This is a genomic window from Amycolatopsis sp. NPDC023774 (assembly GCF_040639695.1).
Classification (GTDB): Bacteria; Actinomycetota; Actinomycetes; order Mycobacteriales; family Pseudonocardiaceae; genus Amycolatopsis.
In genome coordinates, this window is the sequence record NZ_JBFAAJ010000020.1 from 112747 (window position 1) to 154247 (window position 41501).

Consider the following 41501-nt stretch of genomic DNA (forward strand, 5'->3'; position numbering starts at 1 on the left):
ACTTCGTGTAGACGAAGTAGCGCGTCTCGCCGGAAACCGGGCGGAGGAGCTCGAAGCCGAGGAACCCGGCCTGGCTGTCGACGGCGTGCAGCCGCGCGGCGAACCGCTTCTCCAGCTCGGGGCCGGCGCCTTCGGGGACCTCGATCGCGTTGATCTTCACCACTGCCATGCCTCCAGCCTACTTCCGTCTTCCGCGCGAGGAAGTGGTAGTAACCGTCAAATAGTTGTGGCTATCACGTTGAGGCAGGTTTCGTGAACGGGGGCACCCCACGCGGGTTCTGATCTCGGGGGCGAGCAGCGCCGGCCCGGCGCTGGCGTTCTGGCTGGCACCGCTACGGCATCGAGGCGGCGCGGGTCGAACGCGCGCCCGCCCGCGGCCGGGTGGGCAGGGCGTGGACCTGCGCGGCGTGGGGAAAGTCGCCGCGGAGCGGATGGGCCTGCTGGTCCGCTACCTGGCGTTCTGGACCGCGCGCAACCACCTGGACCAGGAGAACTGGTCGCTGGTGCACAACGGGCCCGGACGCAGCATCGGCGTCCACACGATCAATTCGAACCAGGCCTTCACGCCTTCGCGTCGTTCCATTCCGATGACCTGCACCACGACTACCGGGACATCGCCTGGCAGAAGTCCTTGGTGCGCTCGCGGCTGTCGGGCCCGAGCTGGGAGACCCCGGAACTGGTGTCCCAGATCGGTGACGCTGCCGACTTCTACTTCGACTCCGTCAGCCAGGCCACCCAGAAACTGGGGTTCATGGGGGAAGATCACGAAGCACTCGCACGCGACCTGCAGCGCATCATCAAAGCCACAGCCAACGCGGTCGGCTCGCGCCAGGCCAACGAGCTGATCGACCGCGTCACCGGGCACCGGGGTGCCACTGACGCAGGCGCTGGTGGTGACGCGCAACTACGAGGACTGGGAGCACGCCAACGTCCAGGCGGGCATCGACGCGTACTTGGCCGAGCACGGCGTGCGGACGGACTGGTTCGGGATCGCCGGCGGGCAGCGCGGCCACGAGGACCTGGTGGGCATGCTGTTCGCCGCGCGGAACCACCGGCTGTACGAGCTGGGGGCCGTCGACTGCACGACCGCGACGAACGGGCCCGACGCGGCGGCGGAGGTCGTGCAGCTGGGGCTGGTGGGGACGGCCGCGCCGGACGGGACGTCGGTGATCGTCGGTGTGCGGGGGACGAACCAGCAGTACGGTCAGATGTATTACCGCCCGGAGGTGATCGCCGGGGAGCGCGCCGCGGCGACGGCCACGCCCGACCGCATCGAGCAGCTGATCGCGGAGCACGAGTGTTGCGTGGCCACGTGCTGGAGTTCGGCGTGAGCGAGCACAGCGGCAACGAGCTGCTCACTTTTCTGCCCCGGCCCGCGACCGGGCCGGAAGAGGTGGTGCTGCCCGAAGGTGTGCTCGACGCGGTCGAACGGCACACGCTTGGCATCGCGGAACACGGCGAACGCCTGCTGGCGGCCGGCCAGCACCTCAAACGCGGCGTGCTGCTGCACGGCCCGCCCGGTACCCGGAAGACGCACACCGTCCGCTACCTCTTGGGACGGTTGGGACGGCTGCCCGGCAGCACGGTCGTCATCCTCACCGGCTCGGCGATGCGTTTCGTCTCGAAGGCCGCCACACTCGCGCGCCGGCTGCAGCCCAGCGTCGTCGTGTTGGAGGACGTCGACCTCATCGCCGAGGACCGCGACCACGCCCGCGGCGGCACGCCGCTGCTGTTCGGCCTGCTCGACGCCATGGACGGCGTCGGCGGAGACGCCGACGTCAGCTTCCTCCGCACCACCAACCGCACCGGTGACCTGGAGAGGGCCCTGGCCGACCGGCCGGGCCGCGTGGACTTCGCCGTCGAGATCCCGCTGCCCGACGCCGCCGGCCGCACCGCGCTGCTCGCGCTGTACTCCCGCGGTCTCAAGGTGACCGCCGACCTCGCCCCGATCGTCGAAGCCACCGAAGGCATCACAGCGTCCTTCGTGAAGGAACTCCTCCGCCGGGTAACGCTGCGCAGCCTCGCTGCCGATCCTGACTCCGACCAATGCGTACCAGGTCACTCCTGGGCGCCTCGGCTCAGGGACGGAGCGTGCCCGGGTAGAGGTCCGCGTCCGACGGGAGTTTCGCCGTGCGGAACCAGTCGTCCAGGAAGGGGCCCAGGTCCTGGCCGGCCAGGTGGTTCACCAATTTCGTGAATTCGGCCCACGTGGCGTTGGCGTGGCGGTGCTCAGCGGGCCAGTCGCGCAGCAGGGTGGAGAACGGGCCGTCGCCCATGCGTCGGCGCAGGGCGTGCAGGGCGAGGATGCCCTTGTCGTACACGGCTTCGAACTCGTGGCCGGGGCCCGGGTCGACGAGTTTGCGGTTCCAGAAGTCCGTGCTGGCGTGGGTGATCTCGAGGGCTGCGCGGTAGCGGTCGTCGAGGTTCTGGCCCTCGCGTTCGGACCAGAGCCACTGCGCGTACGACGCGAAGCACTCGTTGAGGCAGACGTCCGACCACGAGTCGAGCGACACGGAGTCGCCGAACCATTGGTGGGCGTTCTCGTGCACGAGGGTGAGGACGTCGGCCCACTTCGCGTACGTCGGGCGCGTCTGCGTCTCCAGCGAGAAGTGGATGTCCTCCGCGAGGTAGATGCCGCCGGCGGCGCTTTGCGGGTATGGCCCGAACTTGCTGCTCAGGAACGCCAGGATGTCCGGCAGCCGGTCGCCGCTCGCCTCGAGCGACTCGGCGCCCGGCGCGTACGCCGACACCACGGGCGTGCCGTCGGGCAGGGAAGAGCGCTTCACCGTGAACTTGTCGATCGCGATCGTCGTGAGGTAGCTGGCCACGGGGTTCGGCTCGGTCCAGGTGGTGGTGGTCTTGCCGCCGGCCGAAGAACTGCCTCGCTCACGGCCGCCTGCGATCACCGTCCAGCCGTCCGGCACGTGCGCGGTCACGCTGAACGTGGCCTTGTCGCGCGGGGTTTCGTTCACCGGGTACCAGAACGCCGCCGAATGCGGCTCGCCCACCATGAACGCGCCGCCGTCGGCCGAGCGGCTCCAGCCGGTCTCGCTGCCGCCGTCGTGCTCGGTCTTCGACGGATCGCCGGAGTACCGTACGCGGGTGCGATACGTCGTGCCTGCGCGCAACGGCTGCGGCGGCGTGATCACCAGCTCGAAGTTCTTCTCCCGGCTGAACTTGGCGGGTTTCCCGTCGACCTCGACCGACGCCACGTCAAGCCCCCGCAGATCCAGGTCGAACCGGCTGAGGTCCTGCGTGGCCTTCGCCGTCACGGTCGTGTCGCCGTCGAGGTGGCTGCTCGCGGGGTCGTAGCCGACGTCGACGTGGTAGTCGAGTGCGTCGTAACCGCCGTTGCCGTCCTCGGGGTAATACGGATCGCCGGCGCCGCGCGCCCCCGCGGACGGATGCAGCGGTGCGATGTCCGGATTGTCCGCACTGCACGCGGACAGCGCGAGCACACCGGCGAGGGCGAAGACGGCGGTTCGGTGGCTGCGCATCGTTTCACCCTAAGGGCTCGGGTGTGATTGGCTACCGGACGAAACGGCGGGAGGCACGGTGCGACCTGGGCTGATCCACTTCGGCGGCGACGACACCACGGGCGTGTCGGTGCTCCTGCTACACGGGTTGATGGGCCGCGCCCGTACCTGGTGGCCGGTCGCCCAGTGGCTCAAGCCCTACGGCTCCGTCCACGCCCTCGACGCCCGGGGCCACGGCCGCGCGCCGCACACCGGCCCGTGGACCACCGAGCAGTTCGCCGAAGACCTCGCCGAGGTACTCGCCGAGCTCGGCCCGTCGGTGCTGATCGGCCATTCCATGGGCGGCCTGCACGCGTGGGCCACGGCGGCGAAATACCCCGAGCTGGTCCGCGGGGTCGTCAGCGAGGACTTCGCGCCCGACCAGCGCGGCCGCACCGTCGAGACCTGGCGTGGGTACTTCGACAGCTGGCCGGTGCCGTTCGAATCACTCGCCCACGTCCGCGAGTTCTTCGGCCCGGCGGGGGACTACTTCACCGAATGCGTCGAGGAACGCGAAGACGGCTACCACTTGATCGCGACCCTGGAGAACCTCTACGAGATCGCCGCCGAATGGGGCCGCCGTGACTACTGGTCCTTTGTGGACGCCATCCGATGCCCCCTGCTGATCGTGGAAGGCGAACACACCGCAATGCCCGAAGGTCAGCAAGCGCAGGTCGCCGCGCGGGTGCCGGGCGCGAGACACCTCGTCGTCCCCGGCTCCGCGCACCTGCCCCACGCCGAGGCGCCGCAGATCTACCGCGGCGCCGTGGAGGCATTCCTCTCCGGGCTGTGAAAAATCCGGCAGGCCACGTGTACCGCCCTCGCCGGTACACGTGACCCGCCGGGGTCACTGCGCGAGCTCCACCCGCCACGCGGCCGCGGACTTGCCCGACGGGACGATGAGCGGCCAGACGTCCGAGCCGAGAAACCCCGAATCGTCCGCCGCCCGCGCCGCCGTGCAGCTGTCGCGGGAAAGCCCGTGCTCGGCCGCGAGCGCGGCCACGGCGTCCGTTGTGGACTGTCCGAACACGCCGTCGGTCGGTACGCCGTAACCCGCGGCTCGCAAGAACCGTTGCGCCGTAAGCACCCGAGTCCCCACTTCGCCGGGCTTCAGCAACGGCCACTCCGGCACTTCCGCCCGCGAAACCGCGACACCGAGCACGCGGGAAACAGCCGCCCGCAGCTCCGGAAGCCGGTTGTACAGCACCTGCCCGCAGCACTCCGTGGAATTGAAATCCCGGTGGCCCTTGATGAAAGCCGGCGAAATCCCGTATTGATCGGCGATGTAGGCGACCAGCGACACCAGCGAATTCCACAGCGCCACCGGAACGTCGACCGTGCTGTACAGGCCCTCGTTCTCGATCCCGAGGCATTCGCTGTTGTGGTTGCCGACGTTCGCGCCCTGCACGTGCTGCTTGCCGCCGGCCAGGATCTCCAGGCTGCGGTGCCGGCCTTCCGTCACGTAGCCGCCGCGGCTGTTCGTGAACTGCTGGCCCGTGTCGATCCAGCCGCGTGTGTCCATGTGGAGGTCTGGATGTCGCGCGAGATCTGCAGCGCGTGGGCCAGCGAATAGTCGGTGTTGTTGCCCGGGTCGACGGTGTGGTGCACCACGATGTACGTCGGCTTGTGGTTCTCCACCACGATCGGGCCCGTCGCGGGCCGCGCGTTCCACGCGTGCGTCGGGTGGATCTGCGGAGCCGTCACCGCCGTCACCGCCGTCGCCGTGCGCGCCCCGGCCAGGCCGAACGCGCCCGACGCGGTGACCGTGAGCCCGCCCTTGAGCACGGCACGGCGAGTGGCTTCCCCCATGCGAAATCTCCTTCGCCGGAAACAGCGCCGGAACGGCGTCGGGGGAAAGCTAACCCGCCGCGGAGATCATGACAACTTTTTGCCGACTTTCGTCGTACCCCGTGAGAACCAGCCCGTCAGTGTTCACCCGGCAGCGCGAACAGCCCGCTGTCCGTCTGCTCCAGCAACCCGTCGACCAGCAACGAGTCGAGACACCGGTCGCGCTGCCCGGCCTCGTGCCACACGATGTCCAGCCGTGCCTTCTCCACCGGGCCCTCGCTGCCGCGCAGCACGTCGAGCAGCAGGCCGCGCACCTGCCGGTCGGTGCCCGCGAACTTCTGCACGGGCTTGGCCGGTCCCGCGTACTCCGGGCGGCCGTTGTGCTGCCACGTGCAGGTTTCGTACACCGGGCAGTCGGCGCAGCGCGGCGCACGGGCGGTGCAGATCAGCGCACCCAGCTCCATCAACGCCGCCGACAGCTTCGCCGCCGGCGCGTCCTCGGCCGGCAGCAGTGCCTCGACGTCGGCCATGTCACGCGTGTTCGATGCCGGACCCGCGTCGCCGGCGCCGTGCACCGCCCGCGCGACCACGCGCCGCACGTTCGTGTCGACGACCGGTGCCCGCTTGCCGTAGGCGAAGGCCGCCACGGCCCGCGCGGTGTACGCGCCGATGCCGGGCAGCGCGAGCAGGGTGTCCACATCGGACGGCACGACGTCACCGTGCTCGGCCGCGATCACCGTGGCCGCCGCGTGCAGCCGCAGGGCGCGGCGCGGGTAACCGAGCTTGCCCCACGCGCGCACGACCTCGCCGGTCGTCTCCGCGGCCAGCGCCGAGGGCACCGGCCAGCGCGCCATCCACTCGAGCCAGATCGGCTGCACCCGCGCGACCGGCGTCTGCTGCAGCATGATCTCGCTCACCAGCACGCCCCACGCGGAGCACGCCGGCTCCCGCCACGGCAGGTCTCGCCCGTGCGTGTCGAACCAGTCGATCAGAACGTCCGCGTCCACAGCCACGCCGACCATTGAAACCGACGCGGCTCAGACGACCTCGGTCAGGCTCCCGGTCTTCACGTCGTAGACGAATCCGCGCACGTTGTCGGTGTGCGGCAGGAAGTCGCTGCGGCGCACGCGCTCCATCGACACGCGCACGCTGTCTTCGACGTTGCGGAACGCCTCCACCGACCAGGTCGGCCGCAGGCCCGTGGCCTGCTCGAGCTCGTCCTTGAACTCGTCTTCGGTCACCGTCGACAGGCCGCAGTTGGTGTGCTGCACGATCAGGACCTCGCGGGTGCCGAGCTTGCGCTGGCTGAGCGCGAGGGAGCGGATCATGTCGTCGGTGACCACGCCACCGGCGTTGCGCAGCACGTGGGACTCACCCTGGATGAGCCCGAAGATCTCGAACACGCGCACGCGCGCGTCCATGCAGGTCAGGATGGCCACTTGCAACGAGGGCTTCGGCGACGAGCGGTCACCCGGCACGACGTTGCCGAGTTCCTCGTTGCGCTTGAGAAGAACGTCGATGGAGGTCATGGTCACCTTTCGGCCACGCTTCCCCGACTACGCGGGCGGTCCCCTCCCATCGAACCCGCCTGGAGCGTCCGTCACAACGGGATAGGTCCGAAGTCACGCGAAAACAGGGCCATTTCCACCGCTGGCGGGCGTCAGCCGCCGAACCACGGCTCCTCGACCGTCCGCGGCGGGGCCGACGTGCGCCCGATCCGCAGCTCGGTGGGCAGCGTGATCACCTTCGGGCTCACGCGCTCGGCCGAGCCGAGCAGCAGCCGCCCGGCGACCTTGCCCTTCTCGAGCACGGGCTGGTGCACGGTGGTGAGCCCGAGGCGCTCGGCCTCGGCGATGCCGTCGAAGCCGGTCACAGTGAGGTCGAGCGGCACGCGCAGGCCCCGTCGTTCCGCCTCGGCCAGCGCGCCGAGGGCGAGGATGTCCGACGTGCAGATCACGGCCGTGACCTGCGGGTACGCGTCGAGCAGCTGGCGGGCGCCGGAAGCGCCGTCGTCAACGGTGTGGTCGAAGCGCTCGACCACGGGCACGGTGGCCCAGTCGACGCCGGCCGCGGAGAACGCCGTGGCCAGGGCTTCGAGGCGGATGCGCTGCACATGGAAGTGCGCGCTGCTCTGGCGCTGCGCGGTCACGAAGTCGTCGTTGCGCTCGCGCGCCAGGCGCATGCACAGCACGCCGACCTGCCGGTGGCCGAGTGAGACGAGGTGCTCGGCCAGGCGCGTGACGGCCGCCGCGTCGTCCGGGCCGACGCGGTCCACACCTTCGATGCGCGGCTGGTCGATGATCACCGTGGGGACGGGTCGCTCCAGCACGGCGGCGAGGTGCGGGTCGTCGTCGGGCACGGAGTAGACGACGAATCCGTCGACGCCCGCGCGGTGCACGGCGGCGACGTCTTCGCGGCCGGGGCTCGCAGGCACCAGGTGCAGGCCGACCCCGGCGTCCTCGCAGGCGAGGGCGAGACCTTCGAGCACACCGACCGCTGCCGGGTCACGGAACGCGTACGACAGGTTCTCGGTGAGCAGCAGTCCGACCGCGCCGGCCTTGCGCGTGCGCAGCGAACGGGCTACGGGGTCCGGACCGGGGTAACCGAGGCGGCGGGCGGTCTCGAGGATGCGCCGGCGCAGTTCGGGAGACAGCTGGTCGGGGCGGTTGTAAGCGTTGGACACGGTGGTCCTGGACACCCCGAGCTCCGCCGCCAGCGACGCCAATGTCGCCTGCCTCCGGGTGCGAATAGGACGGCCCATCCGCAAACCGTAACGGTTCAGATCGTTTTCCAGAAGCGACACCCCTGTGGTGAGTGTCTCGATCCGCTGAGTGACGGCGAGGCCGTCTGCCACCCGGTCGAGCGGGCCTTGTCATTCGGATGGGGTAAAGTGAATCTGACAACGATTTCCATTAGCTGATCGGTTCGACCCAGGAGAGTCTTCGATGAGTTTCCGCCCGAGTACCCGCCGCGCCCGCGGCGTGCTCGCCGCCGCCTCGGCTCTGACCGTGTTCGCGCTCAGCGCGTGCTCCAGCACCGACTCGGGTGGTGGCGGCACCGGTTCCTCGACGTCGGGCCAGATCAAGGTCGTCGCGGCCACGGACGTGTGGGGCAGCGTTGTCACGGCCGTCGGCGGCGACAAGGTGCAGGTCAAGTCGATCATCCACGACCCGACGGCCGATCCGCACTCGTACGAGTCCACGGCCGACGACGCGCTGGCGGCCAAGAACGCGCAGCTCACGCTCGCCAACGGCGGCGGCTACGACGACTTCTTCGGCAAGCTGGCCGACCAGGCGTCGGGTGCGAAGAAGCTCGTGGCCTACGACATCGCCGCGACCGGCGACGAGAACGAGCACGTCTGGTTCGACCTGCCCGGCGTCGAGAAGGTGGCGGACCAGGTCGCCTCGGCGCTCGGCACGATCCAGCCGGCGTCGAAGCAGACCTTCGACGACAACGCCAAGGCGTTCAAGGGCCAGATCGACGCGCTGGTCAAGAAGACGGCAGCCCTCGGCGCCGCGCACCCGGGCACCAAGGTCGTGGTGACCGAGCCCGTGGCGCACTACCTGCTCGAGTCCGCGAAGATCACCGATGCGACCCCGAAGGCCTTCTCCGACGCGGTCGAGAACGAGACCGACGTGCCCGCCACGGCCGTCAGCGACTTCACTCAGCTCATCAAGAACAAGCAGGTCAAGGCCCTGATCAACAACGTCCAGACGGTCACCCCGCTGACCCAGCAGGTGGTGTCGGACGCGAAGGCGTCGAACGTCGCGGTGGTCGACGTGGCCGAGACGCTGCCCGCCGACGTCACGGGTTACATTGACTGGATGACCAAGGAAGTGGACTCGCTGTCCGGGGCTCTGAACAGCTGATGTCCGCCGCGCTCTCGACGGTTCGCCCCGCGGTTCGCGTGCGCGGGGCGGGCCTGGCGTTCGGCAGCCGCACCCTCTGGTCCGGGCTCGACCTCGATGTCGAGCAGGGCGAGTTCCTCGCGATCCTCGGCCCCAACGGATCCGGAAAGAGCAGCCTGCTCAAGGCGTTGCTCGGCATGCAGAGCCTCTCGGCCGGCAGCGTCGAGATCGCCGGCGGCCGGCCGGGCGGCGCCAACCGCAAGGTCGGCTACATCCCCCAGCAGCGCGCGATCGACGACGGCCTGACCCTGCGCGGCGTCGACCTCGTGGGCCTCGGCCTCGACGGGCATCGCTGGGGGACCGGAGTGTTCGGCATGCGCGATCGCCGCCGTCGCGTCGCGGAGGCGATCGAGGCCGTCGGTGGCACGGCGTACGCGAAGCAGCCGATCGGGCGGCTTTCCGGTGGTGAGCAGCAACGCCTCCGGGTGGCGCAGTCGCTGGTCGGTGACCCGTCCGTGTTGCTGTGCGACGAACCGCTCCTCTCGCTCGACCTCGCGCACCAGCGCGCCGTGAGCGAGCTGATCGACCGACGCCGGCGCACGGCGGATACGGCCGTGCTGTTCGTGACGCACGAGATCAACCCGGTGCTGCAGTTCGTCGACCGCGTGTTGTACCTGGTCAACGGGTCGTTCCGCGTCGGCAAGCCCGACGAGGTGATGAACTCCGAGACGCTGTCCGAGCTGTACGGCACGCGCGTCGAAGTGCTGCGCATCGGCGGACAGATCCACATCGCGGGTTCGCAGAGCTCCCTGTGCGAAGACCAACCGCACCACCACGAGCAGGAAGCAGTGGGCTGAGCCTTGGACGGCATGTTCGACTTCGCCAAGACGTGGGAGCTGATCACCGAGCTGGACGGCGTGCAGACGGCGCTCATCGCGGCCGCCGTGCTCGGGTTGCTCGCCGGCATCCTCGGCCCGCTGATCGTGATGCGCCGCATGTCCTTCGCGGTGCACGGCACGTCGGAGCTGGCCTTCACCGGCGCGGCGGGCGCGCTGCTGATCGGCGTCGGCGTCGAGTACGGCGCGCTGCTCGGCGCCGTGGCCGCCGCGCTGCTGCTCGGCATCCTCGGCACCCGCGACGCCGACCGCGACTCCGTGATCGGCGTGATCCTGTCGTTCGGCCTGGGCATGGGTGTGCTGCTGCTGTCGTTCTACAAGGGACGGTCGGCCAACAAGTTCGGCATTCTGACGGGCCAGATCATCACGGTGGACTCGACGAACCTCACGGCGCTGGTCAGCTCGGCGGTCGCGGTGCTGGCCGTGCTGGCGTGCGTCTACCGGCCCCTGCTGTTCGCGAGCGTGGACCGCAACGTCGCCGTCGCGCGCGGCGTGCCGGTGAAGACGCTGACCGTGGTGTTCGCGTTGCTGGTGGGCGTGGCCACGGCGCTGAGCGTGCAGATCGTCGGCTCGCTGCTGGTGGTGGCGCTGATGGTGACCCCCGCCGCGGCCGCCGCCCGCGTCACGGCCAGCCCGCTGCGTGCGACGGTGCTGTCGGTGATCTTCGCGGAGGTTGCGGCCCTGGGCGGCATCATCCTGTCGCTCGCCCCAGGTAAACCGGTGAGCGCCTTCGTCACGGCGATCTCGTTCTTGATCTACCTGGTGTGCCGCGTGATCTCGTGGGCGCGGGAACGGCGCAGCGGCGTGCGCGTGACTCCCGCACCTGAGCCCCGCCCGGTCCCGGTTGGTTGACTCGGCCGCCCCGCACCCAGGCCGGGCAGACGACTTCCTGGTTGCACGGGATCGGGTTGCTGTCGATCCACACGTCGGCCGGCCGGCTCTTGGTGGCTTTGCCGATGCCGGGGTAAGTCGTGGTGCTCACGAACCCGCCGTTGGCGTCGGTGCGGCTGTTTGCGGTAGCCGGTGTGGCCGCTTTGCCTGGATCGGGTGATCAGCCCACCGGGTGGGCGGCCATCGCCGTCTTCACCGCCGTGATGAAGCCGTCGTTCGTGAACGGGACGAGGCCGCCGACGACGTTGCGTTCCACCGCCTGCAGCACGACCACCCGCGAGTTCACCAGCTCGTTGACCGCGGCCGCCTGGGGCGTCTTGTCGGTGGAGTAGGCGAGGTAGGTCAGGTTCGTGAACGCCGCGGTGAGGTAGCGCGAGGACGCGAGGCTGAACGAGTCGCCGTAGACCAGCGTGGGCTCGGCGATCGTGCCGGGCAGGGGCGCCGAGGTGCGGTGCACCGGAGTGTCGATGTTGGCGATGAAGCCGGCCGCGCGGTCGGTGATGCCGTCGGGCTCAAGGGTGTACTGCGTGTTCGACTTGGTGCCTGACTTGCCGAGCAGCAGCGGCAGGTCGGCAACGCCGTCGTACTCGCCGTCCGGAGTGAACTGCCAGCTCTTGGTGACCCCGGGCTGCACCGTCTCGGCGAGGGTGCGCGTGAGGACGAGGCCACCTTCGTCGCGCCAGTGCGTGTCGTTGGGGGCGTAGATCGGGTGGCCGACGCGGGCGGCGGACGCGGCGAGCGCCGGGCGCAGGTCCAGCGAGTGGCCGACGGTGGTCATCTTGTACCAGTCGTTCGGCGCGGCGGCCTGCGAGCACTCCTTGCCCGGGTAGCTGGCGGGGAGGAACTGGGGCACCATCGTCGTCTTGTCCGGCGTCACCACGAAGACGAACTTGCGCCCGGACGCCTCGACGGCGGTCCGCAGCTCGTTGACCTTCTTGAGCGTGGTGTCGAGGTCCTGCGTGGGCGTGCATTTCGACTCGGCGTCGTAGCCGTAGTACAGCCAGCCGTCGAGGCCCTGCACGACCTTGCGGTAGCCGGCCTGGTTGCTGCCCGGCAGGCTCGGCGCGGCCGGGCCCTGGTTGGGCGCGCCCGGCTGCTGCAGCGGCGGCGCGGGGATCGGGCCGGACTCGGACGACGAGCCCTGGTCGAGCGGGGCGTCCTCGCCGAAGATCGCGCGGCTGACGCCGTCGGCGGCGTTGATGGCGCTCGCGCGGAAGGACAGCTGGTCGACGGCCCACGTCGGCAGACCGGTGAAGAAGCCGAAGCCGTCGGAGATGCTGGGGAACCCCGCGAGCTTGTGGTTCTCGATCTCGGTCGGGCGCACCCCGAACACCCACAGCAACGTGGGCGTGGTGAAGAACAGCAGCGCGCAGATCAGCGCGGTGAGCTGCCGCTTGCCGTGCCGCGGACGGTGCATCGCGTGCTCGCGGGGCAGGTACGCCTCGTGGACGGCTGGCAGCTGTTGGGGTTCGGACGCCACTCGATCACGGTAGCCACTTCGGGTGAACGAGGTGTGGGCAACCACCGAAAAGTCAGCCGAGCATGAGCAGGACCTGCAGCTCACCGACGATGAACCCGATCACGCCACCGACGGCGATGAGCTTCCACTCGTCCTGGCGGAATGCGGGGCGCAGCAGCCCTTCGAACTCCACGGGCGTCATCGCGAGCATGCGCTGCTCGATGACCTTGGCGACGTCCATCGCCTGCGTGAGGTAGCCCTCTGCGTAGCGGACGGTCTGCGGCAGCTCCGCCAGCGCCCGCCGCGCTGCCTCGTGCTTCATCTCCTGCAGCCGGCGCCCGCCGACGGCCAGCGTGAGCACGGGCTTCGCGAGGCTGGCCTGCTCGTCGACGGCGTGGCCCACCGCGCGTTCGACCATCGCCACGAGCCGGTCGGACTTCGGGCCGCGCAGCAGCGCGTCCAGCAGGTTCGCCGTGGTCAGGACCTCGGTGGCGATGAGCTCGCCGTACTGCCGGGCAACCTCGGCGCGGCGCCGCTGGAACTTGCCCTGCAGGATCACGCGCCCCACGCGCACGGGCTCGCGCGGCAGGAAGATCATCTTGATCGCGAGCCAGTCGGTGAACAGGCCGATGCAGCCGCCGAAGATCGGCAGCACGAGCGGCTGGCGCGTCAACGCCCACACGAACGCCTGCACCACACCGAGGCCGAACCCGAAGTAGATGCCGGCGCGGGCGATGAACGCCATTTCGGGCCGCGAGGTCTCGCGGATCAGCCGCACGAGCAGGGGCTTGTCGCGAGTGAGGCTTTCGACGGTCATGTGCCGCACGTCGAGCACTTCGTCGAGGTTGTCTCGCACGTCCTCCAGGAACTCGCGCACGAGCCGCGGCGCGTTGGCCTGGACCTGCTTGATCAGCAGCTCCTGCGCGAGCGTCGGCAGCACTTCCCACAGCCTCGGGTGGTGCTCCTCCAGCACGTCGCGCGCGATCGCGTCGACGGCCCGCAGCAGCGGCTGCTCCAGCTCGCGCGTGACGATGACCGGGTCGATCTTCTCGAAGATCTCCTTGAGGTCGAGCAGGTTCGTGGTCAGCAGGTCGGTGGCGATGGCCGCCATCCGGCCGCCGTGCTTGGGCACTACACCCTGCCACCCGAGGAACGGTTTGATCCCGACGAACTCCAGCGGACGGAACATCATCTCGATCGCGACGCGCTTGGTGACGTAGCCGATGAGTGCGGCGATGAACGGCATCGTGGCGTAGACCGGCCAATGGCGCGCGAGGTCGTCGAGGACTGCGTCCAAAACCGGCCTCCCTCCACTCGCCGGAGAAACCGTATCGCAGTTGTCAGTGCAGCAGGACCAGCGCCTGCAGCTCGCCGACCAGCCCGCCGATGACCGCGCCGACGGCGATCAGCTTCCATTCGTCCTGCCGGAACGCCGGGCGCAGCAGTTGTTCGAATTCCCACGGCGTGAGCTTGCGCATCCGGTCGACGATGGTGTTGCGCACGTCGAGCGCGTTCACGGCGTAGTCCTCGGCGTGGCGGATCGTCTCGGGCACGCGTTGCGCGGCGATCGCGGCGGCCGTCTGCTTCATTTCCTGAAAACGTTTCGTGCCGACGGCGATCGCGACGAACGGTTTCACCACGCTCGCCTGCGCGTCGATCGTCTTCTGCACCTCGCGCGTGATCATGGTGAACAGACGGTCGGACTTCGGGCCGCGCAGCACGGCTTCCAGCAGGTGGGGCACGGTGATGATCTCGCGGGCGATCATGTCGCCGTAGTCGGCGGCGACCTGGTCGCGGCGTTTCTGGAACACGCCTTGCCAGGTGTAGAGGCTGAAGAACTGTTTCCGTTCACGGGGCAGGAAGATCATCGTCAGGGCGAGCCAGTCGGTGAACCAGCCGATCCCGAGACCGAACAGCGGCAGCACGATCGGTGATTTCGTGAACGTCCACACGAGCAGCTGAACGCAGCCGAGAATGAAGCCGAACACGATTCCGGAACGCGCGATGAACTGCATTTCGGGCTTCGAGATGTCGCGGATCAAGCGGTTGAGGAGCGCCTTGTCGCGCACGAGGTTGGTCACGACCATGTGCTTGAGGTCGAGCACGTCTTCGATGTTGGCCGCGATTTCGCGCATGATCTTCGTGATCGCGCGCGGCGCTTCGGCCTGCACACGTTTGAGCAGCAGCAGCTGCGCGGCCGTCGGCAGCACCTCCCACAGCCGCGGTTGGTAGGTCTCCATCACCTCGCGCGTGACGTCTTCGACGACTTCGAGCAGCGGTTCTTCGATTTCCTTGGCAACCTGCGCGGGGTCGAGGCGCGCGAAAATCTCCTTCGGGTCGACGAGGTTCGTGGTGAGCATTTCCGTCGCGGTCGTCGCCATGCGTTCGGCGTTCGCGGGCAGCACGCCCTGCCACCCGAGGAACGGCTTGATTCCGGCGAACTCGACGGGCCGGAACATCATCTCGATGGCCACGCGCTTGGTGACGTAGCCGATCAGTGCGGCGATGAAGGGCATCGTCGCGTAGACCTGCCAGTGCTGCACCGCGCTTGCCTCCCCGTGTCGCGCTCACGCGCACGGTAGCGGGCGGCGGGGGCCGCGTCGGGGAGCCGCGTCGGGCGTTCACCGGTTCGGGCTCTGTTGGCTTCGGGTTGCTCGGCTGCAGATCAACGGCGGCGGTTCGCCGGGGCCACGTATTCGACGGGCTCGTGCTGGCCGGGCCGAAGATCGATCCGGCGCGTCGGTGCGGACCGTCCATTCCGGTCTCCCGCCGTTTCCGCGTTGTTCGCCCCGTCGTCCCCCTTCGTCTGCGATGCCATGCGTGACCGGGGGCTGTGCGTTTTGTAATGCAGCCGTTTGGCGGTACGTAAACACGGACCTGCTCTCACTAAGGTGGCCCGATGGTCGCGCCTGAGAAGTCCGAAGCCACCCCGAAGAGCGCCCCGTTCGCCGTCGCCGTCAGGGGTTATAACCAGCGCCAGGTCGACGAGCGGCTCACGGCGCTCTCGCGCGAGCTGCGGGAGACTTCCCACAGCCGCGACGAGGCCATCGCGACTGCCGGTGAGCTGTCCAAGGCCCTCACCACCACGCAGAACGAGCTGTCCGAGACGAAGGCCGCGCTCGTGCGGCTGAGCTCGAGCCCGTCCGGCGCCGGGGCTATGGCCGAGCGCGTGCGCATGATGATGCAGCTCGCGGAGGAGGAGATCGCCGACCTCCGCGCGGCGGCCGAAGCCGACGCGACCGCCACCCGCGCCGAGGCGGACAAGTACGCGCACGAGTCGCAGCGGACCGTCGAGCGCCTGGGCAAAGAAGCGGAAGCCGAGCGCGAGCGGCTGCTGTCGGAGGCGCAGGCGGAAATCGCGTCCCGGATCGCTGCGGCCGAGGCGGCCATCGACGAGCGCACGGCTGCCGCTGACGCGGACATCGAGCGTCGGACCCGGGCTGCCGACGAGGACATCGCTTCGCGGACGGCTGCGGCGAATGAAGATATCGCTACGCGTACGGCGGCGGCTGACGAAGACATCGCCACGCGTACCGCGGCTGCGAACGAGGACATCGCGACCCGCACGGCCGCCGCCGACCGCGCCCGCACGGAAGCCGACGAAGCCGCCGCCCGCGCCCGCGCCGAAGCCGACGAAGCGGCCAGCCGCGCCCGCGCCGAAGCCGACGCCGCCGCCGAAGCCGCCTCCGCCGCCGCCCGCGCCGAGGCCGACCGCGTCGCGTCCGAGGAGATCGCCGGCAAGCGCTCCCAGACGGACGCCGCCCTCGCCGACGCCCTCCAGAAGCAGGCCGAAGCCACCGAATCCCGCACCCTGGCGCTCGACCTGCGTGCGAAGGTGGCGGACCGGTTGGCGGCTACCAATGTCGCCGTTCAGGAAGCCCTGCGCCTGCTGAATCCGGCGGACCAGGCGGCTACGGAGCCGGAGTCCGTTGAGGACGCTCCTTCCGAGGACTCGGCCGCCGCCACTCGCTGACCCCACCCCTTTCGCGGGCCCACCACACCGGTGGGCCCGCTTTTTTTCGGCTTCGCCTCGCGCGCCTTGGATGTTCGCCGTGAGAATGTCTCAGTCCACCGGCGCCGGGCTGCGGAGGTTTCGTGTCTTGATCCTCGAAGACGAACGCGCAGCCATCTGCTCCTACGCCCGTCGCCTGGTGTCCGACGGCCTGGTCGTCGCCACCTCCGGCAACCTCTCCATCCGCGACGGCGCCCTCGTCGCAGTCACCCCCACCGGCGTGGACTACCAGTCTTTGGAGCCCGCGGACATCCCGATCGTCGGCCTGGACGGAGAACTCGTCGATGGCCGTCTCCGGCCCACCAGCGAACTCCCCATGCACCTGACCATCTACAACCACGCCACCGACCCCGACGGCGCCCCGGTCAACGCGGTCGTCCACACGCATTCCGCCCACGCCACCGCGGTATCGACGCTGGTCGACGAACTCCCACCCATTCACTACCTGGTGGCCACCATCGGCCCGTCCGTCCGCGTCGCCCCCTACGCGACCTACGGCACCCACGCCTTGGCCACCCACATCCTCCCGGCTTTGGACTCTCGCCGCGGCTGTCTGCTGGCCAACCACGGCACCGTCACCTACGGGGCCACCTTGGCTGCGGCTTATGACCGGGCTCGGCAGTTGGAGTGGCTTTGTCAGGTGTGGCTGTTGGCTCGGTCGGCTGGTACGCCGGCCTTGTTGCCGGTGGCTGAGATCGAGCGTGTGGTGGAAAAACTGCGTGGTTACGGCCAGGGTTGAAGCGTTGCCCGCAGCCGCTCGATACCGCGCAGCCCCGCACCCGCCGCTGGCACGACAACCATGCTGGCGCATTCCGCACACCGCGGGCAACGCACCAGCACCTCAGCGGCGGCGAAATGCCACGCGGTCAGCCGCTGGTCGCGGAGCCGACGCTGAACGGCTGCCAAGTTCGCCCCTCCGCCAGATCAGCGCGGTGAAGCAAAAGATTGGAACCCTTGGCGTTCGGATCCGGAGTCAGGCCATCGAACTACGCCACTGGTTGTAGCTCTCTCGGCCGGTTAGAACTGGTATTAGAAGGAGCGGAACCAACGTTGAACTGCGGTTTCGCTCCCATCTCAGGCCGCCAGGCCGTCATCAGGCTGCGGCAGGGGCGCAGGCCTTCTCACACACGTCGTTGCTCTGTGGCATCAGGCCGTGCGGGCGGCTCTCTGAGCGACGCGCGCATCGGGGCGATGCGCCGCAAGATCTTCTCGCGGTTTTTCGCGCCCTTCAGCCATGCTGGGAGCTTGGCGATCATGGTCATGCGGAGTTGCCGAACCTGGTCGTCAGCAGTCAGGTGCCTCTCCCGAAGCCGAGCGGCGAGGTATGCCTCGAGGTGGTCCAGGTGCCGTTCGTTGTAAGCCCACAACACATACCCGTCGAAATCGGTCTGTAGCCACAGCGGGTGCTGCAGGAAGGGATCACGTGCGATCCCGGGGCGAGCTGGTCCGATCTGAACGCGGTCTTGTACATCCTGGACGTAGCCACAACGACCGCACACCAGCCGCCGAGGGGCCCACAGAACCTCCTCAGTCGTCGGCGTTCCGGGTACGACTACAACTTTCGCGCAGTGATCACAACGCGGACAACGAACCAGCACGTCATCAGCTGTGAAGTCCCACGCGGTCAGCTGCTGGTCACGGAACCGCTCCCCGCCACCGCGACTGGCCGCCAACCCCATCCAGGCAGCCTGACGTTCGGCTGTCCCAGGCGTCAAGCAGGATAAGAAGGCCACTGCCGCTCGGCTACATAACGTCGATATCTCTGGGGTTATCGGAATTACGCAGAAACAGGTGGACTCTGCAATTGGAAACGCGGTGACGGCCCTGCCTCCCGGGATTATGAGGCCGGCAAACTGGTCGGCCACAAAGTAGGCCGGCCAACGCACCCACGATGAGAGCAATCGTCGGAGGGTTGCGTGGCTCCGCGCTCAGCTGCCGCCAGACGCAGAACTTCCCCACAGTGATCACTGTCCCAGGTCGAGAAGACCCGGCGATCAGAACTGGTAATACAAAAACGGACTGAACGTCCCCGTAGCCACCAGAATCGCGGCATAAACCAGCCCCGCCGTCATCACGCCCACGCGCAAAGCCGTGGCCGGACGCGTCCGCGAGGACTCCAGCAACGGTCCCGTAACCGGGTGCGCCGGTAGGGCGAACACGGCCAGGGCCAAGATCAAGATCACCAGCCGCTGGTTGGTCAACGCGCTCGAAACCACGTCGCCGAGTCCGCCGAAGTCGGGGAGCAGCATGTGGCCGATCATGCTCAACGCGTGCGGCAGGTCGGTGGAGCGGAAGAACACCCAGCCGAACACCACGAGGACCAGAGTGAGCACCCGGCGGGCGATGCGGGCGACCGGCCCGGCCGGGGTGTCGCCCAGGTTGAAGCGGCGTTCGATGACCAGCAGGGCGCCGTGGTAGCAGCCCCAGACCAGGAAGGTCCACTGGGCGCCGTGCCAGAAGCCCGTGAGGACGAAGACGATGCAGAGGTTGCGGTAGGTCTTGCCGGCGCCCGAGCGGTTGCCGCCGAGGGGGATGTAGACGTAGTCGCGGAACCAGCGGGACAGCGACATATGCCAGCGGCGCCAGAATTCCGTGATGGTGACCGACGAGTACGGCCGCGCGAAGTTCTCCGGCAGGCGGAAGCCGAGCATGCGGCCCAGTCCGATGGCCATGTCCGAGTAGCCCGAGAAGTCGAAGAACAGCTGCAGCGTGTAGCCGATGGCGCCGAGCCAGGCGGTCGCGAAAGTCATCTGGTCGGGGGGCGTGGAAAAGCACGCTTCGACCATCGGGCTGAGCGAGTCGGCGACGACGGACTTCTTGCACAGCCCCAGGGCGAACCGCGGGAAGCCGGCGGCGATGTCGTCGAGGCGGTGGGAACGTTGCTGCGGCAGCTGGTCCGCGATCTCGCGGTAGCGCACGATGGGGCCGGCGATGAGCTGCGGGAACATCGCGATGTACGCCGCGAACGACACGGGGTTGCGAAGCGCGCGACGCTCGCCGCGGTAGATGTCCACGATGTACGAAATATGGTGGAACGTGTAGAACGAGATCCCGATTGGCACCACGATGCTCGCAACGCCGACGTCACCGCCGAACCAGTGCGCGACAGCCGCGATCTGCTGCGTCGCGAAGCCCGCGTATTTCCAGATGACGAGCACCAGCACGTCGAGCGTGACGAGGCCGATGAGGATCCGCTTGCGCCGCGTGCTGTGGACGTCCCAGGGGCTGGGCTCGAGCGTCGGTCCGGCGAGGAAGTTGACGGTCATGCAGCCGAGCAGCAGGAACAGGTACGGCCCGGCGCCGATCGTGTAGAACAGCAGGCTCGCCACCGCGACGATGCCGTTGCGCCAGCTGCGCGGGCACACCAGCACGGCGACCAGCACCGCGGGCATGAAGTACCACAAGAACAGCGGCGAAACGAACGACATCGGTGACGGACCCCCTCGGTTCCGGAGCTGACCTTAGCCCGAGTGGGTGGCCCAGTGGAGTGAAGCCCGGCGGATCCCGGCGCGAATCACTGAGGGTGGTGGCTGAAGGGGCAATTGGACCGGTCGCACCGAGGGGTTCAGACCACTGCCGGGCCGCCTCGACAACAGGCAACCCGGCAGCAATCGAACAGAAACGTCAGCTCAGCCGGCCCGCCACCCGGCGACGGCGCGCGACCTCCGCCAGGAGCACGCCGGCGGCCACCGAGGCGTTCAGGGACTCGACGCCCGCCGCCATCGGGATCGACACCGTGGCGTCGCAGGTTTCGCGCACCAAGCGCGAGAGGCCACGGCCCTCGGAGCCCAGGACGATGACCAGCGGGTCCGCCGCGAGCTCCAGGGAGTCGATGTCCACAGTGCCGTCCGCGTCGAGGCCCACGATCATCAGGCCCTTCGACGCCCAGGCGCGCAGCTGGCGCGTGAGGTTCGTCGCGACGGCGATGGGGAGCTTGGCGGCCGTGCCGGCGCTCGTGCGCCACGCGACGGCCGTCATGCCGGCGCTGCGGCGTTCGGGCAGGAGCACGCCCTGGGCGCCGAACGCGGCGGCCGACCGGATCACCGCGCCGAGGTTGCGCGGGTCGGTCACACCGTCCAGCGCGACGAACAGCGGGGTGTTGCCGGAGTCGCGCGCTGCTTCCATGAGGTCGTCCGGGTGGGCGTACTCGAACGGCGGCACCTGAAGGCCCAGGCCCTGGTGCATGGCGCGGTTGGTCTTGCGGTCGAGCTCCTCGCGCGGGATCTCCAGAATGGAGATGCCCTTGTCGGCGGCCAGGCGCACGGCCTCGTTCACGCGGTCGTCGATCTCGATGTTCACCGCCACGTACAGCGCGGTGCCCGGGACGTCGGCGCGCAGTGCCTCGACGACCGGGTTGCGGCCGGCGATGAGCTCCGGGCGGTCGGCCTTCTTCTGCCGCGCCTGCTCCCGCGTCTTCGCGGCGTTGGCGGCGCGGTACGCCTTGTGCCCGGGCCGGTCCTCGGCCTTCGGCGTGGGGCCCTTGCCCTCGAGCGCCTTGCGCCGCTGCCCGCCGGAGCCGACGACCTGGCCCTTCTTGGTGCCGGTCTTGCGGACGGCGCCCTGACGCCGTGAGTTGCCTGCCATGTGTAACCGAGTCCTTAATCCACCGCAGTGGAACGGATCAGGAGTTCCTGACCGTCCACTGCGGACCGTTCGGGGTGTCCTCAACCACGATGCCCGCCTGCGTGAGGCGGTCACGGGCGGCGTCCGCGCGCGCGAAGTCCTTCGCGGCGCGCGCCTCCTGGCGTTCGGCCAGCAAGCCTTGTACAAGCTCGTCGAGCGCTTCGCGAACGGGGGTCTCGCTGCCGCCGCCGTCGGCCCAGCGGTCCGAGAGCGGGTCGATGCCGAGCACGTCGGTCATCGCGCGCACCGAGGAAGCCAGTTCGAGTGCCTTGGGGGTATCGCCCGCGTCGAGCGCGGCATTACCGTCACGCACCGTGTTGTGCACCACGGCAAACGCGGCCGGCGTGGCCAGGTCGTCGTCCATCGCGGTGGCGAAATCCGGCTGCACCGCGCCGGCGAGCACCTCACCGGCGGCCGCCGCGCGCCGCAGGAACGCTTCGATGCGGCGGTAACCCTGCGCCGCCTCCGCGACCGCGCCGTCGGAGTACTCGACGGTCGAGCGGTAGTGCGGCTGCACGAGGTAGTAGCGCAGCTCGGGGGCGCGGTAGCGCTCCAGCATCGCCGGGATCGACACGGTGTTGCCCAGCGACTTCGACATCTTCTCGCCGGACATCGTCACCCACGCGTTGTGCAGCCAGTACCGCGCGAACGGGTCGCCGACGGCGTTCGACTGTGCGCGCTCGTTCTCGTGGTGCGGGAAGACCAGGTCGACGCCGCCGCCGTGGATGTCGAACTCCGCGCCGAGGTAATTGGTCGACATCGCCGAGCACTCCAGGTGCCAGCCCGGCCGTCCGTCGCCCCACGGCGTCGGCCACGACGGCTCGCCCGGCTTCGCGCTCTTCCACAGCGTGAAGTCGCGCGAGTCGCGCTTGCCGCGGGTCGGCGTCTCGCCCTGCTGCACTTCGTCGAGTTGCTGCCCCGACAGCTTGCCGTAGCCGTCGAACGACTTCACGGAGAAGTAGACGTCACCGTCGGCCGCGTACGCGTGCCCGCTGTCGATCAGCCGCTGCATGAGCGTGATCATCTGCGTGATGTGCCCGGTCGCGCGGGGGTTGACCGACGGCGGGAGGCAGCCCAGGTCGTCGTAGGCCTTCTCGAACGCGCGCTCGTGCGTGGTCGCCCACTCCCACCACGGCCGGCCCGCATCGGCGGCCTTGGTGAGGATCTTGTCGTCGATGTCGGTGACGTTGCGGACCAGGAGCACGTCGAGTCCACTGTGGAGGAGCCAGCGCCGCAGGACGTCGTAGTTCAGCACTCCGCGCACGTGCCCGATGTGGGGCACGCCCTGCACGGTGGCGCCACACAGGTAGATGGACGCCGTTCCGCTGCGGACGGGAACGAACTCCCGAGGGGCACGGGTCGCGGTGTCGAACAGGTGTAGGGCCACCCATAAAGGGTACGGGGTCGGTGTGGGCGATGTCGCACGACGTCAAAAGACGTCGTGCTTGCGCAAAGCTCCGAGAAGTGCGTCCGGCCGTTCGGCGGTGGGGAGCGGGTCGACGAGTTCGAACGCGCAGCCCAGCGCGCGGGCGCCGCCGTCGGCCTCTTCGCTGTCGCCGATCATCAGGGTCTCTTCGGCGCCTACGCCGAGCTGGTCGATGGCGGCGCGGAAGATCTCGGGCTGCGGTTTGACGGCTCCGACCTCGAACGACAGCACGAACGAGGAGACGTGGGTGTCCCAGCCGCGCTGGGTGAAGGCGGGGCGGATGTCGAAGGCGATGTTGCTCAGCACGCCGACTTTGCGGCCGGCCGAGGCGCCGAGTTTGAGGGCGGCCTCAGTGTCGGGGTAGGGCGTCCACTCGCTGGGGGTGATGAGGCGGTTGTAGAGGGCCTCGGCCTGGTCGCGGTGGGGGACGCCGGAGCGGGAGAGGACTTCGAGGTAGACCTTGCGGTGCAGGTCGGGATCGAGGTCGCGGTCGTTCCAGGCCTGCTGGTACTCGGCGTCGAGCTCGACGACCTGACCGACGGGGGCGGTCATGCGGCGCATGAGCTCGGTCTGGGCTTCGAGGTCGAGGGACTGGCCGTGGTCGTCGATGACGTCGGTGAGCCAGGAGGCGTCCTGCTCCAGTCGGAAGAGGGTGCCGGAGAAGTCGAAGAGGACTGCGTTGATGGCCACGCGGCCACTGTAACGAGGTGGGGGTCTCGCTGGGGCTGGTCTGGTGGGGTGGGGTTTCGGGTCCTCGGAGGGCGGTTCTCGGGTCTGGTGGGGTTCTCGGGTCTGGTGGGTTGGTTGTAGGTCCTCGCAGGGCGTGTTGCGTGGGGGCACCCCGAAGCTGGATTGTGTTGACGGCCGGTGAGCCGTTGTCAAGGCGGGAAAGCGTGCCTTGACAACGGCTCGCCGGCCGCAAGGAGGCTTCGGATCGGGGTGCCGGGGCGGGGCTGGGTGCAGGTTCCGCTGGGTGGTCGGGTGGCGGTTGGTGAGGTGCTGCGCGTGGCCCGGGTGGCGGGGGTGGGTGGTGAGGGTGGCGGTGGGGCGGTGCTCGCGTGGCTCGGGTGGGTGGTGAGTTGGGCAGGCGGCCGGCGGTTGGGGTTGGCCGAAGCGCCCCAATGTGGCGTTCGTTGTGTTGAGCGCACCGAACGCCGCATTGGGTGCGTTGAGTGCAACCAATGCCGCGTTGGGGCGGGCGGTTGGGGGGTTGGGGGGTGGTCAGTCGCGGATGAGGAGGGCGGTGGCGACGGCGGCGATGCCTTCGCCGCGGCCGGTGAGGCCGAGGCCGTCGGTGGTGGTGCCGGTGACGCTGACCGGGGCGCCGATGGCGGTGCCGAGGGCATCTTGGGCCTCGGTGCGGCGTTTGCCGACGCGGGGGTGGTTGCCGATGATCTGGACGGTGGCGTTGGCGACGCGCCAGCCTTCGCCTTCGAGCAGGGCGCGGACTTCGGCGAGCATGTCGGTGCCGTGGGCGCCGTCCATGCGGGGGTCGCCGGTGCCGAAGACGGCGCCGAGGTCGCCGAGTCCGGCGGCGGACAGCAGGGCGTCGCACAGGGCGTGGGAGGCGACGTCGCCGTCGGAGTGGCCGGCGCAGCCGTCGACGCCGGGCCAGAGCAGGCCGGCCATCCAGCAGTCGCGGCCGGGTTCGACGGGGTGGACGTCGACGCCGTTGCCCACACGCAGGTCGGTCACAGCGGGGCCTCCTGGTCGCCGCCGGCCACGAGGGCTTCGGCGAGTGTGAGTTCGAAGGCGCTCGCGACGCGCATGGCGTCGGGATCGCCGGGGACGGTGGTCGCGCCGGCCACGGAGTCGAGGCCGGGGGTGGGGCTCGAAGCCAGCGCCGCGCGGAACGCGTCGAGCGAGAAGCCGACGGGGGTCTGGGCCGTGCGCAAACCGTCGCGGTCGACGGTGGCGGTGATCAAGCCGCCGTCGGTCGCCTTCACGGTGTCCGCCATCGGGAGCACCGGGACTACGACAGACGCACCTGCGCGGACCGTGGTCAGTACATCACGGACAGTCCGTTGTCGAGCGAAGGCGCGCAGGGCGTCGTGGACGAGAACCACCGCACCAGGGGAAAGCCAAGGCTCGACGGCGGAGAAAACCTGCCGGAGCGACGCGGCGGGGACGAACCGGCAACGATCGGACAGCTCGGAACCGAGGTCCGAAAGCGCGTCCGAAAACGACTCGGCACACCGAGAAGGGGCTGACACGACCACCAGATCGAGCTCCGGTGTGCCGAGTAGCCCCCGCACGGTGTGCCTGAGAAGAACTTCACCGTTCACCGTCGTGAGAGCACGCTCTTCATCGGCGATGTGGTATGCGACAGTCACGAACGCGACGCTCTGCACCGGCTGGTTCATCGGGTCGTGATCGTAGAGAAGTGGCTGCCCGGGGCCTCCGCCGGGAGCCGGATGACCCCGGGGGTCAGACTGTCGCGGTTTCCAGAACTTCGTCGAGGAGTGTTTCCGCCTTGTCCTCGTCGGTGCCTTCCGCGAGCGCGAGCTCGCTGACCAGAATTTGCCGCGCCTTCGCCAGCATGCGCTTCTCGCCGGCTGAAAGTCCGCGGTCCTTCTCTCGCCGCCAGAGGTCGCGCACCACTTCGGCCACCTTGTTCACATCGCCGGAGGCGAGCTTCTCCAGGTTGGCCTTGTACCGACGAGACCAGTTTGTGGGCTCTTCGGTGTGGGGAGCACGCAGTACGTCGAAAACCTTGTCCAGTCCTTCTTGCCCGACGACATCACGCACACCGACGATCTCGGCGTTGTCAGCAGGCACGCGAACCGTAAGATCCCCTTGCGCGACTTTGAGGACGAGGTACTTCTTCTCCTCGCCCTTGATCACGCGGGTCTCGATGGCTTCGATGAGTGCGGCACCGTGGTGCGGGTAGACGACGGTCTCTCCGACCTTGAAAACCATGTGTCCTCTGCCCCTTTCGCTGATTCCATCTTAGCACGGTCTTCAGATGGCCACCTAGCGGCCCGGGATCGTCGTCGCAGGTCAGCGGCTTGGCGGGGGTTGACAAACCTGAATCGCCCGTGCTCATGCAGGTGATGGGGAAGGCATTGATCGGCAGGTGTGAAATCCTAATTGGACGGTTGATCTTGGGTCTCGGCGCACCTTTGGGCCCCACCGGTTCCGCGCGCGTGCGGGCGCCCGGCTAGTCTTCGTCGTGACGAGGCCGTGAGATGGAAGGACTCCGACGTGAGGCTGCAGAAACGTCGCGTGCTCGGCGCAGGTGTGTCGGCGCTCGGTGCCGCGCTGGTGCTCGCCGGTTGCGGGGCCGGTCAGATCACCCAGACCGACACGCAGCAGCCTGCGGTCAACGGCACGTACGCGCAGGTGAAGACCCTGGTGCTGCGTGACGCCGCAGTCCAGTACCCCGCGCAGGGCGCCGCCTACTCGGCCGGCCAGCCCGCGCCGCTCACGCTCACGATCGTCAACCAGGGCGCCCAGGACGACCAGCTCGTCTCGGTCAGCTCGGAGGGCACGAAGTCGCCGGCGCAGATCAGCGGTGCCACCGACATCGTCGCCGGTCACACGCTGGTCATCGGCCCGGACGACGCCGTCGAGTCGACCAACGAGCAGGCCGCGCCGACCACGTCGAGCTCGGCTTCCACGCCGCCCAGTGACACCACCTCCTCGGGCGCTCCGACCGCCACGAGCAGCGCATCGCCGGGCGACGGCGGCGCGGCCACGAAGCTGGGCCAGGGCACGGTCGTGCTGCAGGACCTCACGCAGCCGCTGTGGCCGGGCATGACGATCAACGTCACCTTCACCTTCCGCAACGCTGGCCCGATCACCGTCGCGATGCCGGTCGCCGCGCCGGCGCACGTCGAGCCCTGACGGTTTTTGTCGGTGCCCGCCGATAGCCTCGGCGCGTGGTGAAGAAGACCAACACCGTCTACCGGTGCGCGGAATGCGGGTACGAAGCCGCGAAGTGGCTCGGCCGCTGCCCGGAGTGCCAGGCCTGGGGCTCGCTCGAAGAGCGGGGCGGGGTCAAACCGGCGATCACGCGAGTGGCTGCGGGTGCGCCGAGCGCGCCCGCGCGGCCCATCGGCGAGGTCGACGTCGAAACGGCCCGCGCGAAGGCGACGGGCGTCTCCGAACTCGACCGCGTACTCGGTGGCGGGCTCGTGCCCGGCGCCGTGGTGCTGCTGGCCGGCGAACCCGGTGTCGGCAAGTCGACCCTGCTGCTCGAAGTGGCGTTCCAATGGGCGAAAACGGCCGGGCGCTCCCTGTACGTCACCGGTGAGGAGTCGGCCGGGCAGGTCCGGCTTAGGGCCGAGCGCACGGGCAACGTGCACGGCGAGATGTTCCTCGCGGCCGAGAGCGACCTGTCGGCGGTCCTGGGCCACGTCGACGCCGTGAAGCCGGGTGTGCTGATCGTCGACTCGGTGCAGACGATGGCGTCACCGCAGGTGGAGGGCTCGCCGGGTGGGGTCACGCAGGTGCGCGCGGTTGCGGCGGGGCTGGTGGCGCTCGCCAAGGAACGGGGGCTGCCCGTGGTGCTGGTGGGCCACGTGACGAAGGACGGCTCGGTCGCCGGCCCGCGTGTCCTGGAGCACCTCGTGGACGTCGTGCTGCAGTTCGAGGGCGACAAGCACTCGACGCTGCGCATGGTGCGCGGCATCAAGAACCGCTTCGGCGCGGCCGACGAGATCGGCTGCTTCGAGCTCACCGAGGGCGGCATCGTCGGCGTGGCCGACCCGTCCGGGCTGTTCATGAGCCGCACCGCCGAACCGGTGCCGGGCACGGCCATCACGGTCGCCATGGAGGGCAAACGGCCGCTGCTGGGCGAGGTGCAGGCACTGGTGTCGAGCACGAGCATGCCGCAGCCCAGGCGTGCGGTGAGTGGCCTCGACTCCTCGCGCGTGGCGATGGTCCTCGCCGTGCTGGAGAAGCGCGGCCGGCTGAAGCTGGGTGACAAGGACGTCTACGTCGCCACCGTCGGTGGGATGAAGATCACCGAGCCTTCGATCGACCTGGCGCTGGTCCTGGCGCTGACGTCGTCGATGCACGACGTCGCGTTGTCCCAGCGCCTGGTCGCCGTCGGCGAGGTCGGGCTGGCCGGCGAGGTGCGCCGGGTGCCCAACGTCGCGCGCCGCCTCGCCGAGGCCGCGCGCCTCGGCTACACCCACGCCCTCGTGCCACCCGACTCCGGCAAGCTGCCCGACGGCATCCGCGCGCTCGAGGTCGGCGACGTCGCCAGTGCGCTCAACGCCGCCAACCACGCGAAGTGATCACGACCCGAATTCGCTGGTGATCTCGAAGCTGAACTTCGCGTTGCTGAGCGTCTCGCCCGGGTGGATCCCATAGAAGTTCTCGTTCGTGACGTTCTTCGCGCTGATCAGCTCGGAGGTCGTGGTGTTGACGTGGACCACCAGCTGGTGGTTGCCGTAGCTGACCGTGTAGGTCTCGGTGTCGGCGTCCGCCTTCCATGCGGTGGCCTGGCCGCGCAGAAGGTCGATGATCGCCGCGCGCACCGGGCGCGGTGCGAGCCCCGAGGCGAGCACGGTGAGCAGGCGCATCTGGGTGCCGCCGGGCGCCGCGTAGGCCGCGACCGCGGACCCGGGGCTCGGCGGCTGCGGTGTCTTCGCGCCGGTCGGTTCCTCGAAGAGGCCGCGGTACGACTGCATCGGCGGCAGGATCTCCGTGGCGCTGTCGGAGAACCGCTGGGGCGGAGGCGGCGCGCTCGCGACTTCTTTCAGCAGAGCTTCGGGAGCCGTCGGCAGGTTCTCGACGAACGCCGGGGTCGGCCGGTACCAGCTGCCGGGGACGTCCGCGTTCCAGCCGCCGGGGTGGGGGAACGGCGCCTTGAAGTCGCCGCCCGCGGCGATCTGCGTGGTGGAGTCAGGGCCGGGCAGGCTCGCCTTGTCGTCCGGCTGGCCCGTGATGACCACCGGGTCGCCATCGCGGGTCCACTTGCGCATCCACAGGTCCGACCGGTCCGCGGGGATCCAGAACTCGACCTTCTGCTGCACGGCGAACGCGCTGCGGTCGGCCACCCACTCGATGTCCGTGTAGGTGTTGGTCACGTGGGTGTACTGACCGGGACCGGGCTGCACGTCGGTGATCGCCGTGGCCGCCGGGGCGACCGTGGCGGGACGCTCGACCACCTCGCGGGCCACGACCACGCCACCGGTCACGACGGCGACGGCCGCGGCCACGGCGATCCAGCGCCACGTGCCGCCACGCTGCTTCTTCGCCGGAGGAGCGATGTGCGCGTGGCCGGTTTCGGCGGCGGCGGCCCGCAGCAGCGTCGCGCGGGCGCGGTCCAGCTCCGCGGGGTCCGTGCGGACGTGGGGGTGCAGGGCGTCGAGGGCTTCGTCGAGCTCGGCGTCGGACCACAGGTGGCGCACGTTGTCGTCGTTCACAGTTCGTTCGCCTCCTCGGCGGTCTCGGTGGTGCTCTGGACGGACGCGGCATTGGCCCGCAGCCAGCGCCGGATGCGGTGCAGCCGCGAGCGGATCGTGCCAGGCGGCACGCCCAGTGCTTCGGCTACCTCCGTCGGCTCGAGCCCGGCCCACGACACGAGCAGCAGCGTGTCGCGGTCGGCGGCGTTGAGCTTCGCCAGTGCGCCGGCGAGCTGGGCCGCGCGGGTCTGGGCGTCCACTTGCTCGGCGACGCGGCCGTCGTGCCCGGCCGCGGCGTGCTCGCCGGTCGCCGCGAGCCGCGCGGTCGCTCTCAGCGCTCGCGTCTCGCTGCGGATGTGGTGGCGCAGCAGGTTCGTCGCGATCCCGTACAGCCACGAGCGCGCCGTGCCCAGGTCCGGTCGGTACGACTCGCGCCGCCGCAGCGCGACAAGGAACGTCTCGGCCACGAGGTCGTGGGCGGCGTCGTCGCCGACTCGGCGCGCGAGGTAACGGTGCAGCTGGCGCGAATGTGCGTCGAAGAGCCGCCCGAACACGGGCGCCGGATCGGGAACGCCCAGGTCGGGACGGTCGAACGAGTCCGGCAACGCCGCCTCCGGACCGTCGTGGATCACCTGCATGCCCTGTGTTGCCCGCAGATCTCCGCAACGTTCACCGTGGCGTTCACGGAGTGACCGGACTCACCAGATCGGGTGGTCGCTGAACTTCTCCAGCGTCGTGACGGACGGGCGGACATAGAACAGGCCCGCCGCGTAGCCGAGCACGCCCAGGGCGAAGTTCGCGAAGGTGGCCAGCAGGTCCGTGGCGCCGAGGCGGTCGTGGTCGCTCCACAGGTCCACGAGCGCCGACGCGGTGAGGGCGAGCAGGCAGGTGACGACGGTCGCCGTGAAGCACGCGACCAGCGCCGCGCGCGCGGCTCGGGCGCGGGCGACCACGAGGTAGTCGCCCCGCAGGCAACTGCGGCAGGCGAAGACGACGATGGCCGTCATCACCACCGAGAGTGTCGGAAGCAGCAGGCCGATGACGCCGACGGGCGCGTCGGGGAGGCTGTGCCCGTGCAGTGGGCGGTTCACGAACGCCGTGAGGCCGAACACGAATGCGGTGCCGAACAGCAGGGCGACGCCCGTGATCACGGAGCCGTTGCGCACACGGCGGGCGAAGAGCGGGGGCAGCGGGGCGTAGTCCGTGGCTTCGCCGTAGTACTGCTTCATCCCGTCACCTCCTGCACCGCCCTGCGTCCGAGCGCCGAATGAACGTGCAGATGCTCGTGAAGGTCACCTTAAGGGACGCCTGCTCTCTCAAGGTGACCTTCACGGCACTTGTCACCGACCTGTGCTAACGCGATTAGGCCGGTGACAGGTGTTCACAGTTTCTCGGCGAGCAGGTTCGCGCACCGGATGAGGCCGATGTGCGAGTACGCCTGCGGGTGGTTGCCCAGCGAACGCTCGGCGATCGGGTCGTACTGCTCCGGCAGCAGGCCCGTGGGGCCCGCCGAGCCGACGATCTGCGTGAACAGCTCCTCGGCCTCGTTGCGGCGGCCGGTGATGAGGTACGCCTCGATCAGCCACGCGGCGCAGATGTGGAACCCGCCTTCGCCGCCGGGCAGGCCGTCGTCGCGGCGGTAGCGGTACACCGTGGAACCGCTGCGCAGCTCGGCCTCGATCGCGGTCACTGTGCGCTGGAAGCGCTCGTCGGCCGGGTCGATCAGGCCGGTGAGGCCCACGAAGAGCGACGCGGCGTCGAGGTCGGTGCCGTCGTACGCCGTGGTGAAGGCCTGGACCTCGTCGTTCCAGCCGTGCTCCAGCACGTCGGCCTTGATGCGCTCACGCAGCTCCGGCCAGGCGCCCGGCACGTCGCGGCCGTACTCGTGGCCGAGCTTCACCGCGCGGTCGATCGTCACCCAGCACATCACCCGCGAGTACACCCGGTGGCGCGGCACGTGCCGCTCTTCCCAGATGCCGTGGTCCGGCTCGTTCCAGCGCCGCGTGACGGCCTCGGCCATCGCGCGCACCATCTGCCAGTCCTCGTCGCGCAGCTCGCCGCGCGCGTCGGCCAGGGTGACCACGAGCTCCACGACCGGGCCGAACACGTCGAGCTGCACCTGGTGGTTGGCCAGGTTGCCGACGCGCACGGGCCGCGAACCGGCGTACCCGGGCAGCGACTCGATCACGGCCTCGGCGCCGATCACGCTGCCGGCCAGCGTGTACAGCGGGTGCAGGCGCTCCGGACCGGCCAAAGTGGACAGCACGCCGTGCAACCACTCCAGGTAGCCCTCGGCTTCCTCGTTGGACCCGAGGTGCACCAGTTCGCGCACCGTCATGGACGCGTCGCGGATCCAGCAGTAGCGGTAGTCCCAGTTGCGGACGCCGCCGATCTCCTCGGGCAGCGACGAGGTGGCCGCCGCCAGCACGCCACCGGTGTCGGTGTTGACCAGCCCGCGCAGTGTGAGCGCGGAGCGGCGCACCAGCTCGGCCTGCACCGTCGGCAGCTTGAGCTTGGCCGCCCAGTCGCTCCAGTACCGGCCCGCGCGGTCGCGACGGTCTATTTCGGACAGTTCGTGGGGGCCGAGATCCGTGGTGCCGCAACGGAGTTCGAGCACCACGGGGTTGTCCGGCGTCGGCTGCACGAGTGCGGTCGCGGTGTCGTGCAGTCCGTCGGACGTGATGGTCCACGCCACGCCCGGCGAGCGGAGCACGAACGGCTCCGACGTGCCCAGCACCCGCAGCCCGTCGCCCTCGGCGACCAGCTTCACGGGCACACCGCCGAACTCCGGCCGCGGCGCGAACAGCACGTCCGCCGCGGTCTCGCCCGAGATCACGCGCACGATGTCCGTGCGGTGCGAAGGGCTTTCCGGCTCGAGGTAGTCGGTCACGAGCAGGCGCGACCAGCGCGTCTCGACCGTCATCGTGTTCGGCAGGTAGCGCTGGCCCAGCGGGAGGCCGTTGCGGTGCGGCTTGATCGAGAAGGCTCCTGCGCCGGGCCCGCCGAGCAGGTCGGCGAACACGGCCGGCGCGTCGGGGCCCGGGTGGCACAGCCACGTGAGCTTCGCGTCCGGCGTCACGAGCGCGACGGAGCGCTCGTTGGCCAGCATCGACAGCCGCTCGATGGGCGGCGCCGACTCGCCGTAGAGCCAGTTCCGCCGTTCCTCCAAGAGGAACCCGAGCACCAGCGCGACGTCGACGGTGTCGGGCACGCGGTAAGTCGCGAGCGTCTCGCCCTCGCCCACCTTGATGCCCAGGTCCGGGCCCGACAAGCGCGCGAACGCCTTCTCGTCGGTCACGTCGTCGCCCAGGAAGATGGCGGCGGTGGCGCCCACCTGGTGGCGCAGGGTGTCGAGCGCGCGCCCCTTGTCCGTCTGGACGACCGCGAGCTCCACGACCTCCTTGCCGTCGGTGGTCGACACGCCTTCCCAGGTCGACGGGCCCTCGTGCACGTCGGCGAGCACGCGGCGACCGGCCTCGTGCTCGGCTCGGCGCACGTGCACCGCGATGCTCGCGGGCTTGACCTCGAGCGACACGCCCGGCACGTCGAGCACCAGGTTCTCCAGCTCCGCCTCGAGCCGGCGGTGCAGCGCACGCGCCTTGTCGTCGAGGGCATGGATGAACCCGATGTCGAACTCGGAGCCGTGGCTGCCCACGAGGTTCACCTCGGCGGGCAGGCGCGACAGCGTCGCCAGGTCACGCAGTGCGCGACCTGAGATCACGGCTGTGGTGGTCTCGTGCAGACCGGCCAGAGATCTGAGTGCGCCGACGGACTCCGGCAGCGGCCGGGCCTCGTCGGGGTTGGCGGTGATCGGGGCCAACGTGCCGTCGTAGTCGCAGGCGACCAGCAGGCGCGGGGTACGGGCGATCTGCACGATCGCGCGCCGTAGCTCCGCAGGCAACGCCTCGGCGGTCAACACTCCTCCTCAGGAGGTCCAGCGCGGTACGGGGGGAGGTCAGTCGACCGGCTCCGCACCCAGCGCCTGCAGGAACGAGCGCGCCCACCGGTCGACGTCGTGGGTGAGGACCTGGCGACGCATGGCGCGCATCCTGCGTCGGCCCTCGGCGGGGTCGAGCGTAATAGCAGCCACCAACGCGTTCTTCACCCCGTCCAGATCATGCGGGTTGACCAGGAATGCGCTGGTCAGTTCGGCGGCCGCGCCGGCGAACTCGCTGAGGACGAGCGCGCCACCGAGATCGTGGCGGCAGGCGACGTATTCCTTGCAGACGAGGTTCATCCCGTCGCGCAGCGGCGTCACCACCATCACGTCGGCGGCGGAGAAGAAGGCGGCCAGCTCGGTGCGGTTCACGGACTGGTGCAGGTAGTGCACGACCGGGTGACCGACCCGTGCGAACTCGCCGTTGATGCGGCCGACCATCTGTTCGATCTCGCCGCGCATGCGCTGGTAGTGCTCCACGCGTTCGCGGCTCGGGGTGGCCAGCTGCACGAACGCGACGTCCTCGGGCTGCATGCGCTCCTCGTGCAGCAGCTCGTGCAGGGCCTGCAGCCGCAGGTCGATGCCCTTGGTGTAGTCGAGGCGGTCGACGCCGAGCATCACCGCCTTCGGGTTGCCGAGGTCGCGGCGGATCTGCTTGGCGCGCTCGATCACGCCCTTGCTGCGCGCGAGGCTGTCGAGGCCGGCGGCATCGATGGAGATCGGGAACGCACCGACGCGCACGGTGCGGTCGCCGACCTGCACCATGCCGGGCCGAGACCGCACGCCGACGGCGCCGCGGGTCGGCTCGAGGCCGACGAGCTGGCGGGCCAGCCACAGGAAGTTCTGCGCGCCGCCGGGCCGGTGGAAGCCGATGAGGTCGGCGCCGATGAGCCCGCGCACGATCTCGGCGCGCCACGGCAGCTGCATGAACAGCTCGACCGGCGGGAAGGGGATGTGCAGGAAGAAGCCGATACGCAGGTCGGGCCGCAGCTCGCGCAACATCGTGGGCACGAGCTGCAGCTGGTAGTCCTGGATCCACACCGTGGCGCCGTGGGCCGCGACCTGGGCGCTGGCCTCGGCGAAGCGGCGGTTGACCTTCACGTAGCTGTCCCACCACGCGCGGTCGAACACCGGCGGCGCGACGACGTCGTGGTAGAGCGGCCAGAGCGTGGCGTTGGAGAAGCCCTCGTAGTAGTCGCGGACCTCGGCGGACGAGAGGGTGACCGGGTGCAGGACCAAGCCGTCGTCGTCGAACTCCTCGACGTCGACGTCGGGGACGCCGGGCCAGCCGACCCACGCGCCCTTGCGCGAGCGCAGGAACGGTTCGAGCGCGGAGACGAGCCCGCCGGGGCTCGCCGTCCAGCGCTGGCCGCCGTCCGGCGTGCGCTCCAGGTCGACGGGCAGCCGGTTGGCCACCACGACGAAATCGGCGGACGGTGCGGTCTTGCGCTCGTCAGTCACTACAGCTGCTCCCTCGTTATCCGCGGGTCGCGGCCCCAGTGAAACCCTAGCGTGCGCCTGGTGCCCGGCAGGTGGTCAACCGGTTACTCCAGCCGGCGCTCCGACGGCTCCAGCGGTCCCGCCATCCGCGGTCCGGCGAGCTTGCGTTCGAGCCGCCCGAGCCGCCTCCGGACGGGTTGCGCGAGGTATTCACCCAGGACAACGCCCGCTGCGAGCGCGAGCCCGATGGCAACGGCCGTCATCAGTGTCGAGATGTTGCCGCCGGGCTCGACTCCTAATTGGTATAGACCACGATAGGTGGACAGGCCGGGCAGCAGAGGAGTGATTCCGGACACGGCCACGACGAGGGGTGTGACGCGCAGCCGCCGCGCCATCAGGCCGCCGCAGAAGCCGACGAGCGTGGCCGCGATGGCCGACGAGCTCACGGCGTCGAACTGCGTGAGCATCAGCGAGCCGTACACGAGTGCGCCGATGGCACCCGCCGCCGCGGCGACGAGCAGCGCGCGCAGCGTCGAGTAGGACGCCAGGGCGAAGCACGCGGCCGCGCCGGCGCCCGTGATGACCACGATGGGCAGCTGCTGCGGGGTCGAGTTGATGACCTCCGGCAGCGGCGTGCTCGGCAAGCCGAGCATCACGGCGATCTTCAGGGCCAGTACCACGCCGGTGATGAGGCCCGCGGACATCAGCGCGGTCTCCATCGTGCGGCCGGCGGCCGTGACGTTGTAGCCGGTGATCGCGTCCTGCACCGCCGAGACGGTGGAGAGCCCGGACAGCAGCACCGTGACGGCCGCGGCGACCACGAGCGTCGGGCGGTCGGTGGTGAGGACTTTGCTGCTCACGATCGCCATCGCCGACAGGGTCGCGACGAGCCCGCCGACGACCTGCTGAAAGAAGAACGGCAGGTGGTAGCGGTTGAGCAGCCGGCCGAGCCGGTCGACGACCGAGGAGATCACGAACGCCACCACGGCCACGTCGAGGCCGCCGCCGAGCAGCAGCGTGATGAACGCGGCCAGTCCGCCCCACGCGATCGTGGCGACCCAGCGCGGGTACGGGTGCGGCGCCGCCGTGATGCGCTCCAGCTCCGTGTGCGCTTCCTCGGCACCCATGTTGCCGCGGACGATCTTGCGCACGAGGATCTCGGCCTCCGTGAGCCGCGTGTAGTCGAGGCTGCGCGAACGGACCACTCGCAACGCCGTGACAGGCGCCAGGTCCGTGCCGCGGTGGCAGGTGACGGTGATCGACGTGAAGATCACGTCGACCTCGCAGTGGGGCAGTCCGAGCGCGGCGGTGAGCGCGAGGATCGTCGCGGTCACGTCGGACGCGCCGGCGCCGCTGGCCATCTGCACCTCGCCGATGCGCAGCGTCAGATCGAGGACGAAGTTGACCGTCGCGTCGTCGGGCGGCTGCGGGCCCAGTGCCTCTTCGCTCTCGACCGCCGGCTGTTCGGCCGTCGGCGCCTCGAGGATGTGCCATGCGCGGCGTCGCAGGAGGTTCGGCCGGTGCCGCTGGTTCGAGCTTGGCCGGGGAGGCTCCAGGATCGGCCACCGTCTGCGGTGAATCCCCTGGTCGGCGCGTTCGTTGATCTTCATGATCGATCCCACCTCCTCGTCCATCTGGCGTCGTTCTGCTCGACGTTCCCGGGAACCATCGGCCGACGCGTCCCGACCGTTGCACTGATCCGGAAGTGGTGTGCACCACGTCTGTCTGTGATCGTCTCGCAGGGTCGCCCGAGGCGCTCGTTTTCGGTGTTGAGCTGGGGGTCGGGGTGGTCTGGGCGAGCTCGGGCCGACGTGGCCCGGCCGACGCCTGCGGTGCGTGCGGAATTCCTGGTGAAACCGGTTTCGAAATGAGCTTTCCGGAATTCAGTTGAGTGCATCTCGCGTGTCGGTTTCTGGTTCGTCTTTGCTGGTAGATGGAAGTTAAACGGCCGGTAAATTGCAGCTGGCACTACTCGACATTTGCGCTTACCTGCAGTCGGTAATTGTTGATCTGTGCGACTGATCACTCTTTGGTGCATACCCATATTTCGTTTCGTAATGTGCCCGTGGTCTCGCAGTTACCTGCGATTTCGGTCCCCCGAGAAGGAGTCTTACCCCGACATGGCACTCCACCGATTCGAAGTTCGATCCGAAGCCGCGCCGTCCCGTAAGCGGCGCTTCGTCCGCGCCGCCCTGACGGCGACCGCCCTGGCCGCCGCGATGTCGGCCACTGCCGGCCCGGTCCTCGCGAGCACCGCGTCCGCCGCGACCGCGGCGCCGGCCGCCTCCGCGTCGGCCAACGCTCGGGTTGGCGCCACTGCTCTCGGCCGCGCCCTGACCCAGCAGGGCAAGCCCTACGTTTGGGGCGCGGCCGGTCCGAACGCCTACGACTGCTCCGGTCTCGTCGTTTGGGCGTTCAAGCAGGTCGGCGTCGCGTTGCCGCATAGCTCGCGCCTGCAGTCCACGGCGGGCGTCGCCGTCTCCAAGGCCGCGCTGCAGCCCGGTGACCTGGTGTTCTTCTACACGCCAGTGAGCCACGTCGGCATCTACGCCGGCGGCGGCATGGTCCTGCACGCCAGCCGGCCCGGAGTTCCGGTGAAGCTGTCGCCGCTGTCCTCGATGCCGTTCCACAACGCCCGCCGCGTCTGACGGGCCACACGCGCCGGCACCCGGTCGCGCGGCTGTTCCCCCGCAGCCGCCTTCCGGGTGCCGCCGAGTGGCGGCAGGCCGATATACTTCTCTCGTCCTGGGCTGCGGCGCGGGACGTCGGCCGGTATAGCTCAGCTGGTAGAGCATCTGTCTTGTAAACAGAAGGTCAGGGGTTCGAGCCCCCTTGCCGGCTCCGTCACGATCATGGCGTTGATCAGGTATTTTGCGACTTGGAGACCGCTGAGGCCGCCGCCGTCTGAACCTCTTGTTGATCTTGGTCCACGGATCGGTCCACGGGGCGTGCTAGTTTCAGCCCGTGTCGATCAAGGGGGCAGCCGAGGGCGGGCGACAGCGGGGAAGCATCCGTCGGCACCGCGACTCTTTGCAGGTGCGGATTTCCGCGGGCAAAGACCCGGTGACGGGAGACAGGATCGTGCTTACTGAGTCGGTCACGATCGAGCGTCCCGGGGTTGAGCGCTTCGAACGCGCTGCCATGAAGGAAGCCGAGAAGGTCCGAACGCGACTTCAGGCTGAGGCAGATTCCCTTAAAGTCGCGCGGACAAAGTCGACCTTTGGCGCCCTCTTGGATCAGTGGCTCCCGCAGGCTGAGATCGATCCGACGACCCGCATGAACTACGAGTGGATGATCCGTGACCACATCAGGCCAGTTCTTGGCGAGGTGCCGCTGGTGCTGCTCATGCGGGATGCATCCGAGCGGCTGGAGCGTCTCTATGCGGATCTTCGACGCTGCCGCCGTCGCTGCGATGGGAAACCGTTCATTGAGCACCGGGCATCTGGTCCGCACGAGTGTCGCGTCGTGCAACATCGACGGGGCCCGGGCCGGCCGCCCCGGGATTGGCTTACCAGCCACGATTGCTTGGGATCCGGTTGCCAGGTGATCGAGTGTCAACCGCACCGTTGCGAGCCGTACTCCGCGTCCTCCATCCGTGCAATCCACGGGATCATCAGTGGCGCGCTGAGTGCCGCCGTTCGATGGAAACGGATCCCGTACAACCCGGCGCCTGCGGTGCGCCTGCCGAGCAAGCGCAAGACCCAGCCGCGGCCACCGTCCACTCAGGACATGGCGCGAATCATCGAGGCGGCACATCAGAGCAGCTTGGAGTGGGGTACCTACGTGTGGCTTTCGGCGGTCACGGGAGCCCGCCGAGGCGAGGTCGTCGCCCTTCAATGGGAGGACATCGACCTTGACGCCGGAGCCGTGGTTCTTGATGAGAACTATGTGCGTGGGCCCGATGGAATGATCCTCAAAGACACGAAGACTCACCAGGGACGACGCGTATCGCTCGACCCGGACACTGTTCGCCTCCTTCAGCAGCTCAAGGAGGAGACCTCGAAGCAACTGGCGGCATTGGGGATCAGTCTGACCGGCCAGACCTGGGTCTTCTCGGCACGCCCCGACTTCAGCGCGCCACGCGATCCGAGCTCGTTGACGCGTCGGTACGGTCGACTCGCGGCCAAATTGGGCATAAAGACGCAGCTCAAGGAGCTGCGGCACTACTCCGCGACGCAGTTGCTCACGGCTGGAGTCGATCTACGCACGGTTGCGGGCCGCCTTGGGCATGGAGATGGCAGCACAACACTTCGACATTACGCAGCATGGGTTGGAGCCGCGGACAGAGTGGCCGCGGCTACCATCGCCGGCACGATGCCGAAGCTCGGCGGATAGAGCATGTCCTGCCAACCATGAAGACCGCCGGGTGGGGCGGCCCTGGCTACAGTCACGCCGTGCTTGTGGTCAACATGGTCGAGAGGTTTGGTGCGGACGAGTTCCTCGATCGGTCGTGGGATCTCCCACCAGAGGTCATCGAGCCGTTGCGCGGGCAAGTCGAGGTGACGCCCGAGGGCTGGATCGTGGACATGTGGCGGATGACGGCGCAGATCGCTGCCATCGTGCAGCCTTGGGTTGATGAGCCCATTGACGTCGAGTCAGACTCTTGGTTCATCAGCTCGGAGCAGCGCTAGAGGACAACGGCAGCCAACGTCTTGTCGTCGCTCACCTTCGCCCGGGGCAGACCTTGTCCGTCCGGGTCCTCGCGTCGTTCCCAGTCGGCGCACCGCGTCGTGAACGCGAGCCCGGCCGAAACCGCCGTCACTTTCCTGCACGCCTTGTCCGACTGACCGACGGGAGCATCTCCATGGACCTCGCCAGCGGGCGACCACCGCCACCACACCACCGCACCATCGACGCGAACGCCACCAAAAGCAGACGTCACTGGTGACGTCTGCGAGCGGGCTAACCACGTCGCCCCAGCCTGCTAGTCACGCGGGGGCGACATTTGTTCCAAGTTGGGATACGAGCTAGGCGGCGTCTCGATCGCTATGGCTCGTCGCCAGGTCAGGAACCGCCACTTAGGTAGAACGAGAAACTCTCGCGCGCGAGCTATGTCGGTCGTGGCTTGATCGACGTATCCGTTCATCCTGCTGACGAAATCGTCGACGTTTTCATCGTTGACTTCAGTTTCATAGTGCAGTAGCTCGAGTAGCTCGTCCATCTGGGCCTTGGCGTCCCAAAGGGGCGAGACGACCACAACCCACCGGTCACGACCCCACAACTGCTCGAGCTTCAGTGCGTCATCCGCGAGACGTTGCGTTTCGGCTGCTAGGTTCTCGACCCTCTCGATGTCCGGAGACCGATCGCCAGCCATCCTCGGCGCGAGCCCGCTCACCCTCATCCCTAGCGACAGAATTCGCGCTCGCACATCACGCCGCACACGGCCTTGTTCGAGGATCCGATCTTTACGAGCTTCAAGGCTTGGCTTCGCCAGGTATTCGATGAGAAGCGCGACGGCCGCGGCCGTGCCCGCACTGATCAGCGCGGTCTGGATTCCCGCCGGCAACGACATTCAGCAGGTGTACCACGCTCGGTAGCCCACCTTCCGGATCGAGTCGCACAAGTAGTGCTGGGCTCTGCGGAGTACGTCGCTTTCGAGGAGCTTCGCGACCTGCGAAACAAGGCCACGCACGACCTGGACGACAGCAGTGCGGTGGTCGATGTCAGCCAAGCGGTGAAGTACGTGTTGCTAGCCAACCGCATGATCGCCTCCGCGTTCGCTGGTGCCTCCACAACTCGGAGCCCTTTGCGTGACCGGATCAGCCGGTCATCGGATCGAGAGCGCGCTGATGTAAGGCTGCAGCCCGCGCACGCAGGTGCCGCTTGAGCGTCCCGCGGTTGCGACCACGTGTCTTGGCCGCGTGGCAGTTCGGGCACAGGGCGATCTCGGCCGGATCCACTGACGCCGACGGCTGGCTGACCTGGTACCTCAGTAGGGGCATGGCGGCGGGCGCAGGGTCGTCATGCCCCCTGACATGTCTGCCTCAATGAGAAGGTGCTGAACCGATGTGGCCGCAGCGGGATCAGCGGAAGTCCCTCGACGCGGCCGCCAGGCTCTTGAGGTCGAGCGGGGTGACATGGTCGGCGACGAGGGACACGGTGCCCTGCCCGACTTGGGCGATGCCGCGCACGAGCAGGGCCGGGCTGGACAGCCACAGCTGCCGGTGCCGGCGCCAGAGCCCGATCGACACGATCACGTTCGCCATGCCGGTCTCGTCCTCGAGGTTGAGGAAGGTGATCCCGCCGGCGGTCGCGGGGCGCTGTTTGTGGGTGACCGCGCCGCCGACCTTGATCCGGGTGCCATCGGCGACGTCGAGGAGCCGGCCGGCGGGGATGGCGCCGAGCTGGTCGAGGTGGTCGCGCAGGAATTCGATGGGGTGACGGCCGGCGGTGATGCCGGTGGCCCACAGGTCCGCTGACGCGAGCTCGAACGCGCTCATGCCAGGCAGGGCAGGGGCGTCGTGGCCGATGGCCAGGCCGGGCAGGTGCTCGGCGCGGGTCGCGGCGGCGGCGCCAGCGGCCCATAGGGCGGCGCGGCGGTCCGGGCCGAGGCCGGTGAACACGCCGGCGGTGGCGAGGGCTTCGACGACGGGCCGGTCGAGCTGGACCCGCTCGGTCAGTTGCCCGATCGAGGTGTAGGGGCCGCCGGCGTCGCGTTCGGCGACGATCCGTTCCGCGATGTCCTGCCCGACCTGGCGGATCCCCGCGAGCCCGAGGCGAATTGCCACACCACCTTGGGAGTCGGCGTCGGGTTCGAGGGTGGCGTGGGGCAGGGAGAGGTTGACGTCGGGCTGGTGGGTGCGCACGCCGTGGCGGCGGGCGTCGGCGACGAGGGACTGGGGTGAGTAGAAGCCCATGGGTTGGGCGCGCAGCAGGCCGGCGCAGAACGCGGCGGGGTAGTAGCGCTTGAACCACGCGCTGGCGTAGACCAGCAGCGCGAAGCTCATGGAGTGGGCTTCGGGGAAGCCGTAGCCGGAGAAGGCGTGGATCTGCTCGAAGACCCGTTTCGCGAGGTCGTCGGACAGCCCGTTGGCTTTGGCCCCTGCGAAGAACCGGCCGGCCAGCCTTCGCATCTTCGTGCTGGAGCGTTTCGAGCCCATGGCGCGGCGCAGCTGATCAGCTTCAGTGGGAGTGAAGGACGCGACGTCGCGGGCCATTTGCATCACCTGCTCCTGAAACAACGGCACCCCCAACGTGCGCTCGAGCGCGGGCGCGAGCAGCTTGTGCTCGTGTTCCCACTGTTCTTCGCCGCGGCGGCGGCGGATGTAGGGGTGCACGGAGCCGCCCTGGATCGGGCCGGGCCGGATCAG

General features: G+C 69.1%; 37 protein-coding genes, 1 tRNA gene and 2 pseudogenes (1 of these 40 running past the window's edge). 14 read left to right on the forward strand and 26 right to left on the reverse strand.

Annotated elements, in window-relative coordinates; all coding sequences use genetic code 11:
• A protein-coding gene (locus AB0F91_RS32110; protein ID WP_220244783.1) for an antibiotic biosynthesis monooxygenase crosses the window boundary here: on the reverse strand, positions 1–169 show its 5' portion. 140 nt of this gene lie to the left of the window's left edge; 169 of the gene's 309 nt are visible here — the first part of the coding sequence; the start codon lies at positions 167–169; its stop codon lies off the left edge, out of view.
• A 700-nt stretch (positions 170–869) separates the two neighbouring features.
• Between AB0F91_RS32110 and AB0F91_RS32115 the strand changes: the two genes are divergently transcribed.
• Both AB0F91_RS32115 and AB0F91_RS32120 read left to right on the forward strand, forming a co-directional pair.
• A complete protein-coding gene (locus tag AB0F91_RS32115) occupies positions 870–1331 on the forward strand; it encodes a hypothetical protein (RefSeq protein WP_360603589.1) in 462 nt (153 codons plus the stop codon).
• A complete protein-coding gene (locus AB0F91_RS32120) occupies positions 1298–2197 on the forward strand; it encodes an ATP-binding protein (RefSeq protein ID WP_360603591.1) in 900 nt (299 codons plus the stop codon). The genes AB0F91_RS32115 and AB0F91_RS32120 overlap by 34 nt, the downstream gene beginning before the upstream one ends.
• Here AB0F91_RS32120 and AB0F91_RS32125 read toward each other — a convergent pair.
• Positions 2079–3497, reverse strand: coding sequence for a M1 family metallopeptidase (locus AB0F91_RS32125; protein ID WP_360603593.1), 1419 nt, complete (start codon positions 3495–3497; stop codon positions 2079–2081). The genes AB0F91_RS32120 and AB0F91_RS32125 overlap by 119 nt on opposite strands.
• Positions 3498–3567: 70 nt before the next feature.
• Between AB0F91_RS32125 and AB0F91_RS32130 the strand changes: the two genes are divergently transcribed.
• Positions 3568–4308: an alpha/beta hydrolase gene (locus AB0F91_RS32130; protein WP_360603659.1), complete on the forward strand. Its 741-nt coding sequence runs from the start codon at positions 3568–3570 to the stop codon at positions 4306–4308.
• A 54-nt stretch (positions 4309–4362) separates the two neighbouring features.
• Here AB0F91_RS32130 and AB0F91_RS32135 read toward each other — a convergent pair.
• The 4 genes and pseudogenes from AB0F91_RS32135 to AB0F91_RS32150 all read right to left on the reverse strand — a co-directional run bounded on the left by AB0F91_RS32135 (position 4363) and on the right by AB0F91_RS32150 (position 8064).
• Positions 4363–5324, reverse strand: a pseudogene (locus AB0F91_RS32135) (N-acetylmuramoyl-L-alanine amidase).
• Between the two features lie 116 nt (positions 5325–5440).
• Positions 5441–6316 carry an A/G-specific adenine glycosylase gene (locus tag AB0F91_RS32140; RefSeq protein ID WP_360603595.1) on the reverse strand — a complete coding sequence of 292 codons (876 nt, stop codon included), beginning with the start codon at positions 6314–6316 and terminating at the stop codon, positions 5441–5443.
• A gap of 24 nt (positions 6317–6340) precedes the next feature.
• On the reverse strand, positions 6341–6832 hold the full coding sequence (locus tag AB0F91_RS32145; protein ID WP_360603597.1) for a carbonic anhydrase: 492 nt from the start codon (positions 6830–6832) through the stop codon (positions 6341–6343).
• Between the two features lie 131 nt (positions 6833–6963).
• Positions 6964–8064 carry a LacI family DNA-binding transcriptional regulator gene (locus AB0F91_RS32150; RefSeq protein ID WP_360603599.1) on the reverse strand — a complete coding sequence of 367 codons (1101 nt, stop codon included), beginning with the start codon at positions 8062–8064 and terminating at the stop codon, positions 6964–6966.
• Positions 8065–8248: 184 nt separating this feature from the next.
• On the opposite strand from AB0F91_RS32150, the gene AB0F91_RS32155 reads away from it, so the two are divergent.
• Genes AB0F91_RS32155 through AB0F91_RS32165 form a run of 3 tightly spaced genes read left to right on the forward strand, consistent with a single transcriptional unit; the run spans position 8249 to position 10899 of the window.
• Positions 8249–9172: a zinc ABC transporter substrate-binding protein gene (locus AB0F91_RS32155; protein WP_360603601.1), complete on the forward strand. Its 924-nt coding sequence runs from the start codon at positions 8249–8251 to the stop codon at positions 9170–9172.
• Positions 9172–10008, forward strand: coding sequence for a metal ABC transporter ATP-binding protein (locus tag AB0F91_RS32160; protein ID WP_360603603.1), 837 nt, complete (start codon positions 9172–9174; stop codon positions 10006–10008). Before AB0F91_RS32155 ends, AB0F91_RS32160 begins: the two co-directional genes overlap by 1 nt.
• Positions 10009–10011: 3 nt before the next feature.
• Positions 10012–10899, forward strand: a complete 888-nt coding sequence (locus tag AB0F91_RS32165; RefSeq protein ID WP_360603605.1) for a metal ABC transporter permease — start codon at positions 10012–10014, stop codon at positions 10897–10899.
• Positions 10900–11098: 199 nt separating this feature from the next.
• On the opposite strand, the gene AB0F91_RS32170 is transcribed toward AB0F91_RS32165, so the two are convergent.
• From AB0F91_RS32170 to AB0F91_RS32180, 3 genes are read right to left on the reverse strand one after another with little or no spacing between them, the layout of a single operon-like run.
• Positions 11099–12418 carry a hypothetical protein gene (locus tag AB0F91_RS32170; RefSeq protein WP_360603607.1) on the reverse strand — a complete coding sequence of 440 codons (1320 nt, stop codon included), beginning with the start codon at positions 12416–12418 and terminating at the stop codon, positions 11099–11101.
• A 52-nt stretch (positions 12419–12470) separates the two neighbouring features.
• Positions 12471–13694: a DUF445 domain-containing protein gene (locus tag AB0F91_RS32175; RefSeq protein WP_360603609.1), complete on the reverse strand. Its 1224-nt coding sequence runs from the start codon at positions 13692–13694 to the stop codon at positions 12471–12473.
• Between the two features lie 43 nt (positions 13695–13737).
• Positions 13738–14913 carry a DUF445 family protein gene (locus AB0F91_RS32180; RefSeq protein WP_360603661.1) on the reverse strand — a complete coding sequence of 392 codons (1176 nt, stop codon included), beginning with the start codon at positions 14911–14913 and terminating at the stop codon, positions 13738–13740.
• Between the two features lie 383 nt (positions 14914–15296).
• Between AB0F91_RS32180 and AB0F91_RS32185 the strand changes: the two genes are divergently transcribed.
• Positions 15297–16370, forward strand: coding sequence for a hypothetical protein (locus AB0F91_RS32185; RefSeq protein ID WP_360603611.1), 1074 nt, complete (start codon positions 15297–15299; stop codon positions 16368–16370).
• A 127-nt stretch (positions 16371–16497) separates the two neighbouring features.
• Positions 16498–17148 carry a class II aldolase/adducin family protein gene (locus AB0F91_RS32190; RefSeq protein ID WP_360603613.1) on the forward strand — a complete coding sequence of 217 codons (651 nt, stop codon included), beginning with the start codon at positions 16498–16500 and terminating at the stop codon, positions 17146–17148.
• A gap of 382 nt (positions 17149–17530) precedes the next feature.
• Here AB0F91_RS32190 and AB0F91_RS32195 read toward each other — a convergent pair whose 3' ends face one another.
• The 8 genes from AB0F91_RS32195 to AB0F91_RS32230 form a co-directional block, all read right to left on the reverse strand.
• Positions 17531–18088 carry a TFIIB-type zinc ribbon-containing protein gene (locus AB0F91_RS32195; protein WP_360603615.1) on the reverse strand — a complete coding sequence of 186 codons (558 nt, stop codon included), beginning with the start codon at positions 18086–18088 and terminating at the stop codon, positions 17531–17533.
• Between the two features lie 315 nt (positions 18089–18403).
• Positions 18404–19837, reverse strand: coding sequence for an MBOAT family protein (locus AB0F91_RS32200; protein ID WP_360603617.1), 1434 nt, complete (start codon positions 19835–19837; stop codon positions 18404–18406).
• A 196-nt stretch (positions 19838–20033) separates the two neighbouring features.
• Positions 20034–20993: a 23S rRNA (guanosine(2251)-2'-O)-methyltransferase RlmB gene (gene rlmB / locus AB0F91_RS32205; protein WP_360603619.1), complete on the reverse strand. Its 960-nt coding sequence runs from the start codon at positions 20991–20993 to the stop codon at positions 20034–20036.
• Positions 20994–21030: 37 nt separating this feature from the next.
• Positions 21031–22419, reverse strand: a complete 1389-nt coding sequence (gene cysS, locus AB0F91_RS32210) for a cysteine--tRNA ligase (RefSeq protein ID WP_360603621.1) — start codon at positions 22417–22419, stop codon at positions 21031–21033.
• A 42-nt stretch (positions 22420–22461) separates the two neighbouring features.
• Positions 22462–23148, reverse strand: coding sequence for an HAD family hydrolase (locus AB0F91_RS32215; RefSeq protein WP_360603623.1), 687 nt, complete (start codon positions 23146–23148; stop codon positions 22462–22464).
• A gap of 531 nt (positions 23149–23679) precedes the next feature.
• The gene (ispF, locus tag AB0F91_RS32220; RefSeq protein WP_360603663.1) at positions 23680–24144 is read right to left on the reverse strand and encodes a 2-C-methyl-D-erythritol 2,4-cyclodiphosphate synthase; all 465 of its coding nucleotides are present in this window, start codon (positions 24142–24144) and stop codon (positions 23680–23682) included.
• Between the two features lie 5 nt (positions 24145–24149).
• The gene (locus AB0F91_RS32225) at positions 24150–24821 is read right to left on the reverse strand and encodes a 2-C-methyl-D-erythritol 4-phosphate cytidylyltransferase (RefSeq protein ID WP_360603625.1); all 672 of its coding nucleotides are present in this window, start codon (positions 24819–24821) and stop codon (positions 24150–24152) included.
• Between the two features lie 64 nt (positions 24822–24885).
• Positions 24886–25377 carry a CarD family transcriptional regulator gene (locus AB0F91_RS32230; RefSeq protein ID WP_033294400.1) on the reverse strand — a complete coding sequence of 164 codons (492 nt, stop codon included), beginning with the start codon at positions 25375–25377 and terminating at the stop codon, positions 24886–24888.
• Between the two features lie 285 nt (positions 25378–25662).
• Here AB0F91_RS32230 and AB0F91_RS32235 point away from each other — a divergent pair, with 285 nt between their 5' ends.
• Complete coding sequence (locus tag AB0F91_RS32235; protein ID WP_360603627.1) at positions 25663–26304, forward strand: hypothetical protein; 642 nt, start codon at positions 25663–25665, stop codon at positions 26302–26304.
• 35 nt (positions 26305–26339) lie between these two features.
• A complete protein-coding gene (gene radA, locus AB0F91_RS32240) occupies positions 26340–27701 on the forward strand; it encodes a DNA repair protein RadA (protein WP_360603628.1) in 1362 nt (453 codons plus the stop codon).
• Here the strand turns inward: radA and AB0F91_RS32245 are convergent, their stop codons facing one another.
• The 6 genes from AB0F91_RS32245 to AB0F91_RS32270 form a co-directional block, all read right to left on the reverse strand.
• Positions 27702–28835, reverse strand: a complete 1134-nt coding sequence (locus AB0F91_RS32245) for a hypothetical protein (protein ID WP_360603629.1) — start codon at positions 28833–28835, stop codon at positions 27702–27704.
• Positions 28832–29452 (reverse strand): sigma-70 family RNA polymerase sigma factor, encoded by a 621-nt coding sequence (locus AB0F91_RS32250; RefSeq protein ID WP_360603631.1) that lies wholly within the window; start codon positions 29450–29452, stop codon positions 28832–28834. Before AB0F91_RS32250 ends, AB0F91_RS32245 begins: the two co-directional genes overlap by 4 nt.
• Before the next feature lie 60 nt (positions 29453–29512).
• Positions 29513–30043 (reverse strand): hypothetical protein, encoded by a 531-nt coding sequence (locus AB0F91_RS32255; RefSeq protein ID WP_360603633.1) that lies wholly within the window; start codon positions 30041–30043, stop codon positions 29513–29515.
• Between the two features lie 152 nt (positions 30044–30195).
• On the reverse strand, positions 30196–32730 hold the full coding sequence (otsB, locus tag AB0F91_RS32260; RefSeq protein WP_360603635.1) for a trehalose-phosphatase: 2535 nt from the start codon (positions 32728–32730) through the stop codon (positions 30196–30198).
• Between the two features lie 39 nt (positions 32731–32769).
• Positions 32770–34212: a trehalose-6-phosphate synthase gene (locus tag AB0F91_RS32265; protein ID WP_360603637.1), complete on the reverse strand. Its 1443-nt coding sequence runs from the start codon at positions 34210–34212 to the stop codon at positions 32770–32772.
• Between the two features lie 83 nt (positions 34213–34295).
• Complete coding sequence (locus AB0F91_RS32270; RefSeq protein ID WP_360603665.1) at positions 34296–35801, reverse strand: threonine/serine exporter family protein; 1506 nt, start codon at positions 35799–35801, stop codon at positions 34296–34298.
• A gap of 510 nt (positions 35802–36311) precedes the next feature.
• On the opposite strand from AB0F91_RS32270, the gene AB0F91_RS32275 reads away from it, so the two are divergent.
• The 4 genes from AB0F91_RS32275 to AB0F91_RS32290 all read left to right on the forward strand — a co-directional run bounded on the left by AB0F91_RS32275 (position 36312) and on the right by AB0F91_RS32290 (position 38822).
• A complete protein-coding gene (locus tag AB0F91_RS32275; protein ID WP_360603639.1) occupies positions 36312–36839 on the forward strand; it encodes an NlpC/P60 family protein in 528 nt (175 codons plus the stop codon).
• 120 nt (positions 36840–36959) lie between these two features.
• Positions 36960–37032, forward strand: a tRNA-Thr gene (locus AB0F91_RS32280).
• A gap of 123 nt (positions 37033–37155) precedes the next feature.
• Positions 37156–38526 (forward strand): tyrosine-type recombinase/integrase, encoded by a 1371-nt coding sequence (locus AB0F91_RS32285; RefSeq protein WP_360603641.1) that lies wholly within the window; start codon positions 37156–37158, stop codon positions 38524–38526.
• A gap of 59 nt (positions 38527–38585) precedes the next feature.
• The gene (locus AB0F91_RS32290; RefSeq protein WP_360603643.1) at positions 38586–38822 is read left to right on the forward strand and encodes a hypothetical protein; all 237 of its coding nucleotides are present in this window, start codon (positions 38586–38588) and stop codon (positions 38820–38822) included.
• On the opposite strand, the gene AB0F91_RS32295 is transcribed toward AB0F91_RS32290, so the two are convergent.
• The 3 genes and pseudogenes from AB0F91_RS32295 to AB0F91_RS32305 all read right to left on the reverse strand — a co-directional run.
• Complete coding sequence (locus AB0F91_RS32295; protein ID WP_360603645.1) at positions 38819–38953, reverse strand: hypothetical protein; 135 nt, start codon at positions 38951–38953, stop codon at positions 38819–38821. The genes AB0F91_RS32290 and AB0F91_RS32295 overlap by 4 nt on opposite strands.
• Positions 38954–39115: 162 nt before the next feature.
• Complete coding sequence (locus AB0F91_RS32300) at positions 39116–39703, reverse strand: hypothetical protein (protein WP_360603647.1); 588 nt, start codon at positions 39701–39703, stop codon at positions 39116–39118.
• Positions 39704–40214: 511 nt separating this feature from the next.
• Positions 40215–41501, reverse strand: a pseudogene (locus AB0F91_RS32305) (error-prone DNA polymerase); the annotation flags it as partial.

Excerpts from the sequence above, each read along its gene's own strand:
- AB0F91_RS32125 (WP_360603593.1), bottom strand. The coding sequence starts at position 3,497 with ATGCGCAGCCACCGAACCGCCGTCTTCGCCCTCGCCGGTGTGCTCGCG.
- AB0F91_RS32275 (WP_360603639.1), top strand. The coding sequence starts at position 36,312 with ATGGCACTCCACCGATTCGAAGTTCGATCCGAAGCCGCGCCGTCCCGT.
- AB0F91_RS32255 (WP_360603633.1), bottom strand. The coding sequence starts at position 30,043 with ATGAAGCAGTACTACGGCGAAGCCACGGACTACGCCCCGCTGCCCCCG.
- AB0F91_RS32155 (WP_360603601.1), top strand. The coding sequence starts at position 8,249 with ATGAGTTTCCGCCCGAGTACCCGCCGCGCCCGCGGCGTGCTCGCCGCC.
- AB0F91_RS32145 (WP_360603597.1), bottom strand. The coding sequence starts at position 6,832 with ATGACCTCCATCGACGTTCTTCTCAAGCGCAACGAGGAACTCGGCAAC.
- AB0F91_RS32160 (WP_360603603.1), top strand. The coding sequence starts at position 9,172 with ATGTCCGCCGCGCTCTCGACGGTTCGCCCCGCGGTTCGCGTGCGCGGG.
- AB0F91_RS32180 (WP_360603661.1), bottom strand. The coding sequence starts at position 14,913 with ATGCCCTTCATCGCCGCACTGATCGGCTACGTCACCAAGCGCGTGGCC.
- AB0F91_RS32200 (WP_360603617.1), bottom strand. The coding sequence starts at position 19,837 with ATGTCGTTCGTTTCGCCGCTGTTCTTGTGGTACTTCATGCCCGCGGTG.
- AB0F91_RS32300 (WP_360603647.1), bottom strand. The coding sequence starts at position 39,703 with ATGTCGTTGCCGGCGGGAATCCAGACCGCGCTGATCAGTGCGGGCACG.
- rlmB (WP_360603619.1), bottom strand. The coding sequence starts at position 20,993 with ATGGCAGGCAACTCACGGCGTCAGGGCGCCGTCCGCAAGACCGGCACC.
- AB0F91_RS32230 (WP_033294400.1), bottom strand. The coding sequence starts at position 25,377 with ATGGTTTTCAAGGTCGGAGAGACCGTCGTCTACCCGCACCACGGTGCC.
- AB0F91_RS32185 (WP_360603611.1), top strand. The coding sequence starts at position 15,297 with ATGGTCGCGCCTGAGAAGTCCGAAGCCACCCCGAAGAGCGCCCCGTTC.
- AB0F91_RS32270 (WP_360603665.1), bottom strand. The coding sequence starts at position 35,801 with ATGAAGATCAACGAACGCGCCGACCAGGGGATTCACCGCAGACGGTGG.
- AB0F91_RS32195 (WP_360603615.1), bottom strand. The coding sequence starts at position 18,088 with ATGGGGTTGGCGGCCAGTCGCGGTGGCGGGGAGCGGTTCCGTGACCAG.
- AB0F91_RS32250 (WP_360603631.1), bottom strand. The coding sequence starts at position 29,452 with ATGCAGGTGATCCACGACGGTCCGGAGGCGGCGTTGCCGGACTCGTTC.
- AB0F91_RS32225 (WP_360603625.1), bottom strand. The coding sequence starts at position 24,821 with ATGAACCAGCCGGTGCAGAGCGTCGCGTTCGTGACTGTCGCATACCAC.
- AB0F91_RS32150 (WP_360603599.1), bottom strand. The coding sequence starts at position 8,064 with ATGGGCCGTCCTATTCGCACCCGGAGGCAGGCGACATTGGCGTCGCTG.